Origin of the sequence: Bacillus aerolatus, from assembly GCF_009183655.1 — a bacterium.
Classification (GTDB): domain Bacteria; phylum Bacillota; class Bacilli; order Bacillales; family Domibacillaceae; genus Pseudobacillus; species Pseudobacillus aerolatus.
Genome location: NZ_WEIO01000004.1, coordinates 288,358 through 345,289, shown reverse-complemented (window position 1 = coordinate 345,289; position 56,932 = coordinate 288,358). Strand labels below are relative to the sequence as shown.

Below are 56,932 nucleotides of genomic sequence, written 5' to 3'. Positions count from 1 at the left end.
AGACTATGAAAATCATACGCTATCAAAAAGATAAAGACACTCAGGTTTTAGCAGCAGTATTGAATGATGCTACTGTTTATCCGCTTGAATATACGTGCCTTACAGAACTGACAGAACAGGCAAAACATAAAGGACAGACTCCTTTATCATTTCTTAAAGAACAAATTCAAACAATTGATCCGGCAGATGTAAAGCTGGAGGAACTGTCTTTGTTAGTACCGATTGAAGCACCTGAAGTATGGGCTTCGGGGGTCACTTATGAAAAAAGCAAAGAAGCTAGAAACTATGAAGCAACTGACGGGAAATTAGACGCGAGTACATTTTATGATAAAGTGTATGATGCCGACCGGCCAGAGATTTTTCTAAAGTCGACTGCTGCACGAACGGTAGGTCCGAATACGGATGTTTATTTAAGAAGTGATTCCAATTGGCAAATACCTGAACCCGAACTAGGGCTCGTGATTAATAAAGAAGGAGACATCTTGGCTTACACGATCGGAAATGATATGAGCTGCCGTGATATTGAAGGAGAAAACCCTCTCTATCTGCCTCAAGCGAAAATATGGAAGCAATCGTGTGCGATCGGACCGGCGCTTCTTCTTGCGGAAGCTGTTGAGGATGCTTATAAACTGGAGATCATATGCAAAATTTATCGCAACAATGAACTGGTCGTTGAAGGAAAAGCAAATACGAGCCAATTAAAAAGAAAGTACGATGAACTCGTTTCCTTCCTTTTAAGAGACAATGAGATTTTTGATGGAACTGTACTGTTAACAGGTACATGTATTGTGCCGCCGAATGAATTTACTTTAATGGATGGCGATTTAGTTGAAATTGAAATCCCGGAAATTGGCGTGTTGAGCAATCCAGTGAAAGCACCGGCCACTAAGCCGGTCGCTCTTCATTAAAACATTGGTGGGGGAGCATGATAAATGGTTACTAATTATAAAACAGTCATGATGAAACCAGTAGACAAAGTGGCAACGGCCTTGGAAAATATTCCAGCTAATTCTATCGTCACGGTATCCTGCCAGGATAAAAACTATACTGTTGAGCTGCTGGAAGAAATCGAATTCGGCCATAAATTTGCAGTATGTCTGATCCCGCAAGGAACGGATATTGTAAAGTACGGGGAAGTCATCGGAAGAGCGGTGCAAAACATTGAGCCAGGTGCCCATGTTCATGTGCACAACATTGAAGGGATACGAGGAAGAGGTGATCAAGTTGCAATTAACCAATGACAATAAATTTTGGGGATATAGACGGCCTGATGGAAAAGTCGGCGTTCGCAACCATGTATTGATTTTGCCAACGATTACTTGTGCCACGCAGGCGGCAAAACAAATAACAGAACTTGTTCACGGAACCGTTTCATTTATTCATCAGCACGGCTGTGCCCAGGTTGGGATCGATTACGAGCAGACATTCCGAACGTATGTCGGGATGGGAGCCAATCCGAATGTATATGGAGTGGTTGTTCTCGGACTCGGCTGTGAGACTCATCAAGCGAGAAGTGTCGCTGGCGAACTCGCTAAAACGAACAAGCCTGTTGAAGTTGTTTCTATCCAAGACCACGGAGGCACATTAACAGCTATTGCCGAAGGAGCAAAAATAGCCGCAAGAATGGTACAGGAGGCGTCTGCTCAAACGAGAGAGTTATGCGATATTAGTGAATTAATTATCGGAACGGAATGTGGCGGATCAGATGCTTGTTCCGGGATTTCAGCGAACCCGGCAGTTGGAGCTGTCAGCGATATGATTATAGAGCATGGCGGTACAGCTATTTTAGCCGAAACGACAGAATTGATCGGAGCGGAGCATCTGTTGGCAGAACGGGCTGTAGATGACAGAGTAGCTAAAAAAGCTTATCAAGTCATTAAAGCGATGGAAAATCGCTCTATCCAAATGGGAGTCGATATTCGAACAGGCAATCCGAGTCCGGGAAATATACGCGGTGGATTAAGTACACTCGAAGAGAAATCTTTAGGAGCTGCCAACAAAGCGGGGAGCAAACAATTACAGGAAGTGATTGACTATGCCGAGTCTCCTACTAAAAAAGGGTTAGTGTGGATGGATACCCCAGGCCATGATATTGAACAATTAACTGGGATGGTAGCAGGTGGGGCGCAAGTGGTTCTTTTTACAACAGGTAGAGGCACACCTACAGGTTCTCCAATTGCCCCTGTTATAAAAATTTCAACGAATACAGGCATTTATGAAAAGATGAGTGAAAACATTGACTTAAATGCCGGCACAATAATTGAAGGTAAAGAATCGATCGAGTCTGTAGGTACACGAATTTTTGAAGAAATTGCAAAAGTTTCTTCAGGGAAATTAACGAAAGCAGAAGTTCTTAAGCAGCATGATTTCGGTATTTGGAGAATTGGTCCAACATTTTAATGACTACGTGGAGGGATAAACATGCAAACAGTATTTAAAGAAAAAACCTATAAGAACTTCATTAATAATGAATGGGTGGAAGCATCCTCTCAAGAAAGAATTCCAAGCATAAATCCGGCAAACAAAGAGGAGATCGTCGGTTACGTGCAAAGTTCTACAAAAGAAGATTTAGATAAAGCAGTGAAAGCAGCGGATGAGGCGAAAAAGGCGTGGCGCAAGCTCGGCCAGGCAGCGAGGGGACAGCTGCTGTTTAAGGCAGCCAATATTTTAGAAGAAAATCTAGACGACATTGCTGAAACAATGACGAGAGAAATGGGGAAAACATTACCTGAAGCAAAAGGGGAAACTGCCCGCGGAGTTGCCATTCTTCGATACTATGCAAGCGAAGGTATGCGCAAAGAAGGAGATGTGATTCCTTCTTCAGATAAAGATGCGCTAATGTTTACAAAGCGTACGCCCCTTGGTGTTGTAGGTGTCATTACTCCGTGGAACTTCCCGGTAGCGATTCCGATCTGGAAAATGGCTCCGGCTCTTGTGTATGGAAATACAATCGTTCTGAAGCCTGCGACAGAAGGAGCTGTGACTGCTGCAAAAGTAGTGGAATGTTTTGCAAAAGCTGGACTTCCCGAAGGAGTATTGAATTTTGTCACAGGTTCAGGATCCGTTATTGGTCAGGCATTAATCGATCACCCACTTTTAAATGCGATCACTTTTACTGGATCTGAACAAGTCGGCAAAAATGTAGCGAAAGCGGCAACAGAACGAGGAATTAAATTTCAAATGGAAATGGGCGGGAAAAATCCGGTCATCGTTGCGAAAGATGCGAACCTTGACTTAGCTGTTGAAGCAGTTATCAGCGGCGGGTTCCGCTCTTCGGGACAAAAATGTACTGCTTCAAGCCGTGTGATTGTAGAAGAAGCGGTTTATGAAGAGTTCAAAGAAAAGTTGGTTCAGGAAACAAAGAAGATTACGGTCGGCAATGGATTGCAAGACGGTATTTGGATGGGACCATGTGCCAGTGAAAGCCAGTTCAACACGGTGAAGAAATATATTGAAAAAGGAAAAGAGGAAGGAGCTTCTCTGCTTTTTGGCGGTCAAGAATTAAAAGGCGAAGAGCTTGACAACGGCTTTTATATTTCTCCGGCTGTCTTCGATGAAGTTACACCTGACATGGCAATTGCGCAAGAAGAAATTTTCGGACCGGTCATCGCCTTAATTAAAGCAGCAGACTTTGAAGAAGCGATTACAGTGGCCAACAACACGAAATACGGCTTAAGTGCCTCTATCTTTACAACGAATATTAACAACTTACTGGAGTTTATTGATGACATCGAAGCAGGTCTCGTCAGAATTAACGCCGAAAGCGCTGGCGTAGAACTTCAAGCTCCATTCGGCGGAATGAAATCCTCTAGCACAGGCGCCCGTGAACAAGGAGAAGCAGCCAAAGAATTTTTCACGGCTATTAAAACTGTTTTCATAAAAGGGTCATAACGGCTAGTGAGGATGCAATTATGCAAGAGAGAAATTAGTTCTCCATAGGTATCAATTTAGGTTAAACATTTGAAAAATAGCGGTTCAATATGAGAATTTTAATGTAATCTCCCTTTGAAAAATCAAAGGGGGATTTTTTTTATGAACAGCCAATAAATAATAAATCAGGCTTATGATACAATAAAAGTGAAAACGTAAAGGCAGGTACAAAAAGTGACGACTATTTACGATATTGCTAAAAAAGCGAATGTTTCACCGATGACGGTGTCAAGGGTGATAAATAATAAAGGAAATATTAGTGAGAAGACAAGAGAGAAAGTAGAAGCTGTGATTAAAGAGCTCAACTATATACCGAATTCTGCTGCTCAAAGTTTAAATCTCAAAAAGACGAAGTTGCTTTCGTTAATTATAACGGATATTACAAACCCTTTTTTTACAAAAGTTGCGCGGGGGGCCGCGGATAAAGCGAATCAAATGGGGTATCAGCTTATTTTATGTAATACAGATGAAGACTACGAAAAAGAAAGTGATTATATTAATGCGTTAATTTCAAAACGCGTAGATGGCGTTATTATTGCTCCGACAGGCGATCCATCGATCAAAAACTTAAAAAAATTGATCAAAAACAGAATCCCGTTTACATTAATCGATAGGGAGATTGAAGAGATTTCTTGTGACAGGGTGCTGGGCGACAACTATGAAGGAACAAAGTTGCTTCTTCAGCATCTGATTGACTATGGTCATAAAAGAATAGCCATGGTGCATGGCCCGCTTACAGTCTCCACTTCGAAAGAGCGGTATCAGGCGTATATTGAAACGTTAAAGATAAACGATTTAAATATGGATGCTTCATTCCTTGTAGAGACGCATTATAAACAAGAAAAACAATGGAATGGAATTGACCACTTAGTTACTCTGCCGCTTGCTGACCGCCCGACAGCGATTTTTGCAGCGAATAACTTTATTGCCATTAAAATTATTAAAAGTTTGCGCGAAAAAAAGATTAAAGTGCCGGAAGAGATAGCTGTTGTCTGCTTTGACGATTTGGAATTATTTTCAGATTTTGATCCTTTTTTGACGGTATCTTCTCAGCCTGCATATGACTTTGGATACACGGGGACACAATTAGTGATTGAGAGAGTAGAAGAGGTTGGTCCTGCCGACTATCGAACAATAAATTTAAAACCTGAACTGGTGGTCAGGAAATCATCTGGAACTCCTATAAATTAATAGGAGTTTTTTTATTTTTAATAAAGTTGTAAGAATTGATTGACAAATTAAAATTCTTTTGATAATTTTATGTTACCGGTAACAATTAAATAACAAAGTGAGGTAATAACATGATTGATGCACATCAACACTTTTGGAAACTTGAAAGAGCTGATTACTCCTGGCTTTCAAAAGACATGGGTGTTCTCTATCAAGATTACCTGCCAGAAAACTTACAACCTTTATTAGAAAAACATAATATTTCCGGAACTGTTCTCGTTCAGGCAGCTCCAACATATGAAGAGACATTATTTCTCTTATCGTTGTATGAACGCTATGACTGGATTTGCGGCGTAGTCGGCTGGCTGGATTTAGCATCGCCATCTTTTCCGAAACAGTTACAATCAATAATGAAGCAGCCGGGAATTGTTGGTCTGCGTCCAATGTTGCAGGATATCGAACAAAATGATTGGATTTTACAAGATCAGGTCATGGAAAATTTAAAATGGCTTATTCAATATAATCTTCCTCTCGATCTATTAATTAATAAAAAACATGTTCCATCCATTTTGACTCTTGTGCAAGCGCTTCCCGATCTATTGACTGTCATCGATCATATGGCTAAACCGAATATCGCAGGAAGGGAGTTAAATGAGTGGAAAGAGGAGATGAGTGCATTAGCTCAGTTTCCGAATGTTTGGTGCAAACTATCGGGGTTGATGACAGAAGCGAAACCATTCGCGTGGAAAACGGAAGATTTTGAGCCGTATATTCATCATATTGTACAAACATTTGGCTCCTCTCGCCTGCTCTTCGGCAGCGATTGGCCGGTATGTTTATCGGCAGGGAGTTATGAAGAGGCGCTCCAGATTATAAGTGAAAATCTACCTGAGACGGTAAAGCATTTGGAAGCGGATAAAATCTTTTCTGAAAATGCTAAAGCATTTTACAAACTTAAAGACAGGAGAGAAAACAATGAGTAAGTCAGTATATGAACAGGATATAACGAGCATTGTTATGTCTGATAACGATAATGTCGCTACTCTTTTGAAAGGTTTAGAGGCGGGAGAAAGCTTCCTATATGTCCTCAATGGGCAAAAAGAGGTATTGACAGCAAAACAGTCTATTCCATTTGGACACAAAATATCGATTAAATCTATTCAAAGATCAGAAATGGTTGTGAAATACGGAGAAGTAATTGGAGCAGCCACTGCTGATATTGAACCTGGTGAACACGTGCATGTACATAATATTGAAGGAATCAGAGGAAGAGGAGATAAAGCGGAAGGGGGTCAAAAATGATGAACATGATAAAAGGTTATCGCCGTCCAAACGGAAAAATAGGAATACGAAATCACCTATTAATTATTCCGACCGTTATTTGTGCAAATCATGTAGCCAATCGAATTCAGCAAGCTGTACCAGCTTCAGTAGCCATTCCTCATCAGCATGGCTGCAGCCAAATTGGAGATGACAAGGATCGTACACATAATTTACTTGCCGGAATGGGGAAAAACCCAAATGTTGGCGCAGTTCTCTTAGTTAGCTTGGGTTGTGAGGTTATTGATGCTAAAATACTGAAAAAAGAAATTGAAGAAACAGGAAAACCTGTCGAGTGGATTGATATCCAGGATGTTGGGGGATCAATAAAAGCCATTCAAAAAGGGTCTGAAATAGTACATAGTTTATTCAGAGAAATTGAGAAAATACCATTAGAAGATGTTCCTCTTTCAGAATTAATACTTGGTGTTAAGTGTGGCGGGTCTGATGCTACTTCCGGTCTGTGCAGCAATCCTGCTTTAGGGAAAACAGCTGATCAGCTTTTAAAACAGGGCGGCACCATTGTAATGGGTGAAACAACTGAAATTATCGGGGCCGAGCATCTTGTCGCTCAAAAAGCAGTAAGCGAAGAAGTGGCAAACAAATTGTATGCCTATGTAGAGAATTTTGAAAAAGAAGTAGAGCGCATCGGCGCCGATATGCGAGGCGGTAACCCAAGCCCCGGCAATATTGAAGGCGGTCTCTCTACAATTGAAGAAAAATCACTTGGCTGCATAAGTAAAGCAGGAACAGCTCCATTAAAAGATGTCCTGGCTTTTGCTGAAGAAATTCCAGGGAGCGGCTATTACTTTATGGATTCTCCAGGGAACGATATCGAGTGCGTGTCAGGTATGGCTGCTGCTGGTGTCCATATGGTCTGCTTTACGACAGGAAGAGGAACACCAACAGGAAATCCAATTATTCCTGTTATCAAAATAACTGGCAATGAAATAACTGCTGCAAAAATGGCAGATAACATTGACGTAGATACAAGTCTCGTTATGAAAGGCAAAGAAACAACAGAAGAAGCCGGAAATCGTATTCTTGAAACGGTTATTAAAACAGCACAGGGGGAACTGACGAAAGCTGAAATCTTAGGTCATCAGGAATTCAGCATCAGCCGGATCAGCATCAGCCTTTAATAATACAATATGAAAAGAGGCAAAAAAATGAGCAAATTAAAAAATCGGACAGCTCTTGTCACAGGTGGAAGCCGGGGAATAGGTGCGGCCATTGTTATGAGGTTGGCTGAAGAAGGCGCGAATGTAGCGATCAACTATACATCACCTCGTTCATTTGAAAAAGCAAAGGCTTTAAAGCAAAAAGTGGAAGAGCAGTTTAATACTCAAGCGATCGTTGTGAAAGCAAATGTCGGCATTAAAGAAGAAGTGGATCAAATGATAGACGAAGTGGAAAAAGTGTTAGGACCGGTTGAAATTCTAGTGAATAATGCAGGCATTGCGCCGTTTGAACCTTTCATGAATTTGTCAGAAAAAACATGGGATGAAACGTATCAGACGAACGTAAAATCTATTTTTTTGACGACACAAAGAGCTGCCAAAAAAATGATCCAAAATAAGTATGGAAAAATTATCAACATTACGTCGACAGCGAGTGTTCTTGTGACGAGTCCAGTTGTTCCACACTATATTTCATCAAAAGCAGCAGCCAGCCACTTAACGAAAGCGTTGGCGATTGAACTCGGCAAATATAATATTAATGTCAATGCTGTTGGTCCAAGCACCATCGCGACGGATATGTGCGAAGAATATTTGGAAGATCCTCAAATTTTAGCAAAAGAAATTGAAGCGAACCCAATGAAGAGACTTGGGACAGAAAAACAAATTGGAGATGCTGTTGTATTTTTAGCATCAGACGAAGCTATGCAAATTAATGGGCATCTATTAATGGTAGATGGCGGATTAACGGTTAAAGCGGCACAGCCTGAGGATCATATGGATCATGAAAGTGAGGTAACAGTGTGAGACTTCTTCAAAAAACAGCTGTCATCACCGGCGGAGGGAGCGGCATTGGAAAAGAAACAGCCCTCTTATTCGCAAAAGAAGGCGCTTTTGTGATCATTATAGATATTCATCGTGAGAATGGACAAGGGACAGTATCAGAAATAGAAGAAAGTGGCGGAAAAGCGGCATTTCTCGAGGTGGATGTGACGAATCCCGGGGCCGTTGAATCTGTCATCAATCAGATTATTAAGACGCATAAAAAAATTGATATTTTATTTAACAATGCAGGGATCAGTAATGTGGGAAGAGTGGACGAAGTAGAGCCAGACGTATGGGACCGAATTATGAGTGTGAATGTGAAAGGTGTTTACTTGCCATGTAAATACACTCTCCCTTATATGATGGAACAAAAAAGCGGCGTCGTTATTAATATGTCATCATGTGCTGCAGAAATGGGGCTCGCTAAACGTGCCGCATACTCTGCAACGAAAGGAGCAGTGCTTGCTCTGACGAAAGCTATGCAAGTAGACTATGCTCCTTATAACATTCGCGTAAATGCTTTATTGCCGGGCACGATATTAACTCCATTTGTCGAAGATTATTTAAAGACTTCGTACAATGATCCTGAAACGGCAATAGAAAATATTAAGAAAAGACAATTGAGCGGAGAATTGGGAAGACCTGGAGACGTAGCAAAAGCGGCACTGTTTCTCGCTTCAGATGAGTCTTCTTTCATGATGGGGTCTCCCCTTTATATTGATGGCGGAGTTGTTTTTGGAAAAAATGCATAATAGGAGAATGAGAAAATGAAACTAGCTACTTTTATGAAAAACGAGAATGAAAGACTGGCTGTGCAAATTGGCGATCAATTAATTGATGTCGAAGAAACAGCAAAGCAGAATAATTGGAATGAAATTTTAAACGATGTCATGCAAGTGATTGAATTAGATCAATCAGGGCTAGAGGAACTTGAAGCAAAGGTCAACGAAGCCGTATCAAATGGAAGTGCTGTTGTAGTGGCAGAGGAAGGACTTGTTTGGGGACCATGTGTTACACGGCCGCGTAAAATTATTTGTGTAGGTTTAAACTATCGAAAACATGCAGATGAAACGAATGCACCTTATCCAGAAGTGCCGATCCTGTTTAACAAATTTGATAATACGTTAACAGGTCATCTAAGTGAAATTCCTGTTCCGGTTGTAACAAATGAACTTGATTATGAGGTGGAGCTAGGCATCGTCATTGGTAAAAAGACTAAAAATGTTACACAAGAAAAAGCGCTTTCCCATGTTTTTGGTTATTGTACAGTCAATGATTTGTCGGCAAGGGATCTGCAAATGAGAACACCACAGTGGCTGCTCGGGAAAACATGTGACAAGTTTAGTCCAGTAGGTCCTTATTTAGTTACTTCAGATGAAGTAGGAGATCCTAACAACCTCATTTTAAAAACTTATGTAAATGACGAATTAAGACAAAACTCTAATACGTCCGATATGATCTTTTCCTGCGCAGAGATCGTTAGCTATATTTCTCGGCATATGACGTTAGAGCCAGGAGATCTTATTTTAACAGGTACACCTGAAGGAGTAGTATTTGGTCTTCCAGCTGACGAGCGTATTTACATTCAGCCAGGAGACGTTGTTACTGTTGAAATTGAAAAACTAGGAAAGCTTACGAACAAATTTGTGCAAGAAAGTGGAAAGGCTTTGACATATGCTTAAAGGGATTCCACCCATCATATCTCCGGAACTGATAAAAGCCTTGATGGAGATGGGGCACGGTGATGAAATTGTACTTGCAGATGGAAATTTTCCAGCTGCAAGTCATTCAACCCGTTTAATTAATGGATATGGTCATGGTGTAGAAGAGTTTTTAAGCGCAATATTGAAACTTTTTCCGCTAGATACTTATGTAAAATGTCCCGTTGCTCTCATGGATACAGTGGAAGGGGATGTGAAAAACCCTGCAATCTGGGAAATATACGAAGGTCTATTAAAGAAAATGAGTGATTTTCCTGTTCAAATTGAAAAAATTGAAAGAAAGCAATTTTACGAACGAAGTAAAGACGCTTATGCCATCATTGCTACGAGTGAACCATTGCCGTATGCCAACATTATCTTAAAAAAAGGTGTGCTGTAATGAATAATTGAAAAAGGAGTGATCTTTTTTTGGAGCAGAGAATTCCGAATATTGTGTATGTTTATGCGATTTTTGGGGGATTGGCTGGACTTTTATACGGCTTTGATTCAGGGGCTATTTCTCCAGCATTGCCTTTTATTACTGAAGAATTTGGATTAAGCCCGTCTGGCCAAGGGTTAATTGTAAGCTTCCTCCTTTTGGGAGCATTGCCGGCTATTGTTCTTTCAACCTCATTATCTAAGGTTTTAGGAAGAAAATCATTATTAATTGGAGCAGGTTTAACTTTTATCATCGGGTCTATTGGATGTGCATTTGCTACAAGTGAAAGCGTTTTAATATGGTCACGTTTTATTCTTGGGATCGGCTGCGGGATAGCCAATATGTGTTCCTTGATCTATCTTGTTGAATTAGCTCCTCCTAAAATCCGAGGGTTTATTGGAGCTCTATATCAGTTGAGCGTGAACGTTGGAATTTTAAGCGCTTACATCGTAGGAGCTTCTTTAACCGACAGTGGAGCTTGGCGGTTAATGTTGGGAATTGGTCTTATTCCCGCTGCGATCTTTACGATTGGAATGCTTATGTCTCCTGAAAGTCCGCGGTGGCTGCTGACCGTCGGAAAAGAAGAACGCGCAAGAAAAGTCTTAATGAAGCTAAGAGGATCGAAGAAAGAAGTGGAAGATGAGATAAGAGATATTAATAACTCTCTTAAGTTACAAACAGCTGGATTTAAGCATTTGTTTGGCCAGTACAAGAGTATTTTAAACATGACATTAATCTTAACGTTCTTCCAAGTCTTCACCGGAATTAATGCAGTTGTTTACTTTGCTCCTATCATATTTGAAGGAGTTGATATTAATGGGTGGAGCGGTTCGAACGTAGCGAACTTTGGTGTCGGTATTGCGCTAGTTGTTTCCACCGCTATCTCCTTATTCATCGTGGACAAACTGGGTAGAAAAACTTTGTTAATCTACAGTATTGGCGGACAGGTCCTTCCGTTACTCGGTTTAGCTCTACTTTCTGACAATATGCTATTAAGTATGATTTGTGTGTTCCTATACGTCTTTGCGTTTGGGATTGGTCTTGGACCAGTATTTTGGCTATTTATACCAGAAGTGTTCCCTCTGCAAGCAAGAGCCATCGGTATGGGAGTTATTACATTTTCACAGTACACATTGAATTTCCTTTTTTCATACACTTTTCCGCAATTGTTAGGTGTCATTGGAAATAACGTTTTCTTAATATACGCAGTACTATCAGTTGTTGCCTGCGTTTATATCCATTATAAAACACCGGAAACAAAAGGAAAAACTTTAGAAGAAATTGAAGGTTACTGGCGGGAAAAATCTACAGCAAAAACTTATAAAGCAGTGAAAGAAGCGTGAAAATTAAAGAGTTGTTCATTTTCAGGCTGCCGATAAAATCGACAGCCCCTTTTTCATTATTGTCTATATGGGTCTTTCACTTCATTTCTATCCTCTTTTTCTAGTGATAAATAAAAACAGGAAAATAACAAGCCCTGCACCAATCAATGCATAAATAATATTCGCATACATGTCCATAAAAAGAACGATTTCTCCCCATGACTCGCCGAAAGCCGCACCGGCAGAAACGAGAATCAGATTCCAAGTAAATGTCCCGATGGCAGTTAAAAATAGAAAAAGCGGCAGTCTCATTCGCGACATGCCAGCTGGAATGGAAATTAGACTACGGACTAGAGGAATCACCCGGCACACGAGCACAGTCCAATAGCCATACTTTTCAAACCAGCGTTCAGCTTTGTAAATATCATTTTTGCTTAGGCGGAGAATGTGACCCCAGTGATCAATAATTTTTTCCAGTCTCTCCACATCAAGCAAATTGCCGATTTTATACAAGATGAACGCTCCTGCAAGCGATCCGGCCGTTGCTGCTAGAACGACCCCCGACACGGTCAATGTGGAAAAGGTTGTCATCGTTCCCCCGAAAGTAAGAATTACTTCAGAAGGAATCGGCGGAAAAATATTTTCAAACGCGATCAAAAGGAAAATGCCGACGTAGCCAAACTGTTCCATAAACTCTATCATCCAGCTTTGCATACGAACCCCCACTCTAATAAGGATTTTTCACTATCTTTATATATGCTATGAGGGACTTGCTTCAGAAAGTCGGTTTTGAATGATAAAGAGGAGATTTCGGATAGACGAAAATGGATAATAAAATCCAAAAACGGCTGAAAAAAAGATGGTCAGCCGTCAGGAAAATGGTTAACTATTTAACTTTTCATATATCGCTAACAGCTGCTGACGTTCTTCCGCTGTCAGTTTTTCGAATAGCTGTTTTCTTAAGTTTTGGCCTTCTGTTTGGGCTTTTACTAACATTTCACGCCCAGGGTCTGTAATGTCGAGATAAAGAATACGTCTATCGTTTTCATCGGCGAGTCGGACGGCTAATTTCTTAGTGATAAGCTTTTCTGATAAGTGGGTTAAAGAAGGCGGCGTCAGGCCAAGCGCTTTTGCGATGTCGGAAGGACGGCTTTTTCCGTAATCATTTAGGTGGCTAAGCACAAGAATATGGGAAATGCCGAGGTTTTCGTTAAATGTTTTATTCCAGTGAATGATTAGTTTATTCGTTACTTGGTCCATCGTGTGTAAAAGTTCAAAAAATGTTTCGTTCTCCATAAAATCCCTGCTTTCTAGCTTTCTTTAATCATCATAACATAAGAAGAAAAGCCCCTTTTGGAAAAGGGGCATCATTGTTTATTGTGCGGAGAATCCGCCATCAATGACGAGTTCTGCACCGGTGATGAAAGAAGCTTCATCGGATGCTAAGTATAGAGCGGCATTGGCGATGTCTTCCGGCTTTCCTAAGCGTTGCAGTGGGGTGGCGGCAATTAATTGCTGCACGAGCTCTTTCGTCGATTCGAGTCCTTTTGTCATCGGTGTTTCAATGATGCCTGGGAATAACGCATTGACGCGAATACCGTTTCTTCCGTACTGGGTGGCGGCTGCTTTTGAAATGGCACGGACGGATCCTTTCGAAGCGGAATACGCGTTCAGTCCCATGCCGATTTGCGCCGTGAAAGAAGAAATATTGACGATTGAACCTTGTTTCTGTTCTTTCATATAAGGAACGACATGCTTCATGCCAAGAAACGTACCAAAGCCATTAATCGTCATCATTTTTTGCCAGTCATCAATATTGATGTCTTCTGTCGGTTTTTCCGAGGAGATGCCGGCGTTATTGATAAGTATGTCTATTTTTCCAAAACGCTCTTTTACTTCTTTCAATAGTTGCTGCCAGTCTTCTTCAGAAGAAACGTCCAGCTTCATGCCATGCACATTGTCGAGCCGGCTGATTTGTTCAAGCGCCGCTTCGTTAATGTCCGCTGCGATCACCGTCGCTCCTTCCTCACTGAAACGTTTCACCATTTGCTCGCCAATTCCCGAAGCTCCTCCAGTTACAATACTTACTTTACCTTCAAGTCTCATCTGTCATTCCTCATTTCTTGTAAATTATTTAGGTATCTAATTATTTAATAACTAAATAATACAACGAAAATAAGATTTAGACAAGGGAATTGATTGGAGAAGGGGTAAAGTCAAAAGTGAGGCAAGAAAAAAGCCAGGGCCTTAATGGCCGCTGACTCATTTATCATCTTTATGGATGTCTGTTTCTTCTGCCATTTCGGTAGCGTAGGCAGGGTTCCGGCGAATATGTTTTTCGTTCTTGTCTTCATCAAATATACGATTGGCGAGGTAGTTGTGAAAGAATATTTCAGCGATAGCAATGACGCCAGCTGTCCAGAAGCTTGCCCATCCAAGGGAAATATTTTCGTTAATAATCATGCTGCCAAAGATCCAGATGCCGAAATAAGCAAGACCGAAATCAGCGATCGTGGCGGCAACGTTGCCGAAACGCGGCAAAATGAATAAGTCTCCGATGATATAAGCAGCGATGGTTAAAAGGATACTGATCGTTAATACTTCGCCGAAATCAACACCGTAAAAAAGTCCAAGGATTACCCACACGGCAGCTGTGCACATCACGAACTTAATTAATAATGCTTTCGTATGTTCCATCGTTTAACCCCCTTTTAGGAATAGTTTGATTCTTCTTTTTGAAAATATTCTTCTGAAGTGAAGAAACCTAACCTCCGATCGTCAGTAATTCCCATGTAAAAGTGAGTGAATAAATCATTTTCCCCTAGACAAACTAACGGAGTATGACTCAACTACAGGAGGGATTTAATTTGATGAATCAAAGTGGACAGACTCATACGAATATGCATACAGGTACTGTGCCGCCGCAGTTGAATCACGGAGGCCATGAGGTGATGGACGTTCATGAAGTGCTATCCGGTGCGGTAGGCGCAATGAATGAATACACGCTTCTTCGTCCTCAAGTGAAAGATCAAGAGCTGCTCGATATTCTTGATCGCCAGTATCAATTTATGCAGCAGGAGTATAACACGACGGTGGATTGTTTTCAGTCCGGACAGGATCCGGCTGTGCCGACGCAAAGTTACCAAATGAAGCAAGGCAATGACTTTGTTTACGGATTAACTCCAACGCAGCCGAAAAAACCGATGCAATCTGCAGCTGAAATCAATGATGAAGTGATTTCAGGCGCAATGCTTGGGACAATGAAGTCATCTGCTTCGGCGAAAGCGATGGCGGCGCTTGAAGTGACAAATCCGGTCGTGCGCCGAGTGCTGGCTGATTCCGTTCCTAACTGTATTGAGATGGCATACGAGCTTTCGATTTATCAAAATAAGCATCATTATTACCAAGTGCCGCAATTTGCCCAGCAGGATATGCAGCAAATGGTGCAGGCATATGCACCGGCTATGGGCACGCAAGGCAATATGTCCACTCATTAATGAGAAGAAGCGCTGTCCTTTTAATAAGGATGGCGTTTCTTTTCGTGTATAATGAGAAAAAAAGAGGTGAACAGCTTGAATGAATTTACAGACTTAGGCATTAGTACAGCGTGGACAAGTAAATTAACGGAAAAACATATTGAATCACCTACCCCGGTTCAACAAGAAGCGATCCCGTTATTATTAAATGGCGATGATGTGATCGCCCAGGCAAAAACAGGGACGGGCAAAACATTTGCTTTTTTGCTGCCATTGCTTGAAAAAATAAATACAGAAAAAAACGATATCCAAGGATTAATTGTTACACCGACGAGGGAATTGGCCTTGCAAATTACAGAGGAATTGCGCGGGCTGCTATCAGACGAAAGCGGCGTGCACGTATTGGCCGCTTACGGCGGGCAAGATGTCGACCAGCAAATTAGGCGGTTGAATGAGCATGTACATATTGTTGTCGCCACACCGGGCCGGCTGCTAGACCATATTCGCCGCGGAACGGTTGATTTAACAGACGTATCAATGCTCGTGCTTGATGAAGCGGATCAAATGCTGCATATCGGTTTTTTAGATGAAGTAGAAGCAATTATTAGAGAGACGCCATTCACAAGACAAACGGCTTTATTTTCCGCGACGATGCCGAAAGAAGTCCGTCAATTAGCAAAACGGTATATGAGAAATCCTCGTTCTGTTCATGTGCGCAGCAAAGAAGTGACGGTGGAACAGACGAAGCAATTTGTCGTCGAAACGACCGACCGCCGTAAGCAGCAAGCTTTATGTGAAGTGATCGATGAAGTGCAGCCGTTTTTAGGTATTATTTTTTGCCGGACAAAGCGCCGGGTAAGCAAGCTGTGCGATGAGTTAAAAGCGAAAGGCTACAACATCGATGAACTGCACGGGGATCTATCGCAGGCAAAAAGGGAACGGGTCATGAAGCGGTTCCGTGACGCCGAACTTCATTTGCTTGCGGCTACAGATGTCGCTGCCCGCGGACTGGATGTCGAAGGGGTTACTCACGTATTTAACTATGACATCCCGCAAGATATGGAAAGTTACATTCACCGGATTGGCCGTACAGGAAGAGCGGGGGAAGAAGGGGAAGCTTACACATTTGCCGCGTTAAAAGACAAAGACTTTCTGCGCCTGATTGAATCAGGGCTAGGCCGGACTCTCGAGCGGAAAGAAGTTGAATCCGCCGCTCCGCCAGCAGAAAGTGTAAAAAGCAGAACGTCGAACAGACGCGGGCAAGCGGACCGCCCATCGGCACGACAGCCGCAGCAAAGAAAGAAGAATAGACGGTAAAAAGTCAAAAGGGGCAGCCCAACAATCAGTGGATAACTGACTGTCGGGCTGCCCCTATTCTGTCTATTTACAATGATTTCATTGGTTGTTTAGCTGTTTTGTTTTTTGAACGAAATGGATACCACCAGTTCCAGTCGCCGAGAAGCTTCATTAAACTTGGCACGAGAAGGAGGCGGATGATGGTGGCGTCGATGGCAATGGCGAGCGCAATGCCAATGCCGATTTGCTTCACTGGCACAACGCCTGTAAAAGCGAACGCGCCGGTGATCACGATCATAATCAAAGCAGCCGACGTAATGACTTTGCTCGTACTGGCAAGTCCTTCTACTGTTGACTTCGTGTTGTCACCTGTTTCCAGGTAAAATTCCCGGATGCGTGAAATCAAGAACACTTCATAATCCATACTTAAGCCGAATACAAGGCTGAAGACGAGGACAGGCAAGATTAAGGAGATATCCATTTCATGCAAGCCGAAGTGGCCTCCCTGGAACAGCCAGACAAGTATGCCAAATGTAGAAGTCAAGCCAATCACATTCATTAAAATCGCTTTTAACGGGATGATAATGGAGCGGAAAGCAAACATAAGAATAATGAATGTCGACAATAAAATAATGGCGAGTACGAGGCCAATTTTGTTAAAAATTTCATCATAAATTTCCTGATTAAATTTTGGCTGCCCGCCGAATTGAATGCTGACAGGCCAGCTTTTCCCGCTCCAGTCGCGCGCAAGCTTCTGGGCGGCATCTGAGTTTGCCTCTGCGCCCAGGTGAATTGGGATCATCAGCAAGTTTCCTTGAACAAACGGTTCGATGGCTGGTTTTAGCTGTTCACTGACAGCTGGCTGTTGAAGGGAAACCGCCAGTTGTTTCGGGTCATTTATGTTGCTTGCAGAAAAGATGGTGTTCACTTCACTCACTTCTTTTTCCGAGCGGAATGAATCTTCCAATTCTTTCATTTGTTCGAGACCCGCTTCATCGAGCCAGCCGCCTTTACGTTCAGCTATGGCATAAATCGTACTTTTGTTTTCTCCCATAAACTCCTGTTCAATCTTTTCATAAGCTGTGCGTGATTCAAAACTTTTCGGCAAAGCGTCGACTGTCGGAATCGACAACTTCATATGCTGCACAGGGATAACGCCCGCGATCAAAATGGCCATTGCGGCGATCGTAATTAAGATAGGCCGCTTCATGACGGCAGAAGCGAATGTCCGCCAGCGGGCACTGCTGTCTTTGTCTGTACGAAAAATGCGCCACTTATGAATCCGGTCGCCAAGCACGTATAAAAGAGCCGGCAGCAGTGTGAGTGATCCGAGCACTGCGATAGCAATGACGACCATGCCGCCGATCGCCACGTTTTTAAAAATGTCGATATCAATGATCAGCATCGACCCGAGACCGATAAACACACAAACGGCTGAAAATAAAATCGAGTGGCCAGCCGTATTGATCGTTGTAATGAGGGCATCTGCTTTCGGCTGCTTTTGAAGCTCTTCTTTATACCGGTTAATAAACAGCAGTGAAAAGTCGATGGAAAGCGCGAGACCAACCATCGGTGCGATGTTTAAAATGAAAATAGCGAGATCCACATTTTTGCCGATAAATGTCAGCAGTCCGAATCCGATCACGATTGTAATCCCGCCGACTACGAGCGGAAGCACGGAGGCAGCAATCGTACCGAAAGCGAACAAGAGAACAAGCATCGCCACAGGCAGCCCGATGAGTTCAGCTTTTTTTAAATCATCCTGGCTCGCTTTATTAATATCTTCTGAAATGACCGGCGCCCCGGTTAACGTCACGCCTTCTTTACCATTTATTTGCTCTTTGATGTCTTTAATAATATTCGGCATGTCTTCTGTTTTTTTATTCACGTGCACCATAGCGTAAGCGGCATCGTCCTTTAGTAAAGAAGGGGCGTTCAGTGGCGATTCAATGGCTGAGGAAATGTTCAGCCTGTCTATGTCAGTCAACGCGCCGGCAATTTTTTCTGTAAAATGCTGTGTTGACTCGCTTCCTTCTTTTTCGAATAGGATCATGATGGTTGATTCAGGGAAGTCAAATGTGTCAGTCAATTCTTTCTGGACTTGTTCAAAGTCTCCATCTGTCCGGAATCCGTCGCCTTCAAGCATAGAAGGAAGCTGAATCGCAAAATAACCCATGACAACAACAGCAATGAGCCACAGGGCGAGAATCATTTTATGGAAACGGACGATGAAGGAAGGGATTTTCTTCATGGTGAACGTCCTCCTTTGTCTTTTTTTAACATCTACAATCATACGCCATCTCGTCCTTTTTTGGAAATAAAAAATCGGGTACTTTCAGCCTTTTAGCAGAAAGAATACACATAAAGCAGCCAGTTCAGGCAAAGCTATATTTGTGTGTATGCGGCACACAAAATCGATCGTCAAATGGGGGTTTATAATGGGAATTTTAAGCGGAAATCCTAAAAGTGAACCGATGCATTATGGAGAAGTATTTGGGGTTTGGTCGGCTGCTCTTGCAGCAAATGGTATGGTTGCCTGTTATCAGACGATGCTAAATCATGCAGGTGATGCCCAACTGCGCAAGCTCGTAGAAGAAGCAATCGGACAAGCGCAAACGGAAGTGAAGCAGCTTGAAGAATTGTTGAAAGAAAATGGAATTGGTCTGCCGCCTGCACCGCCAGAACGTCCGCAGGCTGATGTGAATAGCATTCCTGCAGGTGCGCGCTTTCAAGATCCGGAAATCTCAGCAGCCATTTCACGTGATATTGCAGCCGGTCTTACTGCTTGCAGTGCAATGGTCGGTCAATGTATCCGCGAAGACATTGCTGCTATGTTTTTGCAATTCCATAACCAGAAATCAGCCCTCGGAGGCCGCTTCCTGCAATTGAATAAAGAAAAAGGCTGGCTCGTGCCGCCGCCGCTTCATCATGGTGAGCCTATGCCGGTAGGATAAATTATCCCATAAGTGTCAGGCACCTCTATCCAAGGGAGGGAGGCGCCTGACACTTTATTTTTAGTGCAGGTAAATGGGAATGTTTTTCTAAATTTCGATTGACAATGATAAGCGTTATCAACTATAATTGTAATTGAGAATGAATATCAATATAAATGAGGAAGGGGACGAGTGATATTTATTAAAGCATTTGTCAGAGGGTGACTTAAGCGTTCACAAATTGACCATTTTTTTCTGAAAATAGCTCTTATCCTTTTAAGGAATCCTTGCATAAACAAGTATATTTTTGTAAAATGTGAGACGACAAGCTGTCAAAGGAGTAAATTCGGATGAAGAAAAAAGCATATCGGCTGGAAGATTCGCTAGGCTATAAATTGTTCCAGGCATCACGCTTAATGACAAACACGCTTAACCGTCATTTTAAAAAGCATAATTTTTTATTGACCCATGAACAATGGCAAATTTTAAGCCGTCTGTATGAAAAAGATGGGCAAACACAAAATGAACTGGCCCGGCTAAATGAGAAAGACGAGCCAAGTGTATCCCGTTTGATTGATAATATGATTAAACGAGGCTTGATTGATCGCAAAGCCCATCCACAAGACAAACGCATCAATTTAATTTACTTAACCGAATATAGCAAAAGAATGGAAAAGGATTATACAGCATTGGCTGCACAAACCATCCAAGAAGCTGCTTTCGGAGTGGATGAAAAAGAATTAGCGATTTGTTTAAAAGTGCTGGATAAGGTCAGAGTCAATTTAAAATAATTTTTAAATTGACTGAGATGTGAGTGAATTTTAATTAACTACATACTTGTCTAAACAAGTTTCTTCAGCGAGTGAAGATTATTTTTTCATCTGTTATTGATAATGAATTTCATTGTCGGCTTTCTTCTATTTGACACTTAAATTTCTGTTGCGGCAGTAAAGTAAGGAAATGGCTATGAAAAAAAGATATTTAATTGTTGCGCTTATCGTTCTATCTATACTTTCCTTATTCATCGGAGTGACCCACATTTCTCCGCTGGATTTGTTTAACCTGACAGATGACCAGACACAAATTGTTTGGAAAAGCCGGATTCCGCGCCTTGTCAGCATCATTATTGCCGGAGTCAGCTTAAGTATCAGCGGCTTGATTATGCAGCAGCTGAGCAGAAACAAATTCGTCTCGCCAACAACAGCGGGAACATTGGATTCCGCCAGGCTGGGGATATTAGTTTCACTCATTTTATTTACAGCCGCAAGCCCGATTGAAAAAATGATCGTTGCCTTTATTTTTTCACTGGCAGGCACGTTTTTATTCATGAAAATCCTGGATAAAATCAAATTCAAAGACACGATCTTCATTCCGCTCGTCGGTTTGATGTTCGGGAATATTTTGACGTCCATTTCAACTTTTTTCGCTTATAAGTATGATTTGATTCAAAATATGGCCGCCTGGCTGCAAGGAGATTTTTCGATGGTCATCTCCGGGCGGTATGAGCTGCTTTATATTAGTCTCCCGCTTCTCGTTATCGCCTACATATACGCAGAGCGCTTCACACTCGCCGGCATGGGTGAAGATTTCGCCATGAACCTTGGCTTGAGTTATAAGCGGGTCGTCAACATCGGCCTTGTGATCGTGGCGCTGTCTGCCACACTTGTCGTGTTAACGGTCGGCATGATCCCATTTTTAGGATTGATCATTCCGAATATCGTCTCGATTTACCAGGGAGACCATTTAAAGAAAAGCTTGTCCCATACGGCGCTGCTTGGAGCCGTTTTCGTTCTGTTTTGTGATATTATCGGCCGGATCATTATTTATCCGTATGAAATTCCGATTGGATTGACGGTCGGCGTCATAGGAAGCGGCATTTTTATTTACATGCTGATGAGGAGAAGAGCTTATGAGTGATAAAAAGAAGTTACTAATCCTTTCGGCTGTTGCTGTCCTGTTGATTGTTGCCTTTATGTTCACTGGTCTCGGAAACAATTGGGATTATGCTTTGCCGAAACGGGGCTTGAAAATTTTTGCCATCGTCCTGACCGGAGCGGCCATTGCGTTTTCCACGCTGATTTTCCAGACGATTACGAACAACCGCATTTTAACACCAAGTATTTTAGGGCTCGATTCGCTTTATATGCTGATCCAGACGATTTTAATTTTCGCGTTCGGTTCCACTGATTTAACGTGGATGAACAAACAATTGAACTTCGTTATTTCAGTTGTGCTGATGGTGTTTTTTGCTGGAATCCTTTATAAGATTTTGTTCAAGCGGGAAGGAGAAAACATTTATTTCCTGCTGCTGATCGGGTTAATATTCGGCACATTTTTTCAAAGCTTTACGTCTTTTATGCAAGTACTCATTGACCCGAATGAGTTCCAGATTATTCAGGACAGAATGTTCGCAAGCTTTAATAACGTCCAGACAGATGTCCTTATTCTCGCTGTGATCGTCCTGGTGCTCGTGACGCTTTACTTTATCCGCTTTATGAAATATCTTGATGTATTGTCACTTGGCAAAGAACACGCCGTCAACCTTGGAGTCGATTATGATTACACCGTTAAGCGGCTGTTGATTGTTGTCGCGATCTTGATTTCCGTTGCGACAGCGCTTGTCGGTCCGATTACGTTTCTCGGTCTGCTCGTCGTCAATGTTGCTTATGAAATGTTCCGCACGTACAAGCATTCATATTTGCTTGCAGGGTCCATTTTAATCAGCATTGTTGCTCTTGTCGGCGGACAGTTGATTGTGGAAAGAGTGTTCACATTCAGTACGACATTAAGCGTCATCATTAACTTTGTCGGCGGAGTGTACTTTATTTATTTACTGCTAAAGGAGAATAAAAAATGGTAGAAGTAAAAGGTGTATCCAAACGGTATGGCAGCAAAGCGGTCATTGACCAAGTCTCAGTCTCAATTCCAAAAGGAAAAATCACTTCTTTTATCGGTCCGAATGGAGCAGGAAAAAGTACGCTTCTGTCGATGATCAGCCGCTTAATTACGAAGGATGACGGCGACATTTACATTGACGGCGAAGACGTGCATCAAGCAAAAAGCAAAGAACTAGCGAAAAAAGTAGCTATTTTAAAACAAACGAACCATTTAAATCTTCGGCTGACGATTCGCGAACTCGTGTCATTCGGCCGTTTCCCTTACTCGCAAGGAAAATTGACAAGGGAAGACTGGAAGCATGTCGATGAAGCGATTCGCTACATGGAACTGGAAGACATGCAAGATAAATACATCGACCAGTTGAGCGGCGGTCAGCGTCAGCGGGCGTTTATCGCCATGGTCATTGCCCAGGATACAGAGTATGTCCTGCTGGACGAGCCGCTCAATAACCTTGATATGAAGCATTCCGTCCAAATTATGAAAGTGTTAAGACGGCTGACGAATGAGCTTGGCAAAACGGTCGTCATCGTCATTCATGACATTAACTTTGCGTCCTGTTATTCCGACTACATCGTCGCTTTAAAAGACGGCAAAGTCGCCAAAGAGGGCACAGTTGATGAAATGATGGACCGCCATGTGTTGAAAGACATTTACGAAATTGATATGAAAATTGAAACAGTCAATAACGAAAAAATTTGTGTGTATTTTAAGTAAAAAGGCAGAGGTGGAGAATTGATCATGTGGAAAAAACTATCTTTATTCATGATAACGGCATTATTTGTCATCGTAGCGGCCGCTTGCGGTTCAAGCGCTGAAAAAGAAGAGAAGGCAGGCAGTGAACCGAAAAAAGAAACAGAAGAAATAACCGTCAAGCACGAACTCGATGAAACGAAGGTGAAGAAAAACCCGGAAAAGGTCGTTGTCTTTGACTTTGGTACACTGGACACGCTTGATAAACTCGGAGTAGAAGTAACTGGACTTCCGCAGCAAAACATTCCTGCATACTTGTCCAAATACGAAGACGAAAAGTATGAAAACGTAGGAAGCTTGAAAGAGCCAGACTTTGAAAAAATTAACGAATTAGCACCAGACTTAATCATTATTTCCGCGCGTCAAGCTGAAATGTATGACCAATTTGCTGAAATCGCACCAACTGTTTACTTAGGTGTGGACCCGGCAGACTACATGAACTCATTTAAAAACAACGCAACGACTCTAGGTGAAATTTTTGGCAAAGAAGATGAAGTGAAAGCAGAATTGGCAAAAGTAGAAGAAGACATTAACAAACTGAAAGAACAAGCATCAAAAGAAAACAAAAAAGCGTTAGTCGTACTGGCTAACGACGGCAAAGTAAGCGCGTACGGACCTGGTTCCCGCTTCGGTGTGATCCATGATGTATTCGGCGTCGTACCGGCTGATAAGGACATTGAAGTATCTACTCACGGACAAAGCATTTCCTTTGAATACATCGTTGAAAAAGATCCTGATTACTTATTCGTCATTGACCGCGGCGCTGTTGTAGCAGAAGGCGGCGGATCATCTGCTAAACAAGTCATCGAAAATGATTTAGTGAAAAACACGAAAGCTTATAAAAACGACAATATCGTTTATCTTGACCCGGGCTACTGGTACTTATCAGGCGGCGGATTGGAATCCGTTTCTGGGATGGTAAAAGAAGTACAAGAAGGATTGAAGTAATTTATTTAACCCTCGGTGGAAGTAACATTCTGCCGAGGGTTATTTTTTTTCAGTTGTTTAAAAAAAGACAAAAGTGGAATAACATACTATCTTTTCAATTGCCGGCACTTTTTAGCCGGTAATGATTATTTCATTAAAAAGTTGGAATATGAGGAAATGCCGGTCATATACGGAGAAGTGCCGATGCTGGCACCTGCTCCTCCGTATATGTACTGTACACCGCCGCATGATCCGAAATAAATCAAGGAGGTAATCAATTTGAAAAAAGACGTCCTAAATGGTGTGTTGTGTGAAGTAAACAATTGCGTCTATTGGGAAAAAGGCAACAGATGCTCAGCTGACGAAATTCTTGTCGTGAGCCATAAAGGAAAAAAAGCATTTAACGTGGAAGAAACGGATTGCCAGACGTTTGAGCTGGAAGGTTAAAAGTGAATGTAAGTAAAAAGACTTGCTGTTGCGGCAAGTCTTTTTTTAGTGTCATACCACCCAAAATAAGCCGGGTATTGGGACGTCATTTTTGTAAAATATAAAAAGTGAGGGGGGTGGCGACATTGGCTAAAGACGTATTATGCGAAGTAAACAACTGCGCATATTGGGCACGAGGCAATAAATGTTCAGCTGAAAGTATTTATGTAGTAAGTCATAAAGGGCAAACAGCCTCTAATACACAAGAGACGGACTGCAAGACGTTCGAACCGGAAGGCCTTAGCTAAATCCAAAGGGCACCCGTGCAGGGAAATAATAGTTCGCTTAAAAAGACGATCGCACAGTGTTGTCAGCGATCGTCTTTTTCACTATTTTTTATCCAAGTTAGGCACTTCATTATCTGATTTTGCTTTTTATTATCCAAATAGGATGTTTTGTTATCCGAATTCTCTACTTTATTATCTAAAGTCAATGTATCGAACTTTTTCGCTGTTACTGTCCAGAAAGCGGCAGCTGGATTAAAAAGATAGTGCCAGAAGGAGAGCTTTCTTTTAATGTGAGATCTCCTTTTAATGCGTGTGCGAGCAGTTTGCTGTAAGGAAGTCCAAGGCCGAGACCGCGTACTTTATACTTTTTCTCATCGCCGCGGTAAAAACGTTCAAAGATAAGTGTTTGTTCAGCAGGCGGGATGCCGCTGCCATTATCTTTCACTTCAATCGCCAGCATGCCACTTGATTGTTCTGACAGTACCACGTCAATTTCTCCTCGTGAATCGACAGCATGGCGGGCATTGTTCAGCAAGTTCACGATGATTTGCTGCAGCCGCACCGGGTCGGTTGAAATCGAGCGGTTCCGTTCTAGAAGGGAAAGCGAAATAGTGATCTCTTCTGTCTCCTGCCCCAATTGCCATTGATGGATGATTTCACTAATTAACTCATTGACGAGATGGTTTTCAGCTGATACAGGCAAAGCATTAGCCGAAAATGAATTAAATTCAAGCAAGTCATTCACCATTTTTTGCATCTTGGCCGTTTCTTTTAACGAAATATCAATAAAGTCTTTTGCTTCGTCGCCGGTTACCACTTCGTCTTTTACTGCCTGCAAAAGCCCGCTGATCGACGTGACCGGCGTTTTCAATTCATGGGTAACGCCAGCCAGCAGCTCAGCCCGCAATGATTCAAGCTGCTGCAGCTTTTGCGCCATTTCCTTAAATGAATGAACAAGGTCGTACACTTCCTGTTCTTTTATATGTTCCGGCAGGCGGATGTGATAATTACCTTCCTGAACTTGCTTGGCTGCTTCTGCTACTTGGCTGATTGGTGTAGAGAGACGGCGGGACAATAAATAAATGGCTGCCCAGCCAAATAAACCGAGACTGACGATGAGTATGGTCAACAGGCGATATTCTTCTGTTACATTTTCTAGTTCATTTTCAGGCTGAAGCATCACGACCCAGCCAAACGTGATGTGATCCACTTGGATTGGCTTTTTGATCATCCACATACGCGATTCAGTAGCATCTTTCGGCGACAGCTTTAACACATCTGTCTTTCGTTGCAAAAGCGAACGGGCAAATGAACTTCTTTCCGTTAAATCAGCTGGCTGGTTTGCGGAAAGAATGCGCCCGCTTCCATCCGTAATATAAATCGCCGGCGGTTGTTCAGTCTTTAAAAAAAGCTCGCGGTTTTTCAGCATATTTTCATCAATTGACGGAGAGAGGTTCGTTTCTTCCTGGCTGCCGGCAATCCGGTTGGCTAGTTCTTCTGCAATGAACTCGGATACTTCAAGGCGGTTCTTGAGCATGGTGTGCTGCAGCCAAATGACAGACAGCCCGGCAGCAATTAAGAGGCCGAGGCAGAGGGTGGCGACATAGCGTGTCGTCCAGTAGCGCAGCAAAGAAATTCTTCTAGTTGTTTTCATAGACACAAAATTGATACCCCAATCCTCTTAATGTCTTAATTTCCCCTTCAGTTTCCGGCCAGTTTTTCAACGACTTCCGGAGACGCTTGATCGACAAATCGACGGCGCGGTCGCTGCCGTCATAATCATGTCCCCAGACGTGTTCAATTAGCTGCTCACGCGTAAAGGTTCGATTTGGCTGAGAAGAAAGAAACAGCAACACCGCTAAGTCGCGCGGTGTTAAATTGATTTCCACTCCTTTTAAAGTCACTCGGTGAGCTTTGCAGTCGATCGTTAAGCTGCCGTAATGTTTGACAGAGGAGGAAGAGGGGACTTCCCCTGAACGTCTGAGAACAGCCTTAACACGTGCAACGACTTCTTCGCCGTTAAATGGCTTCGTAATATAATCATCTGCACCATTATTCAACCCCTCCAGCCGGTAGTTGACATCCCCAAGAGCCGTCAGCATGATGACCGGACACGAACTCGTTTGGCGGATTTCCTTTAAAACTGTCCAGCCGTCTGCCTTTGGCATCATCACATCAAGCAGCACAAGGTCAGGCAGCTCGGAATGGAATAAATCAAGCGCCTGCTGGCCGTCAAAGGCTTGGACGACCTCGAAGCCGGCTTTCACTAAATACGCTTTTAACACTTGGCTGATCGCCAGTTCATCTTCTGCGAGCAGAACGGCAGCTGTCACTCTTTTCACCTCATTTTTTTAGCGCCTGCCCCCTCGAGGTCACAAGCCAATCCGCCCAAAAGATTAAAGAACAATCTTTCAGCCGGCTCGTCTTGTGCTTGTCGGGGGTGAGCAAGGCGCTTTCGCTTTTCTTAAGTATAAGCAAATGCAAATAAGCTGCCAAATGGACAGCTTAAAGAAAAAGGAGTCGATTAACGCTTCGCATGTAATTGCGCTGCACGTATTTCTCTTTTAATTGTTTGGACATCTTTGTTGAACGTGCTGATGCCAAACGATGCAGCCTGGTGCTTCAATTTCGCTTCACGCACTTCTTTTGCCATCGTCTCAACATCTTTGCCATCTGAATCAATGCCGAAAACCTCAGCCTGCTCGCGAATGACATCAGAAAAATCTCTAATTCGTTTCATTTGCTGTCCTTCCCGGTATTTATAAGACGCCATCTCGGCTTTTGTCGTGGTTGGACCCGCCGCTGTCATCGAAGGGGATGACCCTAAAATACTTAACGAAAGAGCACTGCTCATCACATACGACATCGTTTTTTTCTTCATCTATTTATTCCTCCTATGTACGGAACAACTTAAATATTTAACTGATATCCCTACTGTAAATCACTAATGTGTCAGTAAAACGTCAAATAAAAAATTCATTTGATCAATTATATGTTTATTTTTTTTCTGTAAGAGAAAAGTAATTTTATAGAAAGTTTTTCTTATATACGTAATAGGTCAATCAGGCGATGAGGCTCATTCAGAGAACTGGTATAATTGTGCAGGTCAGAAGTAATAACTTATTTAGAAAAGGTGGAAAGCTATGAAACTTTCAAAAAAAATGAGTTCGGCAGCGGCTGCATTAATTCTTTCAGGAAGTATCTGGGCATCTCCTGCGGATGCAGCGGGTACTTTCCGTGACATTTCCAGTGAGTATTGGGCATATCCACAAATTGCAAAAATGGCCGACCGGGGAATTATTACCGGATTTGAAGATGGGACATTTAGAGCAGGAGCAACTGTTACGCGGGCACAGAGCGCTATTTTTATTGGGCGCGCTTTAAACGTGAATACAAATCAGGCGAAAGCCCCAGCCTTCCAGGATATTTCACCGCTTGGAACAGCTGCCTATCCGTATATTGCTGCGTTAACGGAACGAGGCGTGTTTTCAAAAGCGGATCATTTTCATCCAAATCGTACGCTGACGAGAGCGGAACTGGCAAAAATCATGGTAACGGCGTTCAGCTTGCCGGAAGCAAAAGGGCCGGATTTTACAGATGTACCTGACAGCCACTGGGCAGCAAAATATATAGATGCGCTCGCAGCAGCGGGTATCACAAGCGGTACGTCACCCACGACATTTTCACCGGATGGACAAGTAACGAGAGGGCAGCTCGCTGTTTTTATTAACAATGCTCTTAATGACAAGCAGCCGAACGATCAGGTTGAAGAAGTGACAGCTCTGAAGCAAACGAAAGAGCCGGCAGCGGACACTCACTTTGAGATGGAGAAGCAAATTTTAAACCTCGTTAACCAGGAACGGGCGAAAACAGGGGCCGCTCCACTGAAGTTTGCCGCTGACGTTGAAAAAGTCGCGCAGTTAAAATCAGAAGACATGATGAAAAATAATTATTTCGACCATAACTCGCCAACATACGGCAGCCCATTTAAAATGATGGATCAATTTGGCGTCGCTTACACATTTGCCGGTGAAAATATCGCCGCCGGCTACAGCACAGCAGAAGCCGTCATGAAAGGCTGGATGAACAGCCCCGGCCACCGCGCCAACATCTTAAATCCGAACTACACAGAAATCGGCATCGGTATCGCTAAAGGCGGCGAATACGGCACGTACTACACACAAATGTTTGTGAAACGATAAGCGAAAAGCTAAGTATTGTTCTTAACATAAGGTAAGCATGAACAAATCCGCTAAAATGATGAACAACGTCGTGGAATCGTGAAGAACGCGTTTAACGCGTTTAAAATGATGAACAACGCCGCAGAGTCGTGAAGAACCGCGCGGAATCGTGAACAACACGCTTGAAATAATGAACAACCGCGCGGAGCCGTGAACAAAGCGTTTGAAATGATGAACAACAGCAACAAAGCCGATGTCTGCGGAAGCCGCTTGTCCAATAACAGGAACAAATGTGACAGAAAAGGAAGAAGTCTGCCTTTTTTCTTGGAAGTTTAATAATTTTGTAGTATGATAAATCTGCTTTAAAAAGAAAGCAATATATTTGATAACCGAGGTAACCAAATGAACGTGCAAGGACAAAAACAGTTATTGTTGCTCATGCAAGAAGCTTTTGAAGAAGCACACCGGGATGACAGTAAAGTTGAACAGGTTATGCACATAATTAAAGAGAGAATGCAGGAAATGTACAAAGAAAACGTACATAGCAGGTAACAGGCGGCCATTGTGCCGTCTTTTTTATTTTTTTTCAACATTGACTCTTCTCGTGTAGTATGCTAAAAGAAAAAAATCACAGTATAAATGATGAGGAGGAAAAATAATGCAGCCACCACGTTTACAGCCAGGGGACGAAATCCGTGTGATTGCCCCATCAATGAGTATGGCGATTGTCAAAGGAGAGCAAGTGGAGATTGCGAGGGAGCGCTTGGAAGGATTTGGATTACGCGTGACGTTCGGACGCCACGTTCACGAGCATGACCTCGTGTTTTCCACGTCTATTGAAAATAGAATAGAAGATTTGCATGAAGCGTTTCGCGATCCAAATGTGAAAGCGATCTTCACGGCGATCGGCGGCTACAATGCGAACCAGCTCCTTGCCCATATTGATTATGAGTTAATTAAAAACAACCCGAAAATATTGATCGGCTACAGCGACATTACTGCGCTGCAGCTGGCGATTTATCAAAAAACGGGCTTGATTACGTATTCTGGTCCGCACTTTTCCACGTTCGGCATGAGAAAAATGGCCGATTACACTGTACAAGGCATGCTTGCCGCCTTAACGAATGATGCGCCGTTTGAACTCGAGCCGCCAGAGACGTGGAGTGACGATAAATGGTATTTGGATCAGGAAGACCGTACGTATTATCCGAACGCGGGTCCGGTCGTTGTGACAGAAGGGAAAGCGAAAGGCCGGCTTATCGGCGGCAATTTGTGCACGATGAATTTGCTGCAAGGGACGGAATTTATGCCTTCTTTAAAAGATGCGATGCTGTTTATCGAAGACGATAATGAAACACACTTGATGACATTTGACCGCAATTTACAGTCTGTTCTTCACTTGCCGGACGCAAAAGAGCTAAAAGCCATCCTGATCGGCCGTTTCCAGAAAGAGTCGGACATCACTGAATCTGCGCTCGTTTCCTTGTTGAAAAACAAGCCGGAGCTAGCCGGAATTCCAGTGATCGCCAACGTGAGCTTCGGACACACCGATCCGATTGCGACACTTCCAGTCGGCGGCCGGACAGAAGTTACTGCGGAAAATGGGAAAGTGGACATCATGATTTATGGATCTTAATGGACAGGGGGGTGTCTCAAAAGTCTATTTTGCGCAACTTTTATTTTAGCGTTGGGCAACGAGCATATTCCAGCTGCCCCCGCGCATAAACAGGGCTTGGGCGCGCAGAAAATCGTACAACTCGTGCATAGAGCCTGGTGATTGGTGCATAAGTCTGTTTGCTGTGCACAATTCAACGATTCCTGTGCGCAAAGCCAGAAAATCCGTGCATAAATGCCAATGACCTGTTTACATAAAATGAAAAATACTTGGCTTTAAAATGGCGTAATCTCCTAGAATGTGATAAAAATAAATAAAACGAAGGAAAGATCATTCGTTTGTTTTAGCATGGATACTGTGAATTAAAGGAGTATAAAATAATGAAACTTATAAAAGTAAAAGATTACAATGAATTAAGCGAAACAGCTGCCCGGCTTGTGCTGGAAAAAGTGAAAGCGAACCCTGACATCGTGCTTGGTCTGGCGACGGGAGGCACGCCGGAAGGCATGTATAAACGGTTAGTGGAAGACCACCGCTCAGCAGGTACAAGCTATAAAAATGTAACGACGTTTAACTTGGATGAATACGCCGGCCTGTCGCAAGCGGACCCGAACAGCTACTATGCGTATATGAGAGAACATTTATTTGATCATATCGATGTGCCAAAAGAAAACGTTCATTTGCCGGACGGGGAAAAAGAAGACTTGGACGCGGAATGCATCCAATACGAGCAGTTAATTAAGGAAGCAGGCAATGTGGACTTGCAAGTGCTTGGCATCGGCGGCAACGGTCATATCGGTTTTAATGAACCAGGAACACCTTTCGATTCGCATACACATGTCGTAACGCTAGATGAGTCGACGAGAGAAGCTAACGCTCGTTATTTTTCAAGTTTGGACGAAGTGCCGACTCAAGCGCTCACGATGGGCATTCAAACGATTATGCGCGCTAAAGAAATTGTGCTGCTCGCTTCCGGAAAATCGAAAGCGGAGGCAGTGGCGCAGCTGCTGAAAGAAGAAGCAAACGAAAACTTCCCGGCTTCGATTTTAACGACGCACCCGAATGTTACCGTGATTGTTGATGAAGAAGCGACGGCAAGCGTAAAAAGTGAATGAAAACTGACCGGCCAAATGTTGGCCGGTCGTTTTTGATTACAGAATTTTAGCCGATTCATCCGGTTCAAACGAGTCGGCCATCTCGTTCGTTCCTTTTTTAAAATGGTTGAATATTCTTTCTTTTTTATTCGGGGCATTATACAATCAGAACAAGAACATATGATCGTATTTTTATCAAATTTCTTTAAATGATCGTAAAAAAGGATGTGGAGGGTATGGCAGTTAAACGATCAACCCCAAGCTATGTATTAACTTTGCCGCTAAAGGTGGAACAGAATCAGCTCCACCATCTGGAGAAACGATTTGAAACGGCCCGCCGCCTATATAATGCCTGTTTGAGAGAAGCAGAAAAACGGCTTCGTGTCATGCGGGAGTCAAAAGCCTGCCAAAGAGCACGTAAGCTGCCAGCCTCTACACCAGCAGAACGAAAAGCCCGTGCGGCCGCCTTTCACTCATTAAATCAGCGGTTTAAGTTTGAAGAATATGCTCTTCACGATTTTGTGAAACCTATGCAGCGAACATTCAAGCATCTGATCGATTCGCAGGCAGCCCAAAAACTCGCTACCCGCGCGTTTGATGCGGTTCGAAAAGTACAGTTTGGAAAAGCGAAAAAAATATCCTTCAAACGTTTTGGCGAGATGCACTCGGTGGAAGGGAAGCAAAATACAGCCGGCATCCGCTATAAAGAAGGCATGGTACACTGGCTTGGCCTTTCTATGACGGTCAGGCTGAAAGAAGGGGATGCCTATGCGCATCTGGCGCTGAAGGACCGCGTAAAATACTGCCGTCTTCTCCGCCGGTGGATAAAGGGACAGATCCGATATTATGTGCAATTGGTATTAGAGGGCACACCACCGGTCAAATACAACCGAAATGGACAAAAAGGACGGCCGGGCAAAGGGAAAATCGGTATCGATATCGGCACGCAGACGATCGCCATTGTATCGAACGCCAAGGCTTCGCTGCTTGAATTGGCTCCGTCGGTGATCAATGTTCAAAAAGACATTCAGCTCGTTCAGCGGGCCATGGACAGAAGCAGAAGAGCGATGAATCCGGGGAAGTATAATAGCGACGGTACGATCAAGAAAACGAGGGAGAAATGGGTCTTCTCTAAAAGGTATCATCAGCTAAAAATACGCTACCGTGAACTCAGCCGTGTGAATGCCAGCCGGCGCAGACAGGATCACTGCCGGCTGGCCAATGAACTGATCGAGCAGGGCGACCAATTTTTTATTGAAACGATGTCTTTCAGGGCGCTTCAAAAACGGGCCAAAGAAACAGCAAAAAACAGCAGCGGACGCTTCAAGAGCAAGAAACGGTTTGGCCGCTCACTCGCCCGGAAGGCCCCCGCGCTGTTTGTGTCGATCCTTGAACTGAAATTGAAAGCTATCAGCCTGGAAGTGCAATATATTCACACTGCCAAAGTAAAGGCAAGCCAGTATAACCATGAAACCGGCCAATTGATCAAAAAGAAGCTTTCTGACCGCTGGAATGTGATAGAAGGAGAGCGTATTCAGCGTGACCTTTATTCTGCTTTTCTCATCAAGCATGTGACGGATACACTAGACCAAATCGATCGGCCAGCCTGTATAGCGGACTATTCATTATTTAAACAGCTGCACGACAGAGAAATCGAACGAATTCAAACAACTGCGTGTACACCCATTCCCAGCTTTGGTTTTTAAATGATTTTCCGGTTTCGAAACGAGCCGAAACAGCCGGTAAGCATCTCTGCGGTGTTTGGCTGTCGAAGTCTTGAGCAAACGCTTTGCAGTATCTATATGTTGTACCCTGCCTGCACCTTGGATGGACGGGAGAGTGCAGAAGAGGCAAGTTAGTCGCTCAAGAGCCCCGCTGCTTTAGCGGTGGGAGTTTCAGTTAAATACTTTGACGCGTTCATTAATTGGCTGGAATTCTTTGTCGCCAGCAGGAGCAACCGGTGTACCGAATGGCATTTGCGCTAAGAGCGTCCAGCTTTCGGGCACATTCCATTCGCTGCGCACTTTTTCATCAATCAGCGGATTGTAATGCTGAAGAGTGGCTCCGAAGCCTTCTTGCTCAAGTGCTGTCCAGACAACGAATTGCAGCATTCCGCCTGATTGTAAGGAGAATTCCGGGAATTTATCGCTGTATAATGGAAACTGCTCTTGAAGTCCTTTAATGACATTTTCATCTTCAAAGAAGAGAACGGTACCAGCTCCGGCTTTGAACATTTCCATTTTTTCTTCAGTCGGACCGAAGTTTTCAGCCGGCACGATTTCACGCAACGTTTCTTTCGTTAAATTCCACAATTTATCGTGCTGTTCGCCTAATAGCACAACCGCTCTTGAGGATTGTGAATTAAAAGCAGAGGGAGCATGGTTCACCGCGAACTCAACTACTTCTTGAATGCGCTCATCGGATACGGGTTTTTCTTTGCTGATCGCATAAATAGAACGTCTTTCTTTTACTGCGGAGTAAAAATCTTTTGTCATGATAGTTACCTGCTTTCTTATTCATATTTTGTCCACCGCTATAGGCAGTATGTGTTTCAATCAAGTCTGTTATCCGAATAAATATGGAGACTAGATTGATCTTTTTGTTACCTTTCGTAACCTAATATAAAATAATCGCAAACAAGTGTCAAGTAACTTTGTTTAAAAAAGTTGCGAGATTTCTTTTTTAGGAAAAAAGATATATAATAGGCAAATAAAGAGGTGAAGGCGATGAGTGAATTTCAGCTTTGCCCCAAATTTGAAAAGGGGATGCAGATGCTCGGAAAACGTTGGACAGGATTAATTATTAATCAGCTGTTATCAGGGCCGCAGCGGTTTTCCCAAATAAAAGCGGGTCTGCCGATCAGCGGCAAATTGTTGACGGAGCGGTTAAAGGAAATGGAAGAAGAAGGTCTGGCTACGCGGAAAGTATACGCGGAAATGCCTGTGCGTGTAGAATATGAACTGACAGAAAAGGGAAAGGCGCTTGAGCCGATTGTGAAGGAAATTGAGAAGTGGGCGCATGACTGGGTGGAAATAAAAGAGAAAGACGATTGCTGATTCAAGCGGGCATGACACAGAATCAGCAGCAACTTCTTCTAATGATGCAGAATGCATACCCGGAAGTGCAAAAACAGGCAACTGAATTAACTAATATAATTGAACTTCTTAAAGAAAAAATCAGATTCATCGCAGAGCTAAAACAAAGAAAAAGCCTATCCGGCGCACACGGTTTCTTTTGATAGAAACCGGTACCGCGGACAGGCTTTTTTTAGTGGTCGTAACGTAAATAGTCTTCTGTAGAATCGTTTAAGGAAACCGCGGAATTTGCTACTTCTTCGGATGCGTGTTCAATTTCGCTGACAATTTGAGTGAGTTGCTGCATTTGGTCTTCAATGCGGTGATTTTGTTTTTTCGTGTCCGCAATTAGTTTAAGCAGTTCATTGAAATCTTCATCCGTTTTATCCATGCTGTCAATGCCTTTGGAAACTAAGTCATTCACTTTATCAACAGAATGGCTCACTTGGCCGATTAAGGAATTCGTCTTCATAATATGATCGGAAACGCTGGATGTGGATGTTTTTGTCTGATCAGACAGTTTGCGGATTTCTTCCGCCACAACGGCGAAGCCTTTGCCGTATTCACCGGCCCGCGCCGCTTCAATGGAAGCGTTCAATGCCAGCAAGTTCGTCTGACCGGCGATGTTTCCCACGATCGTAATGACTTCTGTAATGCTTAATGCGATATGGTTTAATTCTGTTGAAAAAGTCTGAATATCTGCTACTGCTTTTTGAATATCACCGAGTTTACTCCCTTGATCTTTCAACATTTTTTGCCCCTGCAAAGAGTGGCTTGCCGATTCATCCGCAAGCGCCATACCGTCTTTGGCGAGCTCTAAAATTGAGTCAGACTGTAAGCTGAGCTCTTTCAAAGAAGCGCTCGTTTCCTCAGAAATGGCTGCAAGCTCTTGTGAAATGGAATGCACTTTTCCAGCCATCGCTTCTTTCTCTTGCTGAGCGACAGTACGGAGGCGTTCTTCTTCGTTTTCATATGCTTCAAGGACGAGCTGCTGCTCAAGATTTAACAGCCTGGATACAGCGGTAATCGATTCAATTTTTTCATCCGCCGTTTTGTCCTGTTCAGAAATAATTGTCGTAAGGGAATTGAACAGCTCCTGAAAAGCAGACATATACCACTTCGTTTTCAAGCCGATGCGCACATGCACATAAGCAATCCGGAGGCGCTTTTCGATAAATTCATCATTAATTTCCCCGTTGAATAATTCTTGAATATGACGTCTTAATGTTTTTTTCAGCCGTTCGACGCTGCTGTTTTCTTCAATAATCGCAAGTAAATTCGGCTGATTGATGATCGCATCATAAAACGCTGTAATAATTTCATTGATGTGCTGCTCCACCACAGGCTGCAGCAATTTGACGATCATTAGATCCCGCTCGGTCAAGCCGATCATGTCCAGCTGGTCAGCAAGATCGCTTCCCGGACGTACAGATAGCCGACCGGCAGCTGTAATGGCCGCAGCAGTTTCAACTTCAGCCGTTTTCTTTGATCTTGTTCTGAAAAATTTCATATCCCTACTCCTCCATCCTTGCCTCTTGCATAGACAAGGTCTCACGGCTCTTTTAAAAAAGCGCTGTTTCTTTTCATATCGGAAGTTTCCGGCGATTATTTATACAGCAAAGAAAAATGTTGTATCTTTTTTGTGCGCATTAATGGAATCATTCGTCTTTGCCCAGCTCTTTTTGCATACAATGTAAAAAGGGGTGTGGCACAATGAAGATCAGAGAATTTATTACAAATCCTTATATTCTTGTTGTTTTAGGCACATGGTTTCTCGCTTCTTTTCTAACAATCTTCTACATCAGCTGGACGCTCGCAGCGGTGGCGCTCACAGGCACTGTCTGCTTTTACCTCTATATCTCAGCCGTTTACCGCTTTGTCCTCTACAAAGGCATTCCTTGGCTTGAAAAAAGAGAAGATGACTTATTTATGTCTCTCTGGTACGCCTGGCCTGTCTATGTCCTTCTGTCAGTCACCCTCTTTTTTCTCGCCGGCGAACTATGGGCATTTGCTTACGCAGCTGGAGGAGCTGCCGGCATAGTGGCAAGTGAACTCATGCACCTCGGTAAAGAGGAACAAACAGAGGAAGAGGTGGGGAAAGTGAAGGTTCAGTAAAGGTGAATTTCCAGTCGGACTGCGATCGTCCAATAAAAAAACTGCCAGCCAACTTTCCGGATAAAAGTTGGCTGGCAGGGGATAGGGGTCATTCAGTATTCAAATGATTAAAAAGCCATATTTACAATAAAGTAACCCCAAAGTACAACAGAAATAACAACGAAGGAGACGGCGTAGACAAAGGTTTTTCTATACTCGCTTTTTAATTCTGCCAATCCATTTTTCTTCTTTAAAATGGATTGAATGGTGGAAGTTGAAAGCTTCGAAGTTTTTATTTGGTGATAATAGAATTGTTCGTGTTCATTTGGTTTTGTAAGAAAACCTGTTAATAAGAGCGCCAAAATTGAAATAATAAATGAAAGATAGAAATGATCAAAGTTTGGTGATAAGTGAATGATTTCATTTCTATTTAACTCTCCAAGAACAATAAAGCTGAATACCCCCGATAACATGCTGGCAATTGCAGCTTTACTATTCATTCTTTTCCATTCAAAGCTTGCGATGATCGTCGGCATCCATGAGACTGCGAAGATAGAACCGGCATAGACGGAAATCCAAAAGATTGACGAAGGCTGCATAATAGCAATAATACAGACGACAACGGCAATAACGACTTGAGCTAAGCGGCCTAAAATAAGCCCTTTCTTTTCATCTATATCTTTATGCAAAACATTTTCAAATAAATCCTTTGCCAGAGCGAAACCGGTTAATACAAAGAGCGTAGAAGCCGTTGACATGATGGAAGCCATGAGTCCTGCTAATCCCACACCTGCTAAAGCAGAAGGAGTGTAGTCCATTAAACCGACAATAAACATCCGATCGGCTGGATCAATGCCAGGCTGAAGCACTTGCATAGCAGCAGCGGCTAAGAAAATAAATATTTGCATTAATGGAGCGCAGAAAATACCAATGACGGCTGTTTTCAAAAGGACAAAATCATTTTTGGCTGGGAATACACGAGATACTAAAGCAGGTGTACAGCCGAAAAATAAAATCCACATTAAGAATTGGGAAATAACCCAGCCCATTGGCCTTTCAGCGGCTCCTGTGACTCCCCAATAATTCGGTATCACTTCTCCTAAGTTTTTAATTTGATCTAATCCAGCTTGACCAATAATTAATGGAGCAATAATTAAAGAAATGGCCAGCATTGTAAAGAACATAAGAGTGTCTGTAACAACTACGCCAAACATACCGCCGAGTGCGCTAAAGATTAAAAGTGCACCTGTAAATAATAATATTAAAATTGGAAACGGAATGTCCAAAATTTCTGCTAGCACAACTCCGGCGCCGATTAATTGAACAACCCCATAACCTAGCAAGGCGATAATCATAATGGAAACGGCAATGATAGTCACCCATTTATTATTAAAGCGCTTTTCAAAAAAATCGGGGATTGTCTGACAGCCTAAGGATTTCATTTTTCTACCTACATAAATAACGGCAAAAAGTGTGCCTAACCATGCACCGAACGAGCCGAATGCCGCATGTGGGACAGGCCCTTCATTATAAATCATACCGCCAATGCCTAATAAAGTAACTGCACTTAAATAGGTGGCTGCTAATGTTCCAACAATTAAAATAGTCGATCCTTTTTCACTCATAACATAAAAATCATCTTTGTTTTTTACATACCTAGTAACGGCAACACCCGCAATAATGTAGATAGCCACTACTATAAAGAATACGAGTTTCTCCATTTGCTAACTCCCCTTTTTTATTCTATTGCTTACATTCTTATTAGCGTTCAATTCCTCTTCTTTTTCTAACCTTTTAATGGTTGGCAAGTATTCTTTTCTTAAAATCCATATAACAATTCCTGCGGATAATAAAGTTGTTAAGATGGCATTTGAAAATAATAATAGTGCACCAATATTCATTGCATTTCACTCCTTTCGAAATGATAAATGTAAAATGTGGAACGTTATTTATTCTTTGTATTTACACCATTCAAGTAAAAAGGCGGCATATGTTTTTGTCACTCTTTTCACGCTGTCTAAGTCGATCCACTCGTTCGGTCCATGAAGGTTTGATCCGGTAGGTCCATAGCAAGTGGATGGGATATCGTAATAAAGGTTATAAAATCTTGCATCAGTCGTACCGGTAAAAGAACTAAATGTCAATGGCTCTTTTTCTATCAATTCGTGAGCTTTTCCTAATGTCTCGAATAGTTCTTGATTTTGATCAATGGCAAATCCCTCAGCGTGAAATCCGTAAAACGTGATTTCCGGCGGGTTTTCATTCAGCCACTCGTCCTTTTCGGATGCTTTTAACAAATAAGCATGTAATTCATTCTTAATATCTTGTGGATTAATGCCTGGTGAAAAACCGACCCTCGCTTCAATCGTACACTCGGAAGGGACAGTAGAAGGCCAATCTCCGGAATGGATTTTTCCAATATTAATGTTGTACGGATGCGGATGATTGGAGAAAGCTTCATGTTTTGGCCGGCTGTTTAATTCTTTTTCATAATCTAACAGGGCTTCGACCATTTTATAGCTTTTAACAATAGCGTTCACTGCTTGATCCGCTCTTTCTGTATGAGCGCCTAATCCTTTTACTTTAATCCGGACCCAGATAACGCCAACTTGAGCAGTTAATCCTTGTTGTCCTAACGGTTCAGGGATCAGTGCGGCATCCGCTTTAAAGCCTTCCTCAATCGCCGCGAGTGCGCCGTTTCCTGTACATTCTTCTTCTGTCACTGTTTTGATAATGACATTCGATGAAAGCTCAATACCTGCTGCGCGAACCGCTTTAAGGGCGAATATCATCGCGGCGACTCCTGATTTCATATCGGCTATCCCGCGGCCGTACATTTTATTGCCGACAATCGTTGCTCCCCACGGGTCATAGTTCCATGTCGAAGCGGGTTCCGGGCTGACGACATCGATATGCCCTTGAAAAATAACACTTTTTCCTTTCTGCTCTCCGTTTGCGCGATATTCCCCGATCACTACTGGCCGGTTTTCATATGACCATTCGGGTTTGGAATATCCAGGATGAGAGGATAGCTTTTCTATATCAGGGATAATTTTTGAAACAGTTAAGTTCAATTCTTTTTCTAAAAAACCGGCGATAAAGTGCTGTACAGGTCCTTCATTGCCAAGTGTGGAAGGGAATTGGCCGAGCTTTTGCAAAAATTGTACTTCTTCTTCCCACGAAGCATCTACTTCATCAAAAACTCTATTCATAACAGCATCAATTATTTTTTCCATTGTATTCACCTCTTATGAAAGTTTTAAAATATTTATCTATTTAGCTCTTTTTCTTTATTGGCAAAAGTTAATACAAGTTCCAATAGTACTTGTGCGCCTTTTTCAATATCCGCATCTTCGCTAAATTCCTCTTCGCAATGGCTGATGCCGCCAACGCTTGGAATAAAAATCATGCCGGTCGGCGCCATTTTATTCATATATTTCGCATCGTGGCCGGCACCGCTTATTAACCTTAATGATGAATAGCCGTGTTTTTCAGCCGCTGCTTCAATTTCTCCAATAATATCTTTAGAGAAAATCTCCGCTTTCATTTCGACGATGTCCTTAATGTGCATTTCCATTTTTTCGATCAATGCAGTGGTACTTAGTTTCTCTTTTATTTCATTCGTATACCGTTCTCGGACGGCATCTTCGGGGTGACGAATATCAATAGAAAAGACAGTTTGATCGGCAAGTGAGTTGGTCACATTAGGCGATGCTTGAATCCGGCCGACAGTGACTAATAGTCCGGGAACAGTTTCAGCTGTTTTATAAGTTTCTTGAATCATTTTTGCAGCTAACAACAGGGCATCTTTTCTGTTGTTCATTGGTGTCGTACCGGCATGGCTTGTTCGGCCATTAACCGTGACTTCTAGACAGCTAATTCCTTGGATACCGATGACTGCGCCGACAGAAGTGCCGCTATCTTCGAGTACAGGACCTTGTTCAATATGCAGTTCAAGAAAACAGTACAAATCCTTTAAGCGATTTTCTGTCGATCCGTTGTATCCGGTTTTTTCCAATTCTTCGCTGAATATTTTACCGTCCTTATCTTTCATATTCATGACAAATTCTACTGGAAAAGCATGGGCAAGAGCCCCTGAACCGAGCATGGCCGGCTCAAATCTTGCTCCTTCTTCATTTGTGAAGTTCACAATTTCAATGGGTCTTTCTGTCAATACGTTGTCGTCATTGAGTGTGCGGACAACTTCTAGAGCCGCCATTACTCCTAACACTCCATCGTATTTACCGCCTTTTGGCTGGGTGTCGAGATGTGAGCCGATGACGACCGGGGAAGCATCACGATTTTTCCCTTCCCGGCGTCCGTACATATTTCCAAAGTCATCTATGCGAACTTCAAGGCCACACTCCTTCATCCAAATCATAAATAGATCTCTTATTTGTTGATCTTCATCACTTAATGTCAGTCGGCACAGCCCTCCATTTGGCAATGTGCCATACTTTGCGCTCGTTTGAATAGAGGAAATAAGACGGTCTGTATTAATTTTGTACATTTGCTGTTTCATTGAGTATCACCTTCTTATCATCAGTTTTAATAATTTCCCCGTATAGATCCGGTCTTCTGGAAGTAAATAAGGAGTTGACTTGTTTATAAGGTTTTTCAGGCGTCGGAGGAAACACGACGTCTTTTTCTGTTGCCGCTTCTAAGTCGATCGTTGCGTAAATAATCGTCTCAGTCTGGCCATCTGCCTGGGCTATGATGGAACCGTCTAAATCATAAATCGTGCTTCTTCCTAAAAAGCGGAAGCCTTTCTCTACTCCAACCCGGCCGGCTGAGATGACATACACTCTGTTTTCATTCGCTCTTGTTGGCAAAAGCAAATCAACATGATCGTTTGCTGTCATTGGCAAGTTCGTGCTGTGAAGTAAAACTTGGGCACCTTGCAAACTCAAAACTCGTGATTGTTCAGGGAAACGGCTGTCATAGCAAATTAATAAACCAAGCTTTCCGAGCTTTGTTTTTGCGGGAACGAAAGGGGTGTCGCCTTTTTCAACAAAACGGTCCGCTCCTAGATTAGTTAAATGAGCTTTGCTGTATATTTGCAAAACCTTTCCTTCACCGAATAAGTAAAGCGAGTTAAACACTTGTTCATTTACTATTTCTAGAAGCCCGACAGCTATATAAATATCGTGAATTTCCGTCAGCTGATTAAATTGATTCGTCCAGTCCCCGTTTCTCGGCAATGCAATCTCTTTCGTTTCTTCCATTGAGTCAGCTCCGAGACCGGTTAATGCGCATTCGGGAAAAGCGATTAGTTTCGCATTTTGTTGTGCGGCTTCTTTTGCAAAATGTAAAACGCTTTCAATATTCTTGTCTATTTCACCAATTTTCGGATCCATTTGAACGGCCGCTGCTATGATATTATTCATTGAAATAGCACCTCCTACGTTTTTATAAAGCAAGATCCGTGCCAGCAGAAAGAGCGCAACGAGGACAAAAACAACTAAATTTTAGCGAAAAATAAATATATTATTGAAAAGTTTCTGAATATTGATTATGATTCTTTTAAAATCAATTCAAACGAATCGAAAACAATTCACTTAAATAGATTAATTTCCTCAGTAAATCAAAAAAACGAATCGGAATAGATTCGATTTTTAGCAGGGAAGGGGCAAATATGGAGAAACTATTACAATTAACGAAAAAAAAGCCTGAACTTTTTACTGATATTTTAGAATCCATTAAAGATGCCATCTATATTGTTGACCATGAAGGAACGACATTATGGATGAATTCAGCCAGTGAAGCGATGTGCCGTCTGCCGAGAAAGCAAATGATTGGAAGAAATGTGAGGGACCTTGAAAGAGAAGGAGTGTTTAACCCATCTGTTTCGCGGATGGCGCTGGAAGCAGGGAAAAATGTGAGCACGGTGCAAGTAATGGATGAAGGAAGAAAATATATTGCGACCGGTCATTTAGTGAAGGATAAAGAAGGCAAAGTAATCGTGTCTGTCGCCCACTGCCGCGACATTACAGAAGCGGTGAAAAACACATCCAAATTGAAGGAAACAGAAGAGCTACTGGAAAAATACAGCGCAGAAATTAGAAAGCTGACAAAAATTAATCCGAAAATAGGAGACTCAGTAGCTCTCATATTATCAGGAAAAAGCCGTAACCGTGTTGCTGCTGGAGAAATTATCAAAAAAATTGCTGCTGTTGATACGACAGCATTAATTACCGGTGAAACTGGAACAGGAAAAAGTGTAACGGCTGAAAAAATTCATTTGTTAAGCAAAAGAAAAAGCAAGCCTTTTGTGCAGATTAATTGTGCTTCACTGCCGGAAGCGTTATTGGAATCTGAATTGTTTGGCTATGAAAGAGGTTCATTCACGGGAGCGGCTTCTCAAGGAAAAGCAGGCTTAATTCAAGCGGCGGAACAAGGGACTCTTTTTCTAGATGAAATAGGAGAACTGCCATTACACTTACAAACGAAATTACTGCATTTTTTGCAATCAAAAAAGTATTTGCCGATCGGGGCGAGGGAATATAAGTATGCCGATGTCCGAATCATTACAGCAACGAATCGCAATTTGGAGGATATGGCGGCTGAGGGGACGTTTCGTTCTGATTTGTTTTATCGGCTGAACGTTTTAACAGTCAAGCTGCCGCCTCTGAGGGAAAGCATAGATGATATTGAAGAAATGGCTCGATACTTTTTAGATATTTTCAATGAAAAATATCGAATGAACAAAAGCTTTTCAGATAAAGTGGTAAAGGCTTTTCATCAATATATATGGCCGGGAAACGTAAGAGAGTTGGAAAACTTAATTGAACGTCTTGTCATTTTATCAGAGAAACTAATTGAAGAAAAAGATCTTCCACAAAAAATGATTCAACAATACAGAGACCCTAAGGCTGTGACAGCTTCATTAAATCATACGACAATGCCCGATCTGCTTGAAGAAATGGAAAAAAACATGATTTTGGAAGCACTCGAAAAAAAGAAGTCAACGAGAAAAGCTGCCAAGTATTTAGGTGTAACTCAGTCGCTGCTTATGAGAAGAGTGAAAAAGTATAACATTCAGCTAGTAGAGGAAGAGGTGTGAAGTTTAGACTCTATTAGTAACGCGGTGATTGGGGATTGCTAAATTAAAGTAGCTATTTACTGAAGCAGAGTGGTAATTACTGAATTAGCCGGTTGAATTCATCTGTTTGTAGTCAGCGCCGGCAGATTTACAGTCGGCCGCTCCCAATTTAAAATCAAACCGTCATATAGAACAAAAAAACGCCCGGGCTTAAAAGCGCCTGGGCGTTTTTCATTAGACGGATTGTAAAAATTCTACTACTTGTTCAGGTGATTTAGCGTTGGCACTGTGGAGATGGGCTTGCTTTTCGCCTTTTTGGAAAATAAGCAGGCTCGGAATGCCCATTACATCGTACTTTTCAGCGAGTTCCGGGAATTCGTCGCGGTCGATTTCAAACCAGTCGTATTGGCTGTATTCAGTAATAATATCGCCGATAAACATATCCATACGGCGGCAGTCAGGGCACCAGCCCGCCGTGAATTTCATGATGACTGGTTTTTCCTGTGAAATTAATTGTTGAAATTGGTCTGTGCTGTTTACTCTTTCCATATTTTCAGTCTCCTTCAGTTGTGATTTCGTCTTTAGTTTAGTACTTTGGGCGGCTAGAGACAAATGAAACATTTCAATCTGATTAAGCTTTCATTAATTAGGAGTAATTCGTTTCTGGTTTTTTTATAATAATGGGGTGACTAATTGCAAGCGGAAGGAGCGGTTACATGCATTTATCGTATGGAATAACGGGCTTTTATAACAGCGGAGAAAATCCGCCGCCGCGCAATGCGGGTAAGCTGTTTAAGCAAATGTGCTTTGAAGCGGCCCGGAGCATTGAAGCTGAAATCATCGCTTTTCATAAACCGCAGCTTAACACTAACTTTTTCGAAGCTGTTCTCGACAATGGCGTAAAGCGCATTCACGTTTTAATGAACGCTCATTATCCATTGATCGCTTTTGCGGCCTCGGTAGAATTTAGGCAAATTACATTTTATGATGAGCCGGCCTTAAGCGGAATGTTCAAAGGGTTTTACATCTGTGAGACGAAAGAGCTGAATCAATTGTTAAAAATAAAAAGTCATCCGGAATTATCTCTCCTTCACGACCATGACTTAAACAGCGCTGAAATGGGCCAAATTTTACACTGGCAGCCGCGCACGGTTGGGGAAGTAGTGTTTAATTATTGGGATTAATGGCTTAGAGAATAAAAAAAGATTTGACTATTTGACGTAATGGGTATCTCGGGTTTTGAACTTTTTTTCTTCTTGATGTCAGACCTTATACTATTGTGAAATGTCACATTAACGGTATAATGTAAGAAGTGTAATTTTATCAGAAAGAGGAATCGTTTTATGACGTCTCCAAAACAAAACTCCAGCCGTATTGATTACGGATTGATACTCATATTGTTAATGATGTTTATTACAAGCTGCATTGCGATTTACAGCGCCCAGACTACTGGGCAGTATAGTGATAATTTTGTGGTGAAGCAAATCTTTTTTTACATAATCGGAATTGCGATCATTGCGGTGGTAGTCCGGTTTGACTCCGACCAGCTGATGGGCGTGTCCTGGTATTTGTACGGGCTCGGCATTTTGCTTCTTGCCTTTTTAATCGTAGCGCCATCAAGCATCGCTCCGGTCATTAACGGAGCGAAAAGCTGGTATCAACTTCCTGGCCTGTCGTTGCAGCCTTCGGAATTTATAAAAGTGTTTTTAATTTTAACGCTTGCTCGTGTAATGATCGTCCACCATCAGAAAAATCCGGTGAAAACGATTCAATCAGATTTGTGGCTGATGATTAAGCTTGGGCTTGTGACGGCACTGCCGCTCCTGCTCGTTATGCAACAGCCGGACCTTGGTACATCGCTCGTGTTTTTGTCGATCTTGCTCGGCATGATTTTCGTTTCCGGCATCACGTGGAAAATTTTGATGCCGTTATTCGGCTCTGCTACAGTGCTCATCATCGGCATTTTTTATATGGTTCTTTGGCATCCACTCATCCTTGAAAAATATCTTGGCGTTAAGCAGTACCAGTTTGGCCGAATTTACTCCTGGCTCGATCCGTACAATTATGAAAGCTCAACTGGTTTCCATCTCACAAGATCGCTGCTCGCTATCGGCTCCGGCCAGACGATGGGGAAAGGGTTCGGCTACCGTGAAGTGTACTTGCCGGAAAGCCACACTGACTTTATTTTCAGCATCATCGGGGAAGAATATGGCTTTATTGGCGCCAGCATCGTCGTCAGTTTATTCTTCCTGCTGATCTATCACATTACGAAACTCGCTTTAAGCACGAAAATACCTTACTACACGTATATGTGTGCCGGCGTTATTGCTATGATTACGTTCCATGCGTTTCAAAATATCGGCATGACCATCGGGCTTCTGCCAATCACCGGCATTCCGCTCCCGTTCATCAGCTACGGGGGAAGTTCGCTCATGGGGAACATGTTCGCCATCAGTCTCGTCTTTTCAATGACCTTTAACGAGCGTCATTACATGTTTTCATCGGACGGATAGGGGAGCCTGCCACTCCTTGGTTTTTGCCAAAATACATCAAAGAAAACAGACTCCAAAGCGGGTCTCTTTTCTTTTAAATCATTTTCTGAAAAGTGTGAAAGGAGAAGTGAGCAATGACATTTAAAGTGCTGCTGACAGATTATGAATTTGAAAATTTAATATATGAAGAAAAGGTATTGAAAGAATCCGGCCTGGACATTCAATTTTTGAAAGCGCAGTGCTGGACGGAAGAAGAAGTGATCGCACACGCGAAAGACGCCGATGCGATTATTAACCAATACGCGCCTATCAGCCGGCAGGTGATTGAATCGCTTGAGAAGTGCCAAGTCATTTCCAAGTACGGTGTTGGTGTGAATAATATCGATATCGCAGCGGCGGCTGAAAAAGGAATCGTCGTCGCGAATGTCCCGGACTATGGCATGGAAGAAGTATCTAACCACGCGCTCGCACTGCTGCTCGCCTGGACGCGGAAAATTCCGCTGCTAAACGAAGAAGTAAAAAGAGGAAAATGGGACTTTAAATCGAGCGTGCCGATCCACCGCTTTGATCAGCAGACGATTGGCGTCCTCGGATTCGGGCGGATTCCGCGCCGTTTCGTGGAAAAAGTAAAGCCGCTCGGAGCGAAAATCGCAGTGTACGATCCGTTTGTCTCAGCTGCAGACATGGCGAAAGCCGGCGCAGAAAAAATGGAGCTGGATGAGCTTATTCGCGTGGCGGATTTCCTTTCCATTCATGTGCCGCTCAATGAACAGACACACCATTTAATCAACGAAGAGCGGCTCAAGCAAATGAAGCCGACGGCCGTCATCATTAACACCGCGCGCGGTCCAGTCGTGAAAGAAGCCGCATTAATCGAAGCGCTCGCCAATGGAACAATCGCCGGTGCCGCGCTTGACGTGACAGAATTCGAACCCGTCAGCCCGGACAACCCGCTGTTAAAAATGGACAACGTCATCCTTACGCCGCATAGCGCCTGGTATTCCGAAGAAGCGATGGTCGAAGTGAGGGAAAAAGCCGCGCTCAATATTGTGCAAGTGCTGAGCGGGAGACAAAGTCCATATGCTTTGTAAAGGCCGTGCATATTTTGAAGGTTCTCGTGCATAAATCAGATGTGGGCGTGCAGAAACTCATGGAACTCGTGCACAACGCCCGGCGACCGGTGCACAAGTCGTTGATTCCTGTGCAGAAAGCCATAATAGCTGTGCATAAACTCCAATAACAAGTCTGTAGCACCAATTAAGAAAAGGGCAGCCTAAAACCAGTGAATAACTGACCTTTAGGCTGCCCTTTATTCGTTATAGAAAGTTAGTGCCGAGGAGCCCAAAGGATCACAGAAACACCGAGCAAACAAATAAATGCCCCGATCCAATCGTATACATCTGGTGTTTTCTTATCAACGAGCCATCCCCATATAACCGCCAGGACAATAAATACTCCTCCATAAGCGGCATATACTCTCCCGAATGAAGGAAAGGACTGAAATGCAGCAATAACGCCGTATAAAGCCAAAGCTATGCCGCCGAACACCCCCAAGTATATCGGCTTTCCTTCCCTTAGCCAGAGCCATATAAGATAACCGCCGCCGATCTCAGCTAATCCTGCAAATAAAAATAACACAATCGCCATCACTATTTTAACCACACCCTTATAACCATTCTAATAATTCCAGCAAAAAAGCTTATAGATTAGTATAGAGTAAAGAACTCAAAATCGCACTCGCATTTCCCTATACAACCAATGTTACATAAAGATTTTGCGGTGAACTAGAAAAGCTGATTCAACGGGCTTGATCATAAGCGTCATCTGCCGAGAGTTTTTTTATATAATAAAGAGAGAACGTTTAGGTCTTAGAGAAAAAATATAAAATAATTAGACTAATATTCAATTTTCAACTCTCCCGGAGAATTTTTTCAACATCACCTCAAAGGAGCAAGCAAATGACAACTACTCCAATTAATTGCCTATAATGGAAGGTGTTTATTTGTCTTGCAAACAGAAAAAACATTTTAAATTTAGAGACTGATAGGTGCCCGGCTATGAGCCAATGTAAATCAAAAGAAGCTCTAATTAGAGCTTCTTTTGATTTTCTTTATCACCTTTGTAAAATAAGCTTGCCTCAACGTGTGAATAAACTTATATATTTTGAAACACAATGTTAATGTATTTTGTCAGCCAGTAAAACATTCGGCTAATTACCTAGAAGGGGGTTGCTTATGTATGGCAACTAACGAAAGCGATGGGAAGCTGAAGAGGGCTTCAGTGGTCATTAGTTTAATATTGCTTATTGGATTGGCGTTCACTTTTAAACAGCCATTATTAGTAAGATATGATGTGAAAATAATTCTGTTTTTTGAGGGGATTCGAACAGAATTTTTAAATGATTTCTTTTTCTTGTTTACTGAAATTGGATCGATAAAAGTCTTACGCCCTTTAGCTGTTATCGTTTCAGCCTTTTTATTGATGAAAAAGCGTTATCTGGAAATCTTCTTTTTCCTACTGGCATTTTTGGGAGTCAGGGGAGTTAATTACTTGCTAAAACAAGCATTTGAAAGGGAGCGCCCTTCATTTAATTCAATTATTGAAGCTGGCAGCTACAGTTTTCCGAGTGGACATGCGATGAATTCTACGGCTTTTTTTGGCTTTTTGTTTTACTTGTTTATACATATTTTGAAAGTTGGACAGAAGCATCGGCTAGTATGGTTAACTGTAACGATTACGATTGTGGTATTAATTGCAATAAGCAGGGTTTATCTTGGTGTGCATTATCTTACTGATATTGTGGCCGGGGCCTGTGGCGGTTTATTGTATCTATTTATTGTTATTTATTTGTATAAGCTTTCATCACGCCATATGAGACAAGAAGAGGGAAAGGGGACTTCTTAAAAGTCGAAGTCCTCTTTATTTAAACCTCTGAACGGAACTATTTGCCTTACATGTAACAAATCCACCCGCCAAAAATGGCGGTTTCGAAAAAGCGGGTAATTCGCATGAATCCCGCGTCAGCCAGCAGCTCTTTGATTTTCTCTTCTGACAGAAGAGAAAGGTTCATGATGCTGTTGGCCATCTCGTCCACTTCAGCCGGGGAAGTGCCGGCGTCCAGCCAGAAGCTTTTCCAGAGGTTCATTCTTTCCTTGAACTCGTCTTCTCCAGGATCCCCGTACATTGTGACGAGCACGAACGGAGCATTCGGCTTCAAGTGCTTGGCAGCTGTTTTTAACAGTTCTGTTTTTTCTTGTTGATCGTGAATGAAGTGGAGGACGAGCAGGCAAGTTGCCGCGTCAAACTCTGCCGTTTCCGTGAGCTCACTGACAGTTCCTTGAATGAATTGTACTTGTTCTTCTACATTTAACAAACGCACTTTTTGCTTGGCAGCGTTCAGCATGTCTTCCGACGGATCCACGCCAGTCAATGTCCACTTCGGATTAGCCGGTGCCCACACGGAAAGCTCTTTCCCGCCGCCAGCACCGATGACGAGGATTGAAGCATCATCCTTTAACTTTGCGCGCAAAAAAGATTGAATTACCTTAAACAGTTGATCATATGTAGGCAACGATTGACGAATGCCTGCTTCATAATGAGCTGCAATCTCAGAATTAAATTGAAAATCTTCAGCCATCTCTAAACCACCTTTCTTATTAATATTACTGCTGTGATAAGCGTATTACGAACAGAGGAAGCAAAACTAGAGTGCGGCGTCTCGTTATTCCTCAGGCAGATAGTCAATTTCAAAATCAGGAGAAATTAATTCCATCTTTTCTGCGTCCCACTCAAAAGTTAGAATGGCAGATTTGACAGATTGGTGTGACAGGAGATGTTTGCCATTCTCAATCACTAGACTTTTCGCTCCCCAAAAAGTAACTGTCTCATCTTCCCCCGTGCGATTACAAACAATGAAAGGCAGACCGGTTTCTATTGAACGCTGCTCCCACTCACCACTTGGTTCATGTAAGCCTGGCCCCCAAGCAGAAGGAGCGATGATCATTTCAGCGCCTTTAGTTAATAAGGTGTCAGCTACATTTTTCGTGTAAGCATCTGCACAGATCACTATCCCAACTTTAATGTTTTCCAAATCGATCGGTTCAATGATAGTGCCTGAATGTGACCAATCATCCGTAATGCTGGAGATTTTCCGCTGTCTTCCTATTAGTTCTCCATTCCGGCTGATGACAAATACGGAATTATAAAGCTCTCCATTAGCAGAGGACTCGGGACATCCAAGAAATACATTTGTATTCAGAGACTTCACTAAAGCAAAAAAACGGGTCATCCATTCGTCGGGTTGCTGCTTAATCCAATCAGTTCCAATCTTTTTGGAAAACTGTAGTCCGCTAACAACTAATTCCGGTGTGATAATCCAATCAACATGTTTAGCTGCTGCGAGTTGCACAGCTTTTTCAATAAGATTTCGATTATAACGAATATCGCCGGCAACAGGCAATAAGTGCAACAATACTATTCTAATTTTCTTCACTAAACTGTCTCCTTCTTAAGCGTTCAAATATTCTTCTGTAAATATAATATTACTTTGTTTATTTGCCGAGATATAAGTTTTCAAGTAAAACAGACCTATTAAATGATAACAATAAGTTTGCGATCATCAATATAGGTTAAGCTCTTGAAAGAGAAAGTATGTTCTCAATGACATTGAAAGCTGAACCACGAGCGGTCAAAGCGCTTCTCGGCTAAATCTCGCTTGCTGATGCAATAATAAATCATACCGCAATCACCCCACATCACATCGAGATTCTCTTCATCGGAATCGACTTGCAGCAGCAAGACCATTTCATCTTCTTCTGCTCCGACATAATCACATACTTCTTCGAACACTTCTCCCTGTACGGATACAGGCAAGCCAAGCATTTGGTGTTCCGATTCTTCGGATAAATGCCATTCATCGTGAAGTTCTTCAAATTTTTCTTCGTCTTCATCTGTCTCAAGGAAAATGTAAGGCAGCTTATCTTGAATAGAAAACGCCATTTTACACTGCGGATATGATACTTTAGCTCGCTCCACTAGACGCAACTGTGCCGTGTCGCCGTCCCAGTACAGCACTCGCCAGCCGTCTTTTTGATCAGGTTCACCGAAAACTACATCGTCGTCTTCTTCCCAATTATCATAATAAAAGAAATAGAGGATGCCTTCTTGAGGGAGCGGATTGCCGTCGAAAGCAAGAGCAGCGAGCTCTGCCAAGTTCACTTGTCCGATAAAATTCAATGGAATGTTTTTATATTCGGGATACGCTAATGATTCCGGCAAATCCGGCGCACCGCCAAACTTAGACGTCCCGGCCGGCAGGAAAGCCGCCGCTTCCGGAGTGATGGTCACACACTCATATACGCTGTCCATGATTTCCTGTTTTGCGTGACCCAACCCGTGTTTTTCTATTAAAGTCGATGAATTTTTCTTCATTTGATCCCCCAGAATAAGAAGTTTTATATTTGATTGAATACTTATCTTGTGTTTCCCACTATTCTGATAATAACATAGGGAACGTATGTTCGTCTACCTGAAAGTTGGATTATTGGTGGAAAAAGACAAAGTTAAAAAGTAGTTTCCGGTACGGGCGGAACTGACATCCAATCTTGTTTGAAGGGGGATGGCGGGAAAACCTGATAAAAGAACCCCCTCTAAATAGAAATTAGAGGGGGGTTACTAGATTAAGAAGTATTTATTTAGAGTGTTCTGTCAGCCAGTTTTCAATCGTTGGATACGTTCGTTTAACGGCTCCGCCGCCGACTAGTAATGAAACGTGTCCGGCAGGCATGACGTGATATGTTTTGTCGCGACTGGATACTTTATCCATTAACGCTTCTACTTGCTTAGGCGTGGCAATGTGATCATGCTGTGCCGCGATGTTCAAGATATTCGCTTTAATACTGCCTAATCGGACGTGATGTCCCCGGATTACTAATTCATCGTTGATCAATTTATTTTTTTGGTAAAACTCACCGATCCACTGTCTGTACGCTTCACCCGGGAATGGAATGCCGTCATGTACCCATTTTTGCAGCAACGTCCATCCCTTAATAAACTCTTCATTATCCGCATGGTCGGCAAGCGAAACAAACGGACCGACGTAGTTCGCAATTGGTTTTAACAATTTATTGCCAAAGTCGATCGTTTCCGGCGGAACAATCCCGAGCGTATCGACCATTTTATCCAAATTGAAGTAACGTTCGTCCAGCCAATTCGTATAGAGACCCAAATCAGCAAAATCAAAAGGACTCGTTAAAAAGATGAGATTACGGATCGGCAGCTCAGGGTGAAGAGCTGCAAAAATAGAAGTCATCGTTCCGCCCATGCAATAGCCGAGCACACTGATTTCATCTGCACCGGACGTCCGCAGCACTTTTTGAACAGCGCGCGGGATGTAATCGAGCACGTAATCATCCAGCTTCATGTGGCGGTCTTCATAACCAGGCGTACCCCAATCCAAAAGGTAGACGTCATGACCTTGGTCCGTCAAGTATTCTATTAAACTTTTTCCAGGCGTTAAATCCAGCACATACGGTTTATTAATCAGTGCGTAGACCATTAAAAGCGGTACTTTGTTCGTCTTTGCTTTTGCCGGCTGATAACGGTAAAGCTTTGCCTTGTTTTTTGTCCAAATCACTTCTTTAGGCGTTTGGCCTACTTGCGGCTCAGGGTCTTTCGTTAAAACCTCCGAGACGCGCTTAAAGCGATTGTAATTTTTTTGCATCTCTTCAGGTATCAGATCCACCCATGCTTCCATTTCTTTTGTACGATCGTAAATCATGGAATTCCTCCTTCATTTAACCGAGCTTTACAAGTGTATCAACTAGCGGATTCCTATAAAGGAAGTCTCGCACAACAATTACATATATGCACCGCCGTTTACATTAATGCATTGTCCTGTAATATAATCGCTGGATGCCAGGAAGATAACAGCTTCGGCGATTTCTGATGTTTTGCCTAAGCGTTTCATCGGAATTTTTGAAACGATCTGCTCCAAAATGTTTTCTGGAATGGCCGCGGACATTTCCGTTTCAATATAGCCTGGGCAGATGGCATTGACCGTCACACCATTTTTCGCTGTTTCCAAAGCGAGAGATTTAGTGAAGCCAATCATTCCTGCTTTTGAAGTAGAATAGTTAGTTTGTCCAAAGCCGCCTGCCTGGCCGATAATCGAACTGATATTAATAATGCGGCCGTATTTTTGTTCAAGCATCGTATTAATAACAGCGGATGTTGTATGGTACACACTATTAAGATTGACGTTCAAAACTTCGTGCCACTCTTCTTCACTAAGTTTGCGGAACGTGCGATCTCTCGTAATGCCGGCGTTATTAATAAGGATGTCTACTCTGCCAAATTGGTTTTTCGTCGTTTCAACTAACTGCTTTGCTTCTTCTAAATTGCTTACGTCCGCTTTGCAAGCTATAGCCTTTCCGCCTAAACGATCAATATCTTCAACTAAAGCTTCTGCGTGTTCCGCGCTTGAATTATAGTTAATGACAACATTTGCTCCTTGTTTAGCCAGCTCTTTCACAATCGTGGCACCAATTCCACGGGAACCTCCTGTTACAATCACAACTTTGTCCTGTAATTTAAAAGTCTCTTCATTTTGTTGAATCATTTCTTTTTCAAGAATAGTCATTTACGTACACTCCCTTAATGTAGTCTTTTAGTATTTGATATGTAACGACGCGTTTATTTTTGCACTTCAGAAGAAACTGGAGGAGCTTTTTTTTCATTTTGCTGCAACAATTTTAGGATTTGATCCATTTTTTTATCCAGTTTCGAAACACTTACTTTCAGCTTGTTAATTTCAGCTGTTGAAGGGTTGGTCAGGAGTTCATCTTCGACTTTTTGGTCAAGATTTTCAATTTTTTCTTCGACGTTAATGATGAGGGAAGCGACACTGGAAATTTCCTCGCGAGTCGGCATGTTTATTTGCTTTAAATAATTTTCAGTCGTTTTTTGAACGAAACTTTGATATTGCAAGAAAGCATTTTGATAATTGCCAAGCCATTCGGAAAAAGCTTCTTTTTGCAATGTTTCATGAATGACATCATTCAAATTGGCTTCTGTTTTTTCGTACATGTTTTTCCAAAGTGCGAATGGATCAAGCGTTGTTTCTTGTGTCAACAAACTTCAGCTCCCTTTAAAAAATTATTGATCTTACCTTTTATAAAGTCTTTCCTAAATAAGCATAATATAAATTTTAATCGCGCGACCCTAAAATAAATCGTTAAATTACTTATAAAATAGACTGAAAATGACAATTAAATTAAAAATATTCAGAAAGCATGACGCATTTTGTCAAAATTTGTTGTTGATGGAAAAGTTGACAAAGATAACAGATAGGTGTAAATTACACATAAAGGTACAACACCTTTCGAGGAGGTGAAAGTTATGGCTTCAAACGACAATCACTCGAAGAATGTGAATGAAGAAAAGAAAAATGTAGCAGGTACACCGAAAAATTTTATTGTTCCAGTAGTTTTATTGCTTTTAAAGGATTGGCAAGGACACGGCTATGAGTTAATGCAAAAGCTGACTCAATTCGGATTTTATTCGATCGACCAGGGGAACTTATATAGAATTCTCCGCCAGCTTGAAAGGGATGAGCTTGTCACTTCTGAGTGGGATACATCAGCAGGAGGACCGGCTAAACGTATTTATTCCATTACTTCAGCGGGCGAGCAATATTTACAGCTCTGGGCAGATTCACTTGGACATTATCAAAAAATGCTTGATCAATTTTTCAACATGTATAGTCAATTCTTTATTCCTTCGGGGTTCCATTCAAACGAAGATAACAAGAAGAAAAAATAGACTCAGCCTCTTAGACTACACACCTAAACATTTGAAAAACTTAGCCAATATCCATCCAATTAGTTTGGTGATTGTATAAGTTTTTAATAAAGGTTCATTTTCCATATAAGTTAAGAAAAAGTTAATGTAACGGAGGGTGTTAAATGGAGACGAAAAAAGATGCAGTTTATGCGAGTGATTTGATTTTGGATGGCTGGTTGAACGGCTTGAATGCGCTTTGCTCTTTGCAAGAGGAAATGGAAAAACAGCCGCTGCAGGCATTTGAAAGCCAAAAAGAATGGATTCATTCCATCCGCGGCCAACTCTCGCAGTTGGAAGACCAGTCAAAAACAATGACAACAGAGTGGATCGCAACTGTTCAAGAGACAGTGAATAAGACTCAAAAAGAGCTAGGTGGAAAAAACGATCTTAAGTGGCCGGCACAGCTTGAAGAGATTGGACATAAAACGCAAACTCTTGCCTTTAGTCCGAGTAAGAAATCTCTTGAACTGCTATTGAGATCACAGGCTCAATTAGAAACGGCATGCAAACAAACGCTTGATCAGCAGCAGCAAAATCGCTCAGAATACTTACAAGTGTTTGAGGGATTGGTTGATCAGGTGAAACAAACCCAAAAAGAAGTGTTGAAGCCGTTTGATTTAACAGTTAAGTAGTCAACAGAAGCGGAAAGTTTCCCGGGCGACCGGGAAATTTTTTGTGTTTAAAGTTATGAAAGATTATTGGCGAAAATTCCCCAGTAAAATTAGTGAGTTATAAAATATGTGCATATAATGAGTTTAGGGATTTACTGCCAAAAATGATGATCAGGAAAATTGATCTAATAATAATATCAAACCTTTCATACTAGTGTTGTGAGGGTTTAATAAAAGGAGATGAGAAAATGAAACTGAAGGGTAAAACAGCGATTGTTACGGGAGCGGGACAAGGAATTGGAGAAGCAACGGCAAAGAAGTTTGCGTCTGAAGGAGCGATCGTCATTGCTGTTGATTTAAGGAAAGAAGGACTCGAGAAAGTTGTAGAGGAGATTCGAAAAAATGGCGGCCAGGCAATTGGAGACACAGTGGATGTAACGAACCGTGAAGAGGTGCAGTCATTAATTAATTTTACCGCTGCTCAATTTGGCCGTGTTGACATTGTCGTCAATAACGCGGGCATTACACAAGACGCGCAATTATTGAAGATGACAGAAGAGCAATTTGAGGCGGTCATTGATGTAAATTTAAAGGCGGTATTCACCGTTGCACAAGCAGCCGCAGCCGTGATGAAAGAGCAAAAGAGCGGCGTCATTTTGAATGCGTCGTCTATTGTTGGGACGTACGGGAATTTTGGCCAGACTAATTATGCCGCATCAAAGTGGGGAGTCAATGGCATGACGAAAACATGGGCGAAAGAACTGGGGAAATACGGCATCCGGGTAAATGCGGTGGCTCCAGGCTTTATTAGAACCCCGATGACAGAGAAAATGCCGGAAAAAGTATTGGAAATGATGAAAGAGAAATCGGTTTTAGACGATCTTGGTGACCCTGAAGATATCGCGAACGGTTACGCTTTTTTAGCGTCTGATGAAGCAAAATTTATCACAGGAACGATTCTCAGCATTGATGGGGGCGCTGTTATTTAACTAGCTGAGAAGTTGAGAGGAA

General features: G+C 42.4%; 63 protein-coding genes and 1 pseudogene. 39 read left to right on the top strand and 25 right to left on the bottom strand.

Annotation, left to right across the window (positions count from 1 at the left end):
* Positions 1-5: 5 nt before the first annotated feature.
* The 13 genes from F9802_RS09510 to F9802_RS09450 all read left to right on the top strand — a co-directional run bounded on the left by F9802_RS09510 (position 6) and on the right by F9802_RS09450 (position 11,905).
* Complete coding sequence (locus tag F9802_RS09510; protein ID WP_152151292.1) at positions 6-908, top strand: fumarylacetoacetate hydrolase family protein; 903 nt, start codon at positions 6-8, stop codon at positions 906-908.
* Positions 909-932: 24 nt separating this feature from the next.
* Entirely contained in the window at positions 933-1,241 is a 309-nt protein-coding gene (locus F9802_RS09505; RefSeq protein WP_152151290.1) for a UxaA family hydrolase, read from the top strand.
* Positions 1,225-2,400: a UxaA family hydrolase gene (locus tag F9802_RS09500; RefSeq protein WP_225435273.1), complete on the top strand. Its 1,176-nt coding sequence runs from the start codon at positions 1,225-1,227 to the stop codon at positions 2,398-2,400. The genes F9802_RS09505 and F9802_RS09500 overlap by 17 nt, the downstream gene beginning before the upstream one ends.
* Positions 2,401-2,421: 21 nt before the next feature.
* A complete protein-coding gene (gucD, locus tag F9802_RS09495; protein ID WP_152151286.1) occupies positions 2,422-3,891 on the top strand; it encodes an alpha-ketoglutaric semialdehyde dehydrogenase GucD in 1,470 nt (489 codons plus the stop codon).
* Positions 3,892-4,104: 213 nt separating this feature from the next.
* The gene (locus F9802_RS09490; RefSeq protein WP_152151284.1) at positions 4,105-5,121 is read left to right on the top strand and encodes a LacI family DNA-binding transcriptional regulator; all 1,017 of its coding nucleotides are present in this window, start codon (positions 4,105-4,107) and stop codon (positions 5,119-5,121) included.
* 110 nt (positions 5,122-5,231) lie between these two features.
* Positions 5,232-6,083 carry an amidohydrolase family protein gene (locus tag F9802_RS09485; protein WP_152151282.1) on the top strand — a complete coding sequence of 284 codons (852 nt, stop codon included), beginning with the start codon at positions 5,232-5,234 and terminating at the stop codon, positions 6,081-6,083.
* Positions 6,076-6,402 (top strand): UxaA family hydrolase, encoded by a 327-nt coding sequence (locus F9802_RS09480; protein ID WP_152151280.1) that lies wholly within the window; start codon positions 6,076-6,078, stop codon positions 6,400-6,402. Before F9802_RS09485 ends, F9802_RS09480 begins: the two co-directional genes overlap by 8 nt.
* Positions 6,402-7,562 carry a UxaA family hydrolase gene (locus F9802_RS09475; protein ID WP_152151384.1) on the top strand — a complete coding sequence of 387 codons (1,161 nt, stop codon included), beginning with the start codon at positions 6,402-6,404 and terminating at the stop codon, positions 7,560-7,562. The genes F9802_RS09480 and F9802_RS09475 overlap by 1 nt, the downstream gene beginning before the upstream one ends.
* Before the next feature lie 27 nt (positions 7,563-7,589).
* Positions 7,590-8,405, top strand: a complete 816-nt coding sequence (locus tag F9802_RS09470) for an SDR family NAD(P)-dependent oxidoreductase (protein WP_152151278.1) — start codon at positions 7,590-7,592, stop codon at positions 8,403-8,405.
* The gene (locus tag F9802_RS09465; protein ID WP_152151276.1) at positions 8,402-9,175 is read left to right on the top strand and encodes an SDR family NAD(P)-dependent oxidoreductase; all 774 of its coding nucleotides are present in this window, start codon (positions 8,402-8,404) and stop codon (positions 9,173-9,175) included. The genes F9802_RS09470 and F9802_RS09465 overlap by 4 nt, the downstream gene beginning before the upstream one ends.
* Positions 9,176-9,190: 15 nt before the next feature.
* Entirely contained in the window at positions 9,191-10,105 is a 915-nt protein-coding gene (locus F9802_RS09460) for a fumarylacetoacetate hydrolase family protein (RefSeq protein ID WP_152151274.1), read from the top strand.
* Positions 10,098-10,523: an RbsD/FucU family protein gene (locus F9802_RS09455; protein ID WP_152151272.1), complete on the top strand. Its 426-nt coding sequence runs from the start codon at positions 10,098-10,100 to the stop codon at positions 10,521-10,523. The genes F9802_RS09460 and F9802_RS09455 overlap by 8 nt, the downstream gene beginning before the upstream one ends.
* Positions 10,524-10,552: 29 nt before the next feature.
* On the top strand, positions 10,553-11,905 hold the full coding sequence (locus F9802_RS09450; protein ID WP_152151270.1) for a sugar porter family MFS transporter: 1,353 nt from the start codon (positions 10,553-10,555) through the stop codon (positions 11,903-11,905).
* Between the two features lie 87 nt (positions 11,906-11,992).
* Here F9802_RS09450 and F9802_RS09445 read toward each other — a convergent pair whose 3' ends face one another.
* The 4 genes from F9802_RS09445 to F9802_RS09430 form a co-directional block, all read right to left on the bottom strand.
* Positions 11,993-12,598, bottom strand: a complete 606-nt coding sequence (locus tag F9802_RS09445; protein ID WP_152151268.1) for a DedA family protein — start codon at positions 12,596-12,598, stop codon at positions 11,993-11,995.
* 168 nt (positions 12,599-12,766) lie between these two features.
* Positions 12,767-13,180 (bottom strand): MarR family winged helix-turn-helix transcriptional regulator, encoded by a 414-nt coding sequence (locus tag F9802_RS09440; RefSeq protein WP_152151266.1) that lies wholly within the window; start codon positions 13,178-13,180, stop codon positions 12,767-12,769.
* Positions 13,181-13,258: 78 nt separating this feature from the next.
* Positions 13,259-13,990 carry an SDR family NAD(P)-dependent oxidoreductase gene (locus F9802_RS09435; RefSeq protein WP_152151264.1) on the bottom strand — a complete coding sequence of 244 codons (732 nt, stop codon included), beginning with the start codon at positions 13,988-13,990 and terminating at the stop codon, positions 13,259-13,261.
* A gap of 156 nt (positions 13,991-14,146) precedes the next feature.
* Positions 14,147-14,581, bottom strand: coding sequence for a YndM family protein (locus tag F9802_RS09430; RefSeq protein ID WP_152151262.1), 435 nt, complete (start codon positions 14,579-14,581; stop codon positions 14,147-14,149).
* Between the two features lie 170 nt (positions 14,582-14,751).
* On the opposite strand from F9802_RS09430, the gene F9802_RS09425 reads away from it, so the two are divergent.
* On the top strand, positions 14,752-15,381 hold the full coding sequence (locus F9802_RS09425; RefSeq protein WP_152151256.1) for a spore coat protein: 630 nt from the start codon (positions 14,752-14,754) through the stop codon (positions 15,379-15,381).
* 66 nt (positions 15,382-15,447) lie between these two features.
* Positions 15,448-16,677 carry a DEAD/DEAH box helicase gene (locus tag F9802_RS09420; RefSeq protein ID WP_404799156.1) on the top strand — a complete coding sequence of 410 codons (1,230 nt, stop codon included), beginning with the start codon at positions 15,448-15,450 and terminating at the stop codon, positions 16,675-16,677.
* A 67-nt stretch (positions 16,678-16,744) separates the two neighbouring features.
* Here F9802_RS09420 and F9802_RS09415 read toward each other — a convergent pair whose 3' ends face one another.
* On the bottom strand, positions 16,745-18,907 hold the full coding sequence (locus F9802_RS09415; RefSeq protein WP_152151252.1) for an MMPL family transporter: 2,163 nt from the start codon (positions 18,905-18,907) through the stop codon (positions 16,745-16,747).
* Between the two features lie 187 nt (positions 18,908-19,094).
* Between F9802_RS09415 and F9802_RS09410 the strand changes: the two genes are divergently transcribed.
* The 8 genes from F9802_RS09410 (at position 19,095) to F9802_RS09375 (ending at position 24,898) form a co-directional block, all read left to right on the top strand.
* Positions 19,095-19,610 carry a DUF3231 family protein gene (locus tag F9802_RS09410; RefSeq protein WP_152151250.1) on the top strand — a complete coding sequence of 172 codons (516 nt, stop codon included), beginning with the start codon at positions 19,095-19,097 and terminating at the stop codon, positions 19,608-19,610.
* Positions 19,611-19,939: 329 nt separating this feature from the next.
* Positions 19,940-20,380, top strand: coding sequence for a MarR family winged helix-turn-helix transcriptional regulator (locus F9802_RS09405; protein WP_152151248.1), 441 nt, complete (start codon positions 19,940-19,942; stop codon positions 20,378-20,380).
* Between the two features lie 175 nt (positions 20,381-20,555).
* Positions 20,556-21,506, top strand: a complete 951-nt coding sequence (locus tag F9802_RS09400; RefSeq protein WP_152151246.1) for an ABC transporter permease — start codon at positions 20,556-20,558, stop codon at positions 21,504-21,506.
* Positions 21,499-22,449: an iron chelate uptake ABC transporter family permease subunit gene (locus F9802_RS09395; protein WP_152151244.1), complete on the top strand. Its 951-nt coding sequence runs from the start codon at positions 21,499-21,501 to the stop codon at positions 22,447-22,449. The genes F9802_RS09400 and F9802_RS09395 overlap by 8 nt, the downstream gene beginning before the upstream one ends.
* Positions 22,443-23,201 (top strand): iron ABC transporter ATP-binding protein, encoded by a 759-nt coding sequence (locus tag F9802_RS09390; RefSeq protein WP_152151242.1) that lies wholly within the window; start codon positions 22,443-22,445, stop codon positions 23,199-23,201. Before F9802_RS09395 ends, F9802_RS09390 begins: the two co-directional genes overlap by 7 nt.
* Before the next feature lie 24 nt (positions 23,202-23,225).
* Complete coding sequence (locus F9802_RS09385; RefSeq protein WP_152151240.1) at positions 23,226-24,185, top strand: siderophore ABC transporter substrate-binding protein; 960 nt, start codon at positions 23,226-23,228, stop codon at positions 24,183-24,185.
* Positions 24,186-24,443: 258 nt separating this feature from the next.
* Positions 24,444-24,611, top strand: coding sequence for a DUF1540 domain-containing protein (locus tag F9802_RS09380; RefSeq protein WP_152151238.1), 168 nt, complete (start codon positions 24,444-24,446; stop codon positions 24,609-24,611).
* A 125-nt stretch (positions 24,612-24,736) separates the two neighbouring features.
* A complete protein-coding gene (locus F9802_RS09375; RefSeq protein WP_152151236.1) occupies positions 24,737-24,898 on the top strand; it encodes a DUF1540 domain-containing protein in 162 nt (53 codons plus the stop codon).
* 205 nt (positions 24,899-25,103) lie between these two features.
* Here the strand turns inward: F9802_RS09375 and F9802_RS09370 are convergent, their stop codons facing one another.
* The 3 genes from F9802_RS09370 to F9802_RS09360 all read right to left on the bottom strand — a co-directional run bounded on the left by F9802_RS09370 (position 25,104) and on the right by F9802_RS09360 (position 27,758).
* Positions 25,104-26,531 carry a HAMP domain-containing sensor histidine kinase gene (locus tag F9802_RS09370; protein ID WP_152151382.1) on the bottom strand — a complete coding sequence of 476 codons (1,428 nt, stop codon included), beginning with the start codon at positions 26,529-26,531 and terminating at the stop codon, positions 25,104-25,106.
* A complete protein-coding gene (locus tag F9802_RS09365; protein ID WP_152151234.1) occupies positions 26,518-27,210 on the bottom strand; it encodes a response regulator transcription factor in 693 nt (230 codons plus the stop codon). Before F9802_RS09365 ends, F9802_RS09370 begins: the two co-directional genes overlap by 14 nt.
* A gap of 191 nt (positions 27,211-27,401) precedes the next feature.
* Entirely contained in the window at positions 27,402-27,758 is a 357-nt protein-coding gene (locus F9802_RS09360; protein ID WP_152151233.1) for a hypothetical protein, read from the bottom strand.
* A 262-nt stretch (positions 27,759-28,020) separates the two neighbouring features.
* Between F9802_RS09360 and F9802_RS09355 the strand changes: the two genes are divergently transcribed.
* On the top strand, positions 28,021-29,079 hold the full coding sequence (locus F9802_RS09355) for an S-layer homology domain-containing protein (RefSeq protein ID WP_152151231.1): 1,059 nt from the start codon (positions 28,021-28,023) through the stop codon (positions 29,077-29,079).
* 21 nt (positions 29,080-29,100) lie between these two features.
* Here the strand turns inward: F9802_RS09355 and F9802_RS09350 are convergent, their stop codons facing one another.
* Positions 29,101-29,460 (bottom strand): hypothetical protein, encoded by a 360-nt coding sequence (locus tag F9802_RS09350; protein ID WP_152151229.1) that lies wholly within the window; start codon positions 29,458-29,460, stop codon positions 29,101-29,103.
* Between F9802_RS09350 and F9802_RS19620 the strand changes: the two genes are divergently transcribed.
* The 4 genes from F9802_RS19620 (at position 29,461) to F9802_RS09335 (ending at position 33,473) form a co-directional block, all read left to right on the top strand.
* Positions 29,461-29,610: a hypothetical protein gene (locus tag F9802_RS19620; RefSeq protein WP_191991836.1), complete on the top strand. Its 150-nt coding sequence runs from the start codon at positions 29,461-29,463 to the stop codon at positions 29,608-29,610.
* A gap of 106 nt (positions 29,611-29,716) precedes the next feature.
* Positions 29,717-30,694, top strand: coding sequence for a S66 family peptidase (locus tag F9802_RS09345; RefSeq protein WP_152151227.1), 978 nt, complete (start codon positions 29,717-29,719; stop codon positions 30,692-30,694).
* A 359-nt stretch (positions 30,695-31,053) separates the two neighbouring features.
* Positions 31,054-31,788, top strand: a complete 735-nt coding sequence (gene nagB / locus F9802_RS09340) for a glucosamine-6-phosphate deaminase (protein WP_152151225.1) — start codon at positions 31,054-31,056, stop codon at positions 31,786-31,788.
* A gap of 215 nt (positions 31,789-32,003) precedes the next feature.
* Entirely contained in the window at positions 32,004-33,473 is a 1,470-nt protein-coding gene (locus F9802_RS09335; protein WP_152151223.1) for a transposase, read from the top strand.
* A 189-nt stretch (positions 33,474-33,662) separates the two neighbouring features.
* Here the strand turns inward: F9802_RS09335 and F9802_RS09330 are convergent, their stop codons facing one another.
* Positions 33,663-34,262, bottom strand: a complete 600-nt coding sequence (locus tag F9802_RS09330; RefSeq protein WP_152151220.1) for a nitroreductase family protein — start codon at positions 34,260-34,262, stop codon at positions 33,663-33,665.
* Positions 34,263-34,493: 231 nt separating this feature from the next.
* On the opposite strand from F9802_RS09330, the gene F9802_RS09325 reads away from it, so the two are divergent.
* Positions 34,494-34,823: a winged helix-turn-helix transcriptional regulator gene (locus F9802_RS09325; RefSeq protein WP_152151214.1), complete on the top strand. Its 330-nt coding sequence runs from the start codon at positions 34,494-34,496 to the stop codon at positions 34,821-34,823.
* Complete coding sequence (locus tag F9802_RS09320) at positions 34,817-35,005, top strand: hypothetical protein (protein WP_152151212.1); 189 nt, start codon at positions 34,817-34,819, stop codon at positions 35,003-35,005. Before F9802_RS09325 ends, F9802_RS09320 begins: the two co-directional genes overlap by 7 nt.
* Before the next feature lie 29 nt (positions 35,006-35,034).
* On the opposite strand, the gene F9802_RS20240 is transcribed toward F9802_RS09320, so the two are convergent.
* Positions 35,035-35,592, bottom strand: a complete 558-nt coding sequence (locus F9802_RS20240) for a methyl-accepting chemotaxis protein (protein WP_404799160.1) — start codon at positions 35,590-35,592, stop codon at positions 35,035-35,037.
* A 216-nt stretch (positions 35,593-35,808) separates the two neighbouring features.
* A pseudogene (locus F9802_RS20235) lies at positions 35,809-36,351 on the bottom strand (protoglobin family protein); the annotation flags it as partial.
* A gap of 203 nt (positions 36,352-36,554) precedes the next feature.
* Here F9802_RS20235 and F9802_RS09310 point away from each other — a divergent pair.
* Positions 36,555-36,956, top strand: coding sequence for a hypothetical protein (locus tag F9802_RS09310; protein WP_152151208.1), 402 nt, complete (start codon positions 36,555-36,557; stop codon positions 36,954-36,956).
* Between the two features lie 107 nt (positions 36,957-37,063).
* Here F9802_RS09310 and F9802_RS09305 read toward each other — a convergent pair whose 3' ends face one another.
* The 5 genes from F9802_RS09305 to F9802_RS09290 are packed head-to-tail and all read right to left on the bottom strand — an operon-like array spanning position 37,064 to position 42,322.
* Positions 37,064-38,656, bottom strand: coding sequence for a sodium:solute symporter family protein (locus F9802_RS09305; protein ID WP_152151206.1), 1,593 nt, complete (start codon positions 38,654-38,656; stop codon positions 37,064-37,066).
* A 3-nt stretch (positions 38,657-38,659) separates the two neighbouring features.
* On the bottom strand, positions 38,660-38,836 hold the full coding sequence (locus F9802_RS19615; protein ID WP_191991835.1) for a hypothetical protein: 177 nt from the start codon (positions 38,834-38,836) through the stop codon (positions 38,660-38,662).
* A gap of 48 nt (positions 38,837-38,884) precedes the next feature.
* On the bottom strand, positions 38,885-40,171 hold the full coding sequence (locus F9802_RS09300) for an ArgE/DapE family deacylase (RefSeq protein WP_152151204.1): 1,287 nt from the start codon (positions 40,169-40,171) through the stop codon (positions 38,885-38,887).
* Between the two features lie 32 nt (positions 40,172-40,203).
* On the bottom strand, positions 40,204-41,457 hold the full coding sequence (locus F9802_RS09295) for a M20 family metallo-hydrolase (RefSeq protein WP_152151202.1): 1,254 nt from the start codon (positions 41,455-41,457) through the stop codon (positions 40,204-40,206).
* The gene (locus F9802_RS09290) at positions 41,432-42,322 is read right to left on the bottom strand and encodes a carbon-nitrogen hydrolase family protein (protein WP_152151200.1); all 891 of its coding nucleotides are present in this window, start codon (positions 42,320-42,322) and stop codon (positions 41,432-41,434) included. The genes F9802_RS09295 and F9802_RS09290 overlap by 26 nt, the downstream gene beginning before the upstream one ends.
* 248 nt (positions 42,323-42,570) lie before the next feature.
* Between F9802_RS09290 and F9802_RS09285 the strand changes: the two genes are divergently transcribed.
* Complete coding sequence (locus F9802_RS09285) at positions 42,571-43,998, top strand: sigma-54 interaction domain-containing protein (RefSeq protein WP_152151198.1); 1,428 nt, start codon at positions 42,571-42,573, stop codon at positions 43,996-43,998.
* Between the two features lie 213 nt (positions 43,999-44,211).
* Here F9802_RS09285 and F9802_RS09280 read toward each other — a convergent pair whose 3' ends face one another.
* On the bottom strand, positions 44,212-44,598 hold the full coding sequence (locus F9802_RS09280) for a thioredoxin family protein (RefSeq protein ID WP_404799155.1): 387 nt from the start codon (positions 44,596-44,598) through the stop codon (positions 44,212-44,214).
* Positions 44,599-44,693: 95 nt separating this feature from the next.
* Here F9802_RS09280 and F9802_RS09275 point away from each other — a divergent pair, with 95 nt between their 5' ends.
* The 3 genes from F9802_RS09275 (at position 44,694) to F9802_RS09265 (ending at position 47,560) form a co-directional block, all read left to right on the top strand.
* Positions 44,694-45,161: a hypothetical protein gene (locus F9802_RS09275; protein ID WP_152151194.1), complete on the top strand. Its 468-nt coding sequence runs from the start codon at positions 44,694-44,696 to the stop codon at positions 45,159-45,161.
* A gap of 159 nt (positions 45,162-45,320) precedes the next feature.
* On the top strand, positions 45,321-46,490 hold the full coding sequence (locus tag F9802_RS09270; RefSeq protein WP_152151192.1) for an FtsW/RodA/SpoVE family cell cycle protein: 1,170 nt from the start codon (positions 45,321-45,323) through the stop codon (positions 46,488-46,490).
* A 113-nt stretch (positions 46,491-46,603) separates the two neighbouring features.
* Positions 46,604-47,560 carry a C-terminal binding protein gene (locus F9802_RS09265; RefSeq protein ID WP_152151191.1) on the top strand — a complete coding sequence of 319 codons (957 nt, stop codon included), beginning with the start codon at positions 46,604-46,606 and terminating at the stop codon, positions 47,558-47,560.
* A gap of 235 nt (positions 47,561-47,795) precedes the next feature.
* Here the strand turns inward: F9802_RS09265 and F9802_RS09260 are convergent, their stop codons facing one another.
* Positions 47,796-48,116, bottom strand: coding sequence for a YnfA family protein (locus F9802_RS09260; protein WP_404799159.1), 321 nt, complete (start codon positions 48,114-48,116; stop codon positions 47,796-47,798).
* Positions 48,117-48,707: 591 nt separating this feature from the next.
* Here F9802_RS09260 and F9802_RS09255 point away from each other — a divergent pair.
* Positions 48,708-49,373, top strand: coding sequence for a phosphatase PAP2 family protein (locus F9802_RS09255; RefSeq protein ID WP_152151188.1), 666 nt, complete (start codon positions 48,708-48,710; stop codon positions 49,371-49,373).
* Between the two features lie 46 nt (positions 49,374-49,419).
* On the opposite strand, the gene F9802_RS09250 is transcribed toward F9802_RS09255, so the two are convergent.
* The 6 genes from F9802_RS09250 to F9802_RS09225 form a co-directional block, all read right to left on the bottom strand.
* Positions 49,420-50,106: a class I SAM-dependent methyltransferase gene (locus tag F9802_RS09250; protein WP_152151186.1), complete on the bottom strand. Its 687-nt coding sequence runs from the start codon at positions 50,104-50,106 to the stop codon at positions 49,420-49,422.
* 84 nt (positions 50,107-50,190) lie between these two features.
* Positions 50,191-50,961 (bottom strand): carbon-nitrogen hydrolase family protein, encoded by a 771-nt coding sequence (locus F9802_RS09245; RefSeq protein WP_152151184.1) that lies wholly within the window; start codon positions 50,959-50,961, stop codon positions 50,191-50,193.
* Positions 50,962-51,125: 164 nt separating this feature from the next.
* Positions 51,126-51,899, bottom strand: a complete 774-nt coding sequence (locus F9802_RS09240) for a YwqG family protein (RefSeq protein ID WP_152151182.1) — start codon at positions 51,897-51,899, stop codon at positions 51,126-51,128.
* 259 nt (positions 51,900-52,158) lie between these two features.
* Complete coding sequence (gene phaC / locus F9802_RS09235; RefSeq protein WP_152151180.1) at positions 52,159-53,247, bottom strand: class III poly(R)-hydroxyalkanoic acid synthase subunit PhaC; 1,089 nt, start codon at positions 53,245-53,247, stop codon at positions 52,159-52,161.
* A 78-nt stretch (positions 53,248-53,325) separates the two neighbouring features.
* Complete coding sequence (fabG, locus tag F9802_RS09230) at positions 53,326-54,108, bottom strand: 3-oxoacyl-[acyl-carrier-protein] reductase (protein ID WP_152151178.1); 783 nt, start codon at positions 54,106-54,108, stop codon at positions 53,326-53,328.
* A gap of 53 nt (positions 54,109-54,161) precedes the next feature.
* Positions 54,162-54,599, bottom strand: a complete 438-nt coding sequence (locus F9802_RS09225) for a poly(R)-hydroxyalkanoic acid synthase subunit PhaE (protein ID WP_152151176.1) — start codon at positions 54,597-54,599, stop codon at positions 54,162-54,164.
* Positions 54,600-54,866: 267 nt separating this feature from the next.
* Between F9802_RS09225 and phaQ the strand changes: the two genes are divergently transcribed.
* The 3 genes from phaQ (at position 54,867) to fabG (F9802_RS09210) (ending at position 56,910) form a co-directional block, all read left to right on the top strand.
* Positions 54,867-55,289, top strand: a complete 423-nt coding sequence (gene phaQ / locus F9802_RS09220) for a poly-beta-hydroxybutyrate-responsive repressor (RefSeq protein ID WP_152151175.1) — start codon at positions 54,867-54,869, stop codon at positions 55,287-55,289.
* 143 nt (positions 55,290-55,432) lie between these two features.
* On the top strand, positions 55,433-55,942 hold the full coding sequence (locus F9802_RS09215) for a hypothetical protein (RefSeq protein WP_152151173.1): 510 nt from the start codon (positions 55,433-55,435) through the stop codon (positions 55,940-55,942).
* Between the two features lie 227 nt (positions 55,943-56,169).
* A complete protein-coding gene (gene fabG / locus F9802_RS09210) occupies positions 56,170-56,910 on the top strand; it encodes a 3-oxoacyl-[acyl-carrier-protein] reductase (RefSeq protein ID WP_152151171.1) in 741 nt (246 codons plus the stop codon).
* The last annotated feature ends 22 nt before the right edge of the window (positions 56,911-56,932 follow it).

Coding starts and splice junctions, on each gene's coding strand:
- F9802_RS09510 (WP_152151292.1), top strand. CDS start 6: ATGAAAATCATACGCTATCAAAAAGATAAAGACACTCAGGTTTTAGCA.
- F9802_RS09505 (WP_152151290.1), top strand. CDS start 933: ATGGTTACTAATTATAAAACAGTCATGATGAAACCAGTAGACAAAGTG.
- gucD (WP_152151286.1), top strand. CDS start 2,422: ATGCAAACAGTATTTAAAGAAAAAACCTATAAGAACTTCATTAATAAT.
- F9802_RS09485 (WP_152151282.1), top strand. CDS start 5,232: ATGATTGATGCACATCAACACTTTTGGAAACTTGAAAGAGCTGATTAC.
- F9802_RS09480 (WP_152151280.1), top strand. CDS start 6,076: ATGAGTAAGTCAGTATATGAACAGGATATAACGAGCATTGTTATGTCT.
- F9802_RS09475 (WP_152151384.1), top strand. CDS start 6,402: ATGAACATGATAAAAGGTTATCGCCGTCCAAACGGAAAAATAGGAATA.
- F9802_RS09470 (WP_152151278.1), top strand. CDS start 7,590: ATGAGCAAATTAAAAAATCGGACAGCTCTTGTCACAGGTGGAAGCCGG.
- F9802_RS09460 (WP_152151274.1), top strand. CDS start 9,191: ATGAAACTAGCTACTTTTATGAAAAACGAGAATGAAAGACTGGCTGTG.
- F9802_RS09455 (WP_152151272.1), top strand. CDS start 10,098: ATGCTTAAAGGGATTCCACCCATCATATCTCCGGAACTGATAAAAGCC.
- F9802_RS09445 (WP_152151268.1), bottom strand. CDS start 12,598: ATGCAAAGCTGGATGATAGAGTTTATGGAACAGTTTGGCTACGTCGGC.
- F9802_RS09440 (WP_152151266.1), bottom strand. CDS start 13,180: ATGGAGAACGAAACATTTTTTGAACTTTTACACACGATGGACCAAGTA.
- F9802_RS09435 (WP_152151264.1), bottom strand. CDS start 13,990: ATGAGACTTGAAGGTAAAGTAAGTATTGTAACTGGAGGAGCTTCGGGA.
- F9802_RS09430 (WP_152151262.1), bottom strand. CDS start 14,581: ATGGAACATACGAAAGCATTATTAATTAAGTTCGTGATGTGCACAGCT.
- F9802_RS09415 (WP_152151252.1), bottom strand. CDS start 18,907: ATGAAGAAAATCCCTTCCTTCATCGTCCGTTTCCATAAAATGATTCTC.
- F9802_RS09410 (WP_152151250.1), top strand. CDS start 19,095: ATGGGAATTTTAAGCGGAAATCCTAAAAGTGAACCGATGCATTATGGA.
- F9802_RS09405 (WP_152151248.1), top strand. CDS start 19,940: ATGAAGAAAAAAGCATATCGGCTGGAAGATTCGCTAGGCTATAAATTG.
- F9802_RS09400 (WP_152151246.1), top strand. CDS start 20,556: ATGAAAAAAAGATATTTAATTGTTGCGCTTATCGTTCTATCTATACTT.
- F9802_RS09395 (WP_152151244.1), top strand. CDS start 21,499: ATGAGTGATAAAAAGAAGTTACTAATCCTTTCGGCTGTTGCTGTCCTG.
- F9802_RS09390 (WP_152151242.1), top strand. CDS start 22,443: ATGGTAGAAGTAAAAGGTGTATCCAAACGGTATGGCAGCAAAGCGGTC.
- F9802_RS09385 (WP_152151240.1), top strand. CDS start 23,226: ATGTGGAAAAAACTATCTTTATTCATGATAACGGCATTATTTGTCATC.
- F9802_RS09370 (WP_152151382.1), bottom strand. CDS start 26,531: ATGAAAACAACTAGAAGAATTTCTTTGCTGCGCTACTGGACGACACGC.
- F9802_RS09360 (WP_152151233.1), bottom strand. CDS start 27,758: ATGAAGAAAAAAACGATGTCGTATGTGATGAGCAGTGCTCTTTCGTTA.
- F9802_RS09355 (WP_152151231.1), top strand. CDS start 28,021: ATGAAACTTTCAAAAAAAATGAGTTCGGCAGCGGCTGCATTAATTCTT.
- F9802_RS19620 (WP_191991836.1), top strand. CDS start 29,461: ATGAACGTGCAAGGACAAAAACAGTTATTGTTGCTCATGCAAGAAGCT.
- F9802_RS09345 (WP_152151227.1), top strand. CDS start 29,717: ATGCAGCCACCACGTTTACAGCCAGGGGACGAAATCCGTGTGATTGCC.
- nagB (WP_152151225.1), top strand. CDS start 31,054: ATGAAACTTATAAAAGTAAAAGATTACAATGAATTAAGCGAAACAGCT.
- F9802_RS09335 (WP_152151223.1), top strand. CDS start 32,004: ATGGCAGTTAAACGATCAACCCCAAGCTATGTATTAACTTTGCCGCTA.
- F9802_RS09330 (WP_152151220.1), bottom strand. CDS start 34,262: ATGACAAAAGATTTTTACTCCGCAGTAAAAGAAAGACGTTCTATTTAT.
- F9802_RS09325 (WP_152151214.1), top strand. CDS start 34,494: ATGAGTGAATTTCAGCTTTGCCCCAAATTTGAAAAGGGGATGCAGATG.
- F9802_RS20240 (WP_404799160.1), bottom strand. CDS start 35,592: ATGTTGAAAGATCAAGGGAGTAAACTCGGTGATATTCAAAAAGCAGTA.
- F9802_RS09310 (WP_152151208.1), top strand. CDS start 36,555: ATGAAGATCAGAGAATTTATTACAAATCCTTATATTCTTGTTGTTTTA.
- F9802_RS09305 (WP_152151206.1), bottom strand. CDS start 38,656: ATGGAGAAACTCGTATTCTTTATAGTAGTGGCTATCTACATTATTGCG.
- F9802_RS19615 (WP_191991835.1), bottom strand. CDS start 38,836: ATGAATATTGGTGCACTATTATTATTTTCAAATGCCATCTTAACAACT.
- F9802_RS09300 (WP_152151204.1), bottom strand. CDS start 40,171: ATGGAAAAAATAATTGATGCTGTTATGAATAGAGTTTTTGATGAAGTA.
- F9802_RS09295 (WP_152151202.1), bottom strand. CDS start 41,457: ATGAAACAGCAAATGTACAAAATTAATACAGACCGTCTTATTTCCTCT.
- F9802_RS09290 (WP_152151200.1), bottom strand. CDS start 42,322: ATGAATAATATCATAGCAGCGGCCGTTCAAATGGATCCGAAAATTGGT.
- F9802_RS09285 (WP_152151198.1), top strand. CDS start 42,571: ATGGAGAAACTATTACAATTAACGAAAAAAAAGCCTGAACTTTTTACT.
- F9802_RS09280 (WP_404799155.1), bottom strand. CDS start 44,598: ATGTTTCATTTGTCTCTAGCCGCCCAAAGTACTAAACTAAAGACGAAA.
- F9802_RS09275 (WP_152151194.1), top strand. CDS start 44,694: ATGCATTTATCGTATGGAATAACGGGCTTTTATAACAGCGGAGAAAAT.
- F9802_RS09270 (WP_152151192.1), top strand. CDS start 45,321: ATGACGTCTCCAAAACAAAACTCCAGCCGTATTGATTACGGATTGATA.
- F9802_RS09265 (WP_152151191.1), top strand. CDS start 46,604: ATGACATTTAAAGTGCTGCTGACAGATTATGAATTTGAAAATTTAATA.
- F9802_RS09260 (WP_404799159.1), bottom strand. CDS start 48,116: ATGGCGATTGTGTTATTTTTATTTGCAGGATTAGCTGAGATCGGCGGC.
- F9802_RS09255 (WP_152151188.1), top strand. CDS start 48,708: ATGGCAACTAACGAAAGCGATGGGAAGCTGAAGAGGGCTTCAGTGGTC.
- F9802_RS09250 (WP_152151186.1), bottom strand. CDS start 50,106: ATGGCTGAAGATTTTCAATTTAATTCTGAGATTGCAGCTCATTATGAA.
- F9802_RS09240 (WP_152151182.1), bottom strand. CDS start 51,899: ATGAAGAAAAATTCATCGACTTTAATAGAAAAACACGGGTTGGGTCAC.
- phaC (WP_152151180.1), bottom strand. CDS start 53,247: ATGATTTACGATCGTACAAAAGAAATGGAAGCATGGGTGGATCTGATA.
- fabG (WP_152151178.1), bottom strand. CDS start 54,108: ATGACTATTCTTGAAAAAGAAATGATTCAACAAAATGAAGAGACTTTT.
- phaQ (WP_152151175.1), top strand. CDS start 54,867: ATGGCTTCAAACGACAATCACTCGAAGAATGTGAATGAAGAAAAGAAA.
- F9802_RS09215 (WP_152151173.1), top strand. CDS start 55,433: ATGGAGACGAAAAAAGATGCAGTTTATGCGAGTGATTTGATTTTGGAT.
- fabG (WP_152151171.1), top strand. CDS start 56,170: ATGAAACTGAAGGGTAAAACAGCGATTGTTACGGGAGCGGGACAAGGA.